Genomic DNA, 55,570 nt, shown 5'->3' with positions numbered 1-55,570 from the left:
CGACAAACTTGCCGACAACACCATGTTTGCGCAGCATCTGCACGACCTTGAGCACGAGGTCGGTGGCGGTGGTGCCTTCGACCATTGCGCCGGTCAGCTTGAAGCCCACGACCTCGGGGATCAACATCGAAACCGGCTGGCCAAGCATCGCCGCCTCGGCCTCGATGCCGCCCACGCCCCAGCCAAGTACCGCCAGACCGTTGACCATGGTGGTGTGGCTGTCGGTGCCCACCAGCGTATCGGGGTAGGCGACTTCAGCGCCCGACTGGTCCGTGTCGGTCCAGACCGTCTGTGCCAGATATTCGAGGTTCACCTGATGGCAGATGCCGGTGCCCGGCGGCACCACGCGGAAATTGTCAAACGCCTTCTGGCCCCATTTCAGGAACACATAGCGCTCCATGTTACGCTCGTATTCGCGGTCAACGTTCATCTGGAAGGCGCGCGGATTGCCGAATTCGTCGATCATCACCGAATGGTCGATCACCAGATCGCAGGGCACCAGCGGGTTGATCTTTTTGGCGTCGCCGCCAAGCGCCTTGATACCGTCGCGCATCGCTGCAAGGTCAACCACCGCCGGAACACCGGTGAAATCCTGCATCAGCACCCGTGCCGGGCGGTAGGCGATTTCGCGCGGGTTCTTGCCGCCCTTGGCACCCCATTCGGCAAATGCCTTGATGTCATCGACCGAAACCGTGAAGCCGCCATCCTCGAAGCGCAGCATGTTTTCCAGCACCACCTTGAGGCTGGCGGGCAGGCGCGAGAACGCGCCAAGGCCCGCAGCTTCGGCCGCCGGGATCGAGTAATAGGCGAAGGTCTTGCCGCCGACTTGCAAGGTCCGGCGGGTCTTGGCGGTGTCTTTTCCGGCGACGATGGTCATGAAGCGGCCTCCCGAGGCGCGAGGGTGGGGGTGTTGGCAGGCTTTTGCAGCATCCGGCCCGTGCAATCAAGGGGCCGTGCGTCTTTTGTATACCATTGTGCACCAAAATGGAAGCCCAGGCCACGCCTCCGCCCCGGTCGCAAAACCTTGATTGGCAAAGCCCCGTCCTGAGGCTTAGGAAAGACCCGAAGCCGGGAGCGGAATGAGCATGAAACAGGCAGTGATCGGGGCGGGCGTCGCCGTCTGGCTTGCGCTGGCAGGGCAGGCCCTCGCGCAGGCGCAAGCAGACGCGCCCCGCCAAGTGGTGGTCGAACTTTTCACTTCGCAGGGGTGTTCTTCCTGCCCGCCCGCCGATGCGCTCTTGCGCGAAATTGCTGCCGATCCGCGGGTTCTGGCGCTGTCGCTGCATGTCGATTACTGGGATTATCTCGGATGGGTCGATGATCTTGCCCAGCCTGCCTTTACCATGCGGCAAAAGGCCTATGCCTACGCCGCAGGGGCGCGCGCCATCTATACGCCGCAACTGATCGTGGCAGGAATGTCAGCGATGAACGGTGCCGACCGCGGCGAGGTTCTGGCGAGCCTCGCGGCGCATTCGGCCGCACCCGCGCAGGTGCATCTGTGGGTCAGCCATGGCCCCGGCGGTTGGCTGATCGAGGCGCTGGCCGAACCCCCGCTGAGCGAAGGCACGGTAGTGCAGATTGTGCGCTATCGCCCGGAAATCGTTGTCTCCATTGCGCGCGGGGAAAACGCCGGGCGGCAGGCGACTTATGCCAATGTGGTAACTGACTGGGTAACGGTGGCCGAATGGGACGGGCACGCGCCGCTCCAGCTCGAAGCGCTCGTTTCCGGGCCGGACCGGGCTGCGGTGATCGTGCAATCGCTGCGCAAGAGCGGCAAGTATTCCACCCTTCCGGGCCCGATTCTCGCCGCTGCCCGCCTCGACTGAGTGCCGCCCCTCAATCGCCTTTCGCGGGCCAGCGCCGGGTGATCCAGAACCATTGCCCGATATGCGCGCGCACCTGCGCCTCAAGACTGTCGTTGACCGCCTGGGTCATGGCTTCGGGCGTGCCGCGCGGAATCGGGGCCTCGATGACCAGCTCGAAACTCAGCCCGTCGGGCTGGCGCACGCCGTAGAATGGCAAGAGCAGCGCGTCGTATTTCAGCGCCATCTCGGCCGCCGAGGTTGCAGTATACGCCGTATGCCCCATGAATTTCAGCGCCGCAGCCCCCCATTTGTGCTGGTCGATCAGCATGCCGACCATGCCGCCCGCGCGCACATGCTGCAACATCTCCGCCAGCCCCCGGCGCCCGCGTGGAAAGATCGGCCCGCTGATCGCGGTGATCGCGGCGCGGTAATGCGTGTCGAAATGGGCATTGGGAAACGGCCGGTAAAGCGCGCCAACCGGCTGGCCGCGCGCGCCAAGCCAGGATCGCAGCACGTCGTAATTGCCAAAGTGGCCCGAGACAAACACCACCGGGCGGCCCGCGCGCTGCGCCGCCTCAAGCGCCGCGAAACCGGCACCGCTGGTGGGCGATTTTGCCGCACGCGCCTTGAACTCTGCCCCCGAATAGGTCTCGATCAGGGTGCGTCCGATATTGTCGCAGACGGCCCGCGTCAGGCGGCGCACCTCGGCCTCGGGCATCTCCGGGTGCACCAGTGCCAGATTGGCGCGCACCCGGGCGCCGTAGCCCGCAAGCGGCCCGACGAAATGCGCCACCACCCAGCCGAAAAACCGCACCCGCGCAGGGTAGGGCAGCGCCATCGCGACAGCCACCAGAATGCGGAAGAAAAGGTTGGTCAACTTGTCGCGCAAGGTTCCTCCGGGCGGGCATCGGGGCAGACTTAGGCCGCCCCGCCGCAGATCACAAGCGCCGCGGTGGCGCTTCGGCGGCGGCCTCGGTTCCAGCCGAAGTTTCGGCCGCGTCCAGCCGCCAGCGCTTGTGCGCCCAGAGCCATTGCCCCGGGTTTGCCCGCACCCGCGCCTCGAGGCTGTCGCTCAAGGCCTGCATCATCGCCTCGGGTGAGGCATGCGTAATCGGGGCCTCGGTCACAAGGTCAAAGTGTAGCCCGTCGGCGCGGCGCAGCGCGTAGATCGGCACTACCAGCGCATTGTACTTCAGCGCCAGTTCGGCCACCGACAGGGTGGTGAGGGTCGGGCGGCCAAAGAAGCGCAGCACCACGCCGCTTGGCGGGTGCTGATCGAAAAGCACGCCCAGCACCCCGCCGCCGCGCAAAAACCGGATCATCGCGCCAAGGCCCTCGCGCCCGCGCGCAAAAAGCGGCGTGGCAATGCCCGACATGGCGCGCACATAATGCACGTTGACCCAGGGGTTGTTGGCAGGCCGATAAAGCGCGCCAATGCGCAGGCCCGAATTGGCCAGCGCCCCGCGAAAGGCATCGTAATTGCCGATATGGCCTGAAACCAGCAGCGTCGGTCGCCCTGCCGCCAGCGCGTCGCGCAGCGCCTGCATCCCCGGCCCGCTTGGTACTTGCCCGCCCAGATGCGCGAGAAACTCGGCCCCGGAGTAGGATTCGATCACCGCCCGGCCCGCATTGTCGAGCGAGGCGCGCGCCAGCCGCCGCCGCTCCGGCTCAGGCAATTCGGGCAGCGCCAATGCAAGGCTTGCCCTCGCCCGGCGGCTGTAGCCCGCCAGCGGCCCGACAACCCGCGCCATCAGCCAGCCCGCCAGCGGCACCCGCCAGCGGTAGGGCAGGGCCAGCATGCTGCCGACAAAGCCGCGCGCGATCAGGTTGATCAGCCAGTTCGCAACTGTCCTGCCCCGCCTTCCGCCCGCCATTATCGCCCCGATCCCGCCCTGCCACGCGCCTGCTGCGCCTCACGGTGCCAGACATAAAGCCCCGCCGCAACGATCACAACTGCGCCAAGCACCGACCAGCGATCGGGCAACTGGCCGAAAAAGGCAAAGCCCCAGATGCCTGAAAACACCAGCCCCACATAGCCAAATGGCGCAAGCGCGCTCGCCTCGGCGGTGGTGAAAGCGCGGATCAGCAAGCCCTGCGCCACGGTGCCAAGAAGCCCCATTGCCGCGAAAAGCCATAAATCACCTGCCGCCACCGGCTGCCAGACAAAGGGCAGGGCGAGTGAGCTGAGCGCAGTGCCGATGAAGGCCGACCAGAGCATCGAGGTGGCAACACTGTCGGCGCGCACGACGCGGGTGAGCAGCGCCCCCGCCGCATAGGTGAAGGCTGCGGCAAGCGCCAGAAGCGCCGCCGGGTGCATCACACCGGCACCGGGGCGCAAAATGATCATCGCCCCGCAAAACGCCACCGCGATGCCTGCCAGCCGCCGCACCCCGAACCTTTCGCCCAGAAACAGCGCCGCCCCGAGGGTGATGAGCACCGGGTTGATATCGGTCAGCGCCGCCGCCTCGGCCAGACCGATATAGCGGATCGAGAGAAAGAACAGCGTCACGGTTGCGACCTGCGTCAGCCCGCGCAAAAGCTGCAACCCCGGCTGGCGGCTTTTCGCCAGCACCGGCAACCGCGCCCGGAACACCAGCGCCAGAAGCGCCGCATTGACCGCGAACCGCGCCCAAACCACCAGCCCGGTGTGGTAGCGCGTGCCAAGCGTCTTTGCCGCCGCATCCATCAGCGTGAACAGCAAGACCGCCAGCAACAAGAGCGCGATGCCTTTGGTCTGCGGCCCCATCCCGGCAAGGGGCAGGGCGGCGCGCGGCTTGCCCGATCCGGCCCCGGGCTGCGTTTTGCTCACAAAAGCGCCTGCACCTTTGCCGCGACCGCCTCGGCGGTAATGCCGAACTCGGCATAAAGCCGCTCGGCCGGTGCCGAAGCCCCAAAGCCCTCCATGCCGACGAAACCGGCCTTGCCATCGCGGCCGCGCTCGCCCAGAAGCCAGCGGTCCCAGGGCTGGCGCGCCGCCGCCTCGACCGCCACCCGCACCGCGCCCGCAGGCAGCACCTTGCGGCGGTAGCCCGCATCTTGCGCCGCAAAGAGCTCCATGCAGGGCATCGAAACCACACGGGTGCCGATGGCCTTCGCTTGCAGAATGTCGCGCGCCCTGAGCGCAATCTCGACCTCGGAGCCGGTCGCCATGATGATCGCCTGCCGCTTGCCCGCCGCTTCCGCCAGCACATAGGCACCGCGCGCGGTCAGGTTCTGCGCGCTGTGGCTGGTGCGCAAGGTCGGCAGGTTCTGCCGCGAAAGCGCCAGCACCGAGGGGGTTCTGGTGCTGGTCAGCGCCAGTTCCCAGGCTTCGGCGGTTTCCACCACATCGGCGGGGCGGAATGTGTGGGTATTGGGCGTGGCGCGGCAAATGGCCAGGTGCTCGACCGGCTGATGCGTGGGGCCGTCTTCGCCAAGGCCGATGCTGTCATGCGTCATCACATAGGTGACCGGCAGCCCCATCAGTGCCGAAAGCCGCATGGCACCGCGGGCGTAATCGACAAAGCACAGAAAGGTGCCACCGTAGGGGCGCACGCCGCCGTGCAGCCACATGCCGTTCAGCGCCGCCGCCATGCCGTGTTCGCGGATGCCGAAATAGACATAGCGGCCCTTGCGGTTTTCGGCGGTGAATACGCCCAGATCGGCGGTTCGGGTGAGGTTCGATCCGGTCAGATCGGCGGAGCCGCCGATGGTTTCGGGCATCACCGGGTTCACCACCGCCAGCACCATTTCGCTCGCCTTGCGGGTGGCAACCTTCGGTGCCTTGGCGCTGGCGTCTTTCTTGAAGGCGCGGATCGCGGCGGCGAGTTTCCTTGGCGGTTCGCCAGACATCTGGCGGACGAATTCGGCGCGTTTGCCGGGTGCGGCGGCGGCAAGGCGCGCTTCCCAGGCGGCGCGGTCTGCCGCGCCACGCGCCCCGATCGCCTCCCATTCGGCCTTGATCGCGGCGGGAATGACAAAGGGACCATGCGGCCAGCCGTAAATCGCCTTGGTCGCGGCAATTTCCTCGGCACCAAGGGGGGAGCCGTGCGCGCCGGAACTGTCGGCCTTTTTCGGCGAGCCAAAGCCGATGATCGTCTTGCAATCGACGAGGACCGGGCCATTGGCCTGCTTGGCCGCGCTCAGCGCGCGGTCGATGTCATCGGGGTCGTGGCCGTCGCAGTGCAGCACCGTCCAGCCCGAGGCGGCAAAGCGCGCGCGCTGGTCGGTCCGGTCCGAAAGCGAAACCCGCCCGTCAATGGTGATGTCGTTATTGTCCCAAAGCAGGATCAGCTTGCTCAGCCGCTGCATTCCGGCAAGGCCGATCGCCTCCTGGCTGATACCCTCCATCAGGCAGCCGTCGCCCGAGATGACCCAGGTGCGGTGGTCAACCAGCTTGGCCCCGAACCGCGCCTGCATCGACTGCTCTGCCATGGCAAAACCGACAGCGGTGGCAAGGCCTTGCCCAAGCGGCCCGGTGGTGGTTTCCACCCCCTCGGCATGGCCATATTCCGGGTGGCCTGCGGTGATCGCGCCCAACTGTCGGAAATTCTTCACCTGCTCCAGCGTCATCTGCCGGTACCCGGTCAGGTGCAGCAGCGCATAGAGGAGCGCCGACCCGTGCCCGGCGGAAAGAATGAAGCGGTCGCGGTCGGCCCAGTGCGGGGCCGCGGCATCAAACTTCAGGTGCCGCTGAAACAGCACGGTCGCCACATCGGCCATGCCCATCGGCATGCCGGGGTGTCCCGAATTGGCGGCCTGCACGGCATCCATCGCAAGTGCCCTGATGGCAGTGGCAAGCGACCAGTGATGCGCGTGGCTGGCGCGAAGCGAGGCGATATCCAAGACGGTGACCTTTCGGCTGGGGGTGGCAAGCGTGGCTCCCTGATAACAGGCCTCGGCGCAAGATCAAGCACGCCGCCCAAGCCCTTGATCGAAAAGGGGGGGTCACCGGGGCGCAGTTTGGGTTAAGATTGCCGTGCAGAGCCACCTTGGGCCGATTCGGCAAAAGGCGGCCAGCACCCGGCAACCGCACCACCGGAGGCGGCAGATGAGCGACATGACCGACCACGAACGCCGCATCAGCGCAGCCCTTGCCCGCATCGGTGCCGGGTTGGAGCGGCTGGGGCAGCGGGCGGCCCCAGCCGCCGCCTCCGAGGCAGATGACGCGCTGCGTGAGGCGCTGGAGACCGAGCGCGCCGCCAACGCGCAGCTTTCAGAGCGGGTGCGCGCAATCCGTGAAAAGCAGGAAACCACGCTTGGCGCGCTTGAGCGCAAGCTTGCGGCGGCAAAGACCGAAATCGAGCAGAACCTGCGCGATCTGGTGTGGATGAAGCGCGCCAACGCCGACCTTTCCGCCGCAAACCGCGCCCTTGCCGACGCCGCCGAGGCGGGGCTTGCCGACCCGCAGCTTGTCAATCGGGCGATGCAGGCGGAACTGGCCGCGCTGCGCGCCGAACGTGCTGCGGAAGTGGCGGAGCTTGACGATATTCTCGCCGGCCTCGCGCCGCTGGTGGAAGCCACAGAGCAGATGGAGGCCGGGCATGCCTGAGGTTCGCATCGAAATCGGCGGCCGCAGTTTCGAGGTTGCCTGCCAGGACGGCGAAGAACATTTCCTGCATTCGGCGGCGGCGCTTCTTGGGGCCGAGGCCGAAGTTCTGCAGGCCCAGATGGGCCGCCTGCCGGAGGCGCGGATGCTGCTGATGGCCGGGCTGATGCTCGCCGACAAGACCGCGGGTTATGACGACCAGCTGCGCGAGGCGCAGGAGCGCGCCGAGGCTGCCGAGGCGGCGCTGGCGGAAGCCTTGGCCAGCCCGCTGCGGGTGGAAGTGCCGGTCATCCCGGAAATTGTCACCGATACCTTTGCCGAGATCGCCGCGCAGACCGAAGCGCTGGCCGACCGGATTGACGAGATGACCGCCTGACCCTTAGCCGATCTCGGCCAGCCGCAGCGCGAGGATCTGGTGCACGAGCGCATCTGGCAGCGGCTGCTCCGGGGTGAACAGAACCCCGCTTTTCGAGGTCTTGAAGCCCGCGCGCTCTGGCGCGGGCAGGCGCGCAAGATAGCGCTCCGGTGTATCGGCCGCGTCGTTCACTTGGCCTCTGCCATCTTGAAACCGGCCTCGATCTGATCGGCGGGCAGCACCGGGTATTCGCCGGTAAAACAGGCATCGCAATATTGTGGCCGCGCGACATCGCGGCCGCCGGTTTCACCCACCGCGCGATATAGCCCGTCGAGCGAGACAAAGCGCAGGCTGTCAACGCCGATCCAGACCCGCATCTGCTCTTCGGTCATGTTGGCGGCCAGCAGCTTGCTGCGCTCGGGCGTATCGACACCGTAAAAGCAGGGCCAGCGGGTGGGCGGCGAGGCGATGCGAAAATGCACCTCGGCGGCACCCGCATCCAGGATCATGTCCTTGATCTTGCGGCTGGTGGTGCCGCGCACCACCGAATCATCAACCAGAACCACCCGCTTGCCCTTGACCAGCGCGCGGTTGACATTGAGCTTGAGCCGCACCCCCATGTTGCGGATGCTCTCGGTCGGCTCGATGAAGGTGCGCCCCATGTATTGATTGCGGATGATCCCCATGCCGTAGGGAATGCCGGATTCATGCGCGAAGCCGATCGCCGCGGGGGTGCCACTGTCGGGCACCGGGCAGACCAGATCGGCATCAACCGGTGCCTCGCGCGCCAGTTCCACCCCGATCTGGCGGCGGGTTTCATAGACCGAACGGCCGCCGATGATTGAATCGGGGCGGCTGAAATAGACGTGCTCGAAAATGCAGAAACGGCTTTGCGGCACCCCGAAGGGCCGCGTGCTTTCGATCTTGCCTTTCGAGATCACCACCATCTCGCCCGGTTCGATCTCGCGCAGGAACTCCGCGCCGATGATGTCCAGCCCGCAGGTTTCCGATGAAAGCACATAGCCATCTTCGCCCAAGCGCCCGAGCACCAGCGGGCGCACCCCAAGCGCATCACGCACGCCGATAAGCTTGGTGCGGGTCATCGCGACAATGGAAAATGCACCCTCGACGCGGCGCAAGGCATCCTTGATGCGCTCCGATAGCGTGCGCTGGATCGAGCGCGCCATCAGATGGATGATGCATTCGCTGTCGGACGAGGACTGGAAGATGGAACCGCGTTCGATCAGCTCGCGGCGCAGGGCGGTGGCGTTGGTCAGGTTGCCGTTATGCGCAATGGCGCAGCCGCCCATCGAGAATTCACCAAAAAACGGCTGCACGTCGCGGATCGCCGTGCTGCCTTTCGACCCGGCGGTGGAATAGCGCACATGGCCGATCGCCAGATCGCCCGGCAGCGTTTCCATCAGGCTCGCCTTGGTGAAACTGTCGCGCACATAGCCGAACCGGCGGGCAGAGTTGAAGCCGCTTACCGGGTCGTAAGAAACGATGCCCCCCGCCTCCTGGCCGCGATGCTGCAAGGCGTGCATCCCGAGGGCGACGAAGTTAGCCGCCTCCGCCACCCCGATCACCCCGAATACCCCGCATTCCTCGTGCAATCTGTCGGCGTCGAATGGGTGGCGGGGCTGGCGCTGCATGAAGGGTCCGAATCCGTTTTGGCTGTGCGGTTCGTTTAGAGCCAAACGGCGGGGCTGTCACGCCCTCGCGTCGCTACAATCCGGGCCGCGCGGCGATACCTCGGGCGCGATCTCAGTTGACCGGTGCCGGGCAGGCCGCAACCAGCGCCTCGAAACGCTGCACCACCCAGCCGGGGGCGTCTGTCGGCATCTCGGAATCAAGGCTCGCCTGCACCGAGGCGAATATCTGTGCCGAGCGCGAATCATCCACCACCGGGAAGGTACGGTCCACCACCACCCGGTCAAAAACCACGAAAGCCACCGCCACCAGCACCACGCCGCGCGCCACCCCGAACAGGAAGCCAAGGCCCTGATCGATGCCGCCAAGCGCCGAGCGCTGCACCACCGAGGCGAAAAGCGGCGTGATGATCGAGAACACGATCAGCGCCAGCGCGAAAACCGTGGCAAAGCCGCCAATTGTCGCGAGCTCGCAGCTGTCGCCAAGGAACTTGTCGATCACCGGCACCTGCGCAATCAGCGGTCGCGCCGCCGGGGCGAACATGTAGGCAAGCACCGCCGCCGCAATCCAGCCCGCAATGGCAAGGCCCTCGCGCACCAGACCGCGGCTATAGGCAAGGATCGCCGACAGAAGGATGATGACGGCCACAATGGCGTCGATGAAAGTGAAGCCGTCCATGTTATCCCTTCCAACGCGGGGCTTAGCCCGCCCCGAACATCTCGCCCACGAAAGTCACCAGATCGGGCAGTTTGCGCAAGCGCATTCCTTCGCCCGGTTCGGCCTTGGTCCGCTCCGGCGCAACAGCCTGTGAAAAACCAAGTTTTTGCGCTTCTTTCAACCTGTTTTCCGCTTGCCCGACCGGCCGCAGCGCCCCCGACAGGCTGATTTCGCCGAAAATCACCATATCCGCTGGCAAAGCCACATCTTCGCGCGCGCTCAAAAGCGCCGCGGCAAGTGCCAGATCAGCGGCAGGCTCGATCACCCGCATGCCACCGGCGACGTTGAGGAACACGTCAAGCCCGGTGAAGGGAATGGCGCAGCGGCTTTCAAGCACCGCCAGAATCGTCGAAACCCGCCCCGGATCAAGCCCGACTACGGTGCGCCGCGGGGTCGCAAGAGTCGAGGGGGCCACCAGCGCCTGGATCTCGGTCAGCACCGGGCGCGATCCCTCGATCCCGGCGAATACCGCCGACCCCGGTGCCGACTGGCCGCGCTCTGAAAGGAACAGCGCCGAGGGGTTGGGCACCTCGGCCAGCCCGGCACCGGTCATCTCGAACACGCCGATTTCGTCGGCCGGTCCGAAACGGTTCTTCACCGCCCGCAGAATGCGGAACTGGTGCCCGCGCTCGCCCTCGAAATAAAGCACGGTATCGACCATATGCTCGACCACCCGCGGCCCGGCAATCTGGCCTTCCTTGGTCACATGCCCGACCAGAATGACCGATGTGCCGCGCTTCTTGGCAAAGCTCACCAATTCGTGGCAGGCAGAGCGCACCTGGCTTACCGAGCCGGGGGCGGCATCGACCATGTCGGCCCAAAGCGTCTGGATCGAATCGATCACCGCGAGATCGGGGCGCTCGGCATCAAGCGTGGTCAGGATGTCGCGCAGGCTGGTCTCGGCACCAAGCCGCAACGGCGCATCGCTCAGCCCCAGCCGCGATGCACGCATGCGGACCTGCGCCGGGGCCTCTTCGCCAGAGATGTAAAGACAGCCAAGCCCGCGCCGCGCGAAACTCGCCGCCACCTGCAGCAGCAACGTCGATTTTCCGATCCCCGGATCCCCGGCCAGAAGGATCGCCGAGGCGGGCACCAACCCGCCGCCCAGCACCCGGTCGAACTCTTCCATCCCCGAGCCGGCCCGCGGCGGCGGTGCCTCTTCGGTTGCAAGCGAGCTCAGGGCTATCCGCCGCCCGCGCGCGCCGCCGAGCGTGCGCGACCCCGGCCCGGAGGCAAGCGGCGCGTCTTCGACCAGGGTGTTCCAGCCGCCGCAGGCATCGCACCGCCCGGCCCATTTGGGGTGTACCGCACCGCATTGCGAACAGCTGAAAGAGGCTGGGGACTTGGCCATGCGCCCTTCCTGCCCGAAACGCCCCGGCGCGACAAGAGCGGGGGGCCCGCCCCCCGCACCCCCGGGGATATTTCCGCTGAAGCATCCATAAAAACGCCCCGTCTCGGGCGGCCTTGACCGGGGAAACGGGGCGTCCTGCTTCAGGCGGTCATCGGCGTCCCCGCCTGTACCGCAGCAGCAGCATGCCCGGCCTTTGGTTAATGCCCGCTAAATCCGGCCTGCTTCAGTCGAAATATCTCCGCCGGAGGCAGACCGCGTCAGCGGTCTTTCGCGCCGAAATGCGAAAGCGCGAGACTGGCCAGAATGCAGCCGGTGAAGAAATAAAGCCCCCAGGCGGTTTCGACGCGGCCCAGACCGACCCCTTTCGCCAGCACGATGTAGAGCGCCATCAGGAAGATGTCGGCCATGGCAAGCCGCCCGAGCCCGCGCAGCACCGGCATCAGCCGCGGCGAGGCAAGATCGAATTGCACCAGCGCCAGACCCAGTGTTTTCACATAGGGCGCGAACAGCGCAAGGAAGGTCACCAGAAGAGCCAATGCCACGTCTTTTTGCCAGAGCGCCTGCAGCCCGGAGATTACCGAAATGGCGTCAAGGTCGAAGAACGGCAGCAGACCCGCGCGCAGGAGCGGTGCGAACCATGAAACCGGGAACAGCACCAGCAGTGCAAGGTTGAGCCAGCGCGAGCCCCGCATCAGCGCACCGCCGCGATCGGGCCCTGCCCGAGACCATGAATGAACTGATGCACGTAAGGGTCGGGCGTTGCGTCCATTTCCGCGACAGAGCCGGCCCAGCGTATGGTGCCTTCATGGAGCATGGCAACGGTGTCGGCGACCGCACGCACGGTGCGCATGTCATGCGTGATGGTCATTGCCGTTGCCCCCATTTCAACCACGATCTCGCGGATCAGCTCGTTGATGACCCCGGCCATGATCGGGTCGAGCCCGGTGGTGGGTTCGTCGAAAAAGATGATTTCCGGCTCGGCGGCGATGGCACGGGCAAGGCCGACGCGCTTTTGCATGCCGCCGGAAAGTTCGGCGGGGTAAAGCTCTGCCACCTCTGGCCCAAGCCCGACACGGCGGAGTTTTTCGATCGCCACGGCGCGCGCCGCGTCGCGCGGCCGCTTCATCGCCCCGCGCAGCAGGCGAAAGGCAACATTCTGCCAGACCGGCAGGCTGTCAAAAAGCGCGCCTCCCTGAAACAGCATTCCGAAGCGGGCCAGAAACGCCTCGCGCGCTGCTCTTCTTGCATCTTCCCCCGCGACGCGGATCAGGCCCGCCTCGGGGCGCTCGAGCCCGAGAATGCATTTCAGCAGCACCGATTTGCCGGTGCCAGAGCCACCGATGATCACCATCGAGGTGCCGCGCGTAACCCGCAGATCGACCCCGCGCAGCACCCGGTTGGTGCCGAAAGCCTTGTGCACGCCCAAAAGCTCGATCATGCCGAGAAGAATACCTCCGTCAGCAGGTAGTTGGCGGCGAGGATCAGCACCGAGGCACCGACCACCGCCGATTTGGTCGCGGCACCCACGCCCATCGCGCCGCGGCCCGAATGCATGCCGTGGTAGCAGCCCATCACCGCCACGATGAAGCCGAAGACCGCGCCCTTGATCAGGCCCGAGCCGACATCCCAGGCCTCGAGAAACTCGGCGGTGTTGCGCAGGTAGGTGGCCGAGTTGAAACCGAGCCGGTTCACCCCCACCAGCCAGCCGCCCATGATGCCGATGCTGTCGCCCACCGCGACCAGCACCGGCACCGTCAGCGTGGCCGCGGCGACGCGGGGAACCGCGAGGTATTTCAGCGGGTTGGTTGAAAGCGTCACCAGCGCGTCGATCTGCTCCGTCACTTTCATCGTGCCCAGTTCGGCGGCGATCGAGGAGGCGACGCGTGCCGCCACCATCAGCCCGCCGAGCACCGGCCCAAGCTCGCGGGTCATGCCGATGGCGACGATCGAGGGCACCACGCTTTCGGCATTGAACCGCGCGCCGCCGGCATAGATCTGCAGCGCCAGTGCCGCCCCGGTGAACAGCGCGGTCAGCCCGACCACCGGCAGGCTGAGCCAGCCGATCTGCAACACCGCAAGCAGGAACTCGCGCCCGTAAAACGGTGGGCGCAGCGCGTGGCTTACGGTATCTGCGGCAAAAAGCGCAACCCGCCCGGTGGCGGCAACCGCGCCAAGCACGCCGCGCCCGAGCCGCGCGAGCTGGCGGGTCAGGTTCACCCAGCGCCCCCGATGTAGTGGCGCGCGTAGCGGGGGCCGAGCGCGGTGAGAACCTCATAGCCGATGGTGCCCGCCGCGCTGGCCAGCGCCTCGATGCCCTGTTCGGCGCAAAGGATGTCGAGAGCCTCGGGCACCTCGCGCAGATGGGTCACATCGACGGTGATGAGGTCCATCGAGACCCGTCCGACAAGCGGGCAGGGGGTGCCATCGGCCCAAAGCGTGCCCTTGCCCGAAAGCGTGCGCATGAGACCGTCGGCATAGCCCGCGGCGACCGTGGCAATGCGGCTGTCCTCGTCGGCACGCCAGGTGCAGCCATAGCCCACGGTTTCGCCCGCCAGAACCTCGCGGACCTGCACCACCGGCAGCGAAAGCCGTACCACCGGGCGTGCAGCGGCAAAGGGCGCGCCGCCGTAAAGGCCAATACCGGGCCGGGTCAAATCGAAGCAATAGTCGCGCCCGAGCAGGACGCCACCGGTTGCCGCCAGCGAGCGCGGAACCGCCGTGCCATCCGTCAGCCGGTGAAATTCGGTCAGTTGCGCGGCATTGGCCGGGTGCTCCGGTTCGTCAGCACAGGCAAGGTGGCTTAGAAACAGCCGTGGCGCGGCACCAAGCACGATCGGCGCGACCGCGGCCCATTCGCCCGCCTCCATGCCAAGCCGGTTCATGCCGGTATCAAGCTGCACCCCGAAAGGCGCGCCCGGCAGTGCCTCGAAATGCCGTGTCACCTGATCGAGCGAATTGAGCATCGGGGTCAGGCCAAGCTCGCCGATCGTTTCGGTGTCGCCCGCCATATGGCCGGAGAGCACGAATATATCGACTGCCTCGCCAAGCGTCTGGCGCAGCGCTGCACCTTCTTCTGCCAGCGCCACGAAGAACCGCCGCACTCCCGCCCGCGCCAGCGCCGGCGCGACGCGGCCGGCACCAAGCCCGTAGGCATCGGCCTTGACCACTGCCGCGGTTTCGCAGGCCGGCCCGGAAGCCGCATCAAGCGCCCGCCAGTTGGCAAGCACCGCGTCAAGATCGATCTGGAGAATGGCACTGGACATGGTGGTTCGTTGTGACAGCCGGATCGTCAAGGTCAAGCGGAAAGGCGCGCCATGCGCGCCGCGCCTCAGAAGCTCTCGTCGCCGCGTGGGCTGTGGTGCTGCTCGAGGTTCGAAAACCGGGTGAGCTGACCTTCGAAGGCGAGCATCACCGAACCGATTGGCCCGTGCCGCTGCTTGCCGATGATCACCTCGGCGCGGCCATGCACCTGCTCCATCGCCTGCTGCCATTTCGCGGTGGCCTCAAGGTCGTGCTCGCCCGGCTTTTCGCGCTCCTTGTAGTATTCTTCGCGGAACACGAACATCACCACATCGGCATCCTGTTCGATCGAGCCGGATTCGCGCAGATCGCTCAGTTGCGGGCGCTTGTCCTCGCGGTTCTCGACCTGGCGGCTGAGCTGGCTGAGCGCGATCACCGGAATATCCAGATCCTTGGCGATCGCCTTCAGCCCCTGGGTGATTTCCGAAACCTCGTTTACCCGGCTGTCGCGCGCCGTGGCGGGGCGCACCAGTTGCAGGTAATCGACAATCAGCACATCCAGCCCATGCGTACGCTTGAGCCGCCGCGCGCGCGCCGCCAGCGCGCTGATCGGCAGCGCGGGCGTATCGTCGATATAGAGCGGGCAGGTTTCCAGCGCCTTCGCCGCCTCGACAAAGCGGCGAAATTCGTGCTCGCTCAATTCGCCACGGCGGATCTGCTCCGACGGCACTTCCGAGGCTTCGGAAAGGATCCGGGCGGCGAGTTGCTCGGCGCTCATCTCGAGGCTGAAAAACCCCACGACGCCGCCTTGAACCGACCCTTCCGTCCCGTCGGGCAAGCGGCCCCGGCGGTGCGCGCGCGCGACGTTGAAAGCGATGTTGGTAGCCAGCGCGGTCTTGCCCATCGACGGGCGCCCGGCAAGGATCAAGAGGTCGGAAGGGTGCAGACCACCGAGCTTGCGATCAAGATCGGCAAGTCCGGTGCCAATGCCCGAAAGCCCGCCACCGCGCTGATAGGCCGCATTGGCAATGCTGACGGCATCATGCGCGGCCTTCAGGAACGATACGAAACCGCGCTCGGCGTGGCCTTGCTCGCCAAGTTTGTAAAGTGCCTGCTCGGCGGCCACGATCTGTTCGCGCGGATCGTCATGCACCGCCACCTCGGAGGCGCGCGCCGAGACATCCTGCCCAAGCCGGATCAATTCGCGCCGCACCGACAGATCATAGATCATCTGCGCATAGTCGCGCGCCGCATAGGCCGCAATCGCGGTGCCCGCGAGATGCGCCAGATAGGCCGGGCCGCCAAGCGCCTTCAGCCCTTCGTCCTCTTCAAGATAGGCCTTGAGCGTGACCGGGCTGGCGAGGGCGTTTTTCTGAATCCGTGCCAGCGCCACTTCGAAAATGCGCTGATGCACCGGCTCGAAGAAATGCTCGGGCTTCACCAGCGCCGATATGCGGTCATAAATGTCGTTGTTGGTCAGAATCGCGCCAAGCAGCTGCTGCTCGGCCTCGACATTATGGGGCAAGGTATCAGGGGTTGCTCCGGCCACGACATCGCGCAGAACCCGCACATCGCTCATCGCTGCCCCCTTTGCTCAAGCCCCCGGTATCGCCGATGCAGGCCCGGGGATCAATTTGTATAGAACGGTGCACATCCGCCGGGAAAACCCTGTGGACAAACGCCGCCAGACCCAGATTTTGCCACCGCCCGCCGCGCGCCCACATTCCATGGTAACCGAAACCGCGCGAATCGTCACGTCTTGCGGTGGGTGTCCTGCCAGAGCCTGGGGTTGGTCAAGAACGCCTCGACCTCGTCGAGCGTTGCGGCATCAAAGGCGGCCTGTTCGCGCGCCTCGGCAAGCACATCCCACCAGGTGCAGAGGTGGTGCAGCGCCAGCCCGTGCGCGGCAAGGTTCGGCAGCGTTTCGGGGAAGATGCCGTAGTAAAAAATCACCGCTGTGTGGCCACAAGTTGCGCCAGTTTCGCGGATCGCATCGACGAAACTGAGCTTTGAGCCGCCATCGGTGGTCAGATCCTCGACCAAAAGCACTCTGTCGCCCTCGCCCATCACCCCTTCAATACGCGCATTGCGCCCGTAGCCCTTGGGTTTCTTGCGCACATAGGTCATCGGCAGCGCCAGCCTTTCGGCCACCAGTGCCGCAAAGGGAATGCCCGCCGTTTCGCCGCCTGCGATATTGCTGAACGCCTCGAACCCGGCTTCGCGCAGCACCGTGACTGCAAGGAAATCCATCAGCACCGAGCGGATGCGCGGAAACGAAATCAGCTTGCGGCAATCGATGTAGGTAGGCGATGGCAGCCCGGAGGCGAGCGTGAACGGCACCGCGGCATTGAAATGCACCGCCTCGATTTCCAGCAGCATGCGCGCCGTCAGGCGGGCGATTTCCTGTTTCGGCGGGAAGGCGGCGGCGATCATCGGCGATCCTTTCTTGGGGCTTCCCCGCTCAGGGCGCAACATGCCAGTAAAGCGGAAAACCGGGGTCAAACACCGTCACCGGACCGGCACCGGTCAAAATCTTCTCGGGCAGCTGCAACGGATTGGCGCGGCGCTCGAGCGTCATTGTGCCGGTGTTGGGCGGCAGGCGGTAGAAGGTCGCGCCATGGCGCGAGGTGAACCCTTCGAGCCGCGGGAGCGCGCCCATATCCTCGAACACCTGCGCCAGCACAGGCAGGCTGTTGGTGGCGGTAAAGCAGCCCGCGCAGCCGCAGGCGTGTTCTTTCAGCGCATCGATATGCGGTGCCGAGTCGGTGCCGAGGAAAAAGCCCGGCTCGCCCGACGTTGCCGCCGCGCGCAGCGCCAGCCGGTGGCTTTCGCGCTTGGCGACCGGCAGGCAGTAGTAATGCGGCCTGATCCCCCCGGCGAGCAGGTGATTGCGGTTCAAGATCAGATGATGCGTGGTGATGGTGGCGGCAAGGTCGGGCCCGCCCGCCCGCGCATAGGCCACACCCTCGGCGGTGGTGATATGCTCCATCACCACCCGCAGGCCCGGCGTGGCGCGGCGCAATGGGTCAAGCACGGTGTCGATGAACACCGCCTCGCGGTCGAAAATATCCACCCGCGGATCGGTCACTTCGCCATGCACCGAAAGTGGCAGGCCAATCTCGGCCATGCATTCCAGCACGGCGCGCACCGCGTCGAAATTGCGCACCCCCGAGGCCGAATTGGTGGTGGCACCGGCGGGGTAAAGCTTCACCGCCGCGATCAACCCCTCGGCCGCGCCGACGGCGACATCCTCGGGGTCGGTGGTTTCGGTCAGATAGAGCGTCATCAGCGGGGTGAAATCGGCAGCTTCGGGCAACAGGGCAAGAATGCGGTCTCGGTAGGCGCGGGCATCGGCGGTGGTCACCACCGGCGGCAGCAGATTTGGCATGACCAGAGCGCGGGCGAAATGCCTTGTGGTTTCCGGCAGCACCCCCTGCAACATCGCGCCATCGCGCAGATGCAGGTGAAAATCGTCGGGCCGGGCGATGGTGAGCATGTCTGTCATGCGCCCCCGCTAGCGCAAAGGCTGCGGCATTTCCAGCAAATTTTGGGCGGCGGGTTCGCCCTTGCTTGCCCGCCGCTGCCCCGGCAGATCAGAAGCGCCGGTTGATGCCGATCCGCAGCATGTGGTAGTCGGGCGTTTCTTCGGTTTCGCCGATGCCGTCGTTGAGGTTGGTCTTGCCGAAGTTGGCATATTTGTATTCGAGCCGGGCGCTCCAGTTGGCGCTCAGCGCGTGTTCGTAGCCCGCGCCGATCTCGTATCCGGCATGGAAGGAATCATCGGCAAGGTTCAGCCCACCGGGGCCGGTCACCGAATATTCGATCTTGGCCGCGGTGATGCCGCCGCTCAGATAGAGCAACCCCTTGCGGCCCGCGGGTATCCCTGCAAGCAGACGCAGACTGGCGGCCTGGCTGACGGTGGAGCTTGCATCGTAAGGTGCGGCGGAAAAGGCGTCGGCGACATGGCCAAGCTGCACGTCGCCCTCGATGCCCCAGACCAGATTGCCCTTGTGGCCCATCCAGCCGACTTGAACCGCCGCCAGTGCGCCCGAGATGATCAGCGTTCCGGGCTGATCGCCCGGCGGGCTTACCGCAACACGGTCGGCACCAAGCCCGGCAAGCGCGAGCGAGCCGCCAAAGTAGGCGCCGTCCCATTGGCCGACGGTGGATTGCGCAGCCGCCGGGGTGGCGGCCACGAACAGGATCAGCAATGGCGCAAGGGTTGCGCCCCGGTGGAGGGGAGAGGTTGCCTGCATTTTGAATTTTTCCAATTCTACTATATGTTGTCTTGGCCAGCCTGCTCGGGTCTGGCATCCACATCATATGGTATTTGGGGCGAAAGCCAAAGCGCAAAGTTGCCACGATGGTCTGGCGCGGCGTGGCACGCGGCGGCTTTGCCGAACCGATGCCGATCTATGGCTGCCGGGCGCGGCTTACCCGTCTGCGCACCGACGAGGTGCAAATGCTGATCGAGGTTAATTGAACACACCCCGGGGCTGCGGCCATTGGCAGGCTTGCGCCCGGCGCGCCGCCCGCGCAGCATGGCCCTGCCATCGACCCCGGAGGCCGCAACGATGAAACGTCTCGGAGCATCCCTTGTCGCGCTTTTTGCGCTTGCCGCGTGCAACGACCCCGGCCTGGTCGGGGTTCGGGGCATCAACGAGGCTACAGCCGCCGAGGTTGCGGGCTGCACGCTGATCACCAATATCCGCATGGCACCTGGCGTTTATGGCCCGCTTCTGGCCGATCAGGGGCTGCGGTATGCGCGCAACATGGTGAAGGACGAGGCCCGGGCAGCCGGTGCCACGCATGTGGTCTTTGATCTTCAGCGACCGGGCGAGCCGGTTTACGAGGTTCGTGCCGGGGCGTTCCGCTGCCCGGCCTGATCTGGCCTTCTGCGCTGCAGCAATTGCATGGCGGTCATGCGTCCTCGATGGTGGTTGTGGCAGCGCTGCTGACTTATATCTCCGTCAGGGGGAACCACAGACCTCACGGAGATCGCCAATGGCTTTCATCATCGCCCACGCGCCGCGCCTGCCCACAGTTCCCGCAGGGATCAACGCCTTCTTCAGCGGCCTTGCACAGGGCATCGCCACCTATATCGACCGCCACTCGCGGGTTGCCGAGGTCGAGCGGCTGGAAGCACTTTCGGACGCAGAACTGGCAAAAATCGGCGTCCGTCGCGACCGTATCGTCTATCACGTCTTTTCCGACCGCTTCTGGATCTGATTTTCCGGCACCAGCGCTTGCAGGCAGGCAGTGCAGGGCGGATACTTGCGGCGGCAAGGCAGCTGATGCCAGGCCCAGGAGGGTGCCATGAGCAAGTCGCACGATGCAAAGCGGGGTCCGCAGGGCGGGCATAGCGAAGAGGAATTGCTGGAGGTGCGCGGCGATCTGCCGCGTCTGGCCTGGGCAATCGGAGCGCGGCTTGCCTCCTGCCAGTTCGCCGAAGGGCGGCTGATCGTGCTGCGGGACCCCGCCATTGAAGCTGCCCTGGCGGGCCTCGGTGCCGCCTTGCACCCGTTTCGCGGCTGCTTTGCCCCCGATACCGCAACCTCAGCCGGTGACATCGGAACCCGGCACGCGCGGCGGCATGTGCAGTTTCATGTGGCGCGGATGCATGGCGATGATGGCACGGATGAGGATGCCGCCGATGCCGAGGCCGGTCCACCCGCTTCAAACGCCTGAAAAAGCCTAGCGCTGCCGTTCCGGCGGCAGCGTGATGCCCTTTACGGCCAGCACCTCTTCAAGCTGCGCAAGACGGCTGCGAAAGCGCGGCGACGAAAGCCTGTGCGCCGCGTTGCGGGCGACGAGCGCGGTCAGAAATGGTCGCCCCGCAGCATCAGTCCGCGCCGCCAAGAGCCGCAGATAGCGCACCGAATCGCGCCGCAGCCGGTAAAGCCGCCAGAACGCCGCCGCGCTGAAGCGCCCTTCGCAGGCGGCCACCAGCATCGGTTCGATCATCCCGAGCGTGTCGAGCATTCCCGCCAGATTTGGCCCGAGCGTCGGGCAGGGCAGGGCGGTGACATAAGGCCTGCGAAACAGCGCCGCATGCATCGCGTCCATCGCCTCCAGCGGATCGAACACCACAAAGGCCTCGCCCGCGCCTTCGAGCATGTCGGGGGCATATCCGTAACGGTCGCTGAACGAGGTCCGGCGCATATGGGCGAATCGATGGTCCCAGCCCGCGATGCGCGGCTCGAGCGTGGCTTGCGGTGCCAGCGCGATCACCGTGGCACCGGGTGCCGCCACCGCATAGGCCGCCGCCGCATAGCCCGCCATGCCCGCGCCAAAAAACACCACGCGGTCGAAATCTTCAAAAAAGGCGTCGTCCACCAGCCTGTCGAAATAGCCATAGACCGCGCGGTCGCGAAACCAGGTGTCGCCATCGGCAATCACTGTCAGGCTCGACCAGCCGCGCGAAGCAGCGATGGCATGGCCCATTGGCAACTGGTCCGGCTGGCGCGCGCGGATTTCGGCGACAGTCTCGAAGGTGACCAGTAGCACCGGCCCCTGGTCGGAAAAGAACACCCGGTGCCGCGCTCCGAGGTTTTCGCAATACCCCGCCTCGTCGCCGATTTCTTCCAACCTCTTCGCCCATTGCGCAGGGCTGAGGGCCGCAAGATCGGTGGTGGCGTCGGTTTCGGCCTGCATCAACTTTCCCGCATTGGAAGGACCGCGAAAAAGCGCCGTCTCGCCGCCCATAATACCACTGCACAAGGCCGGTTGAAGGCCAATCTGTGCAAAAATAAGGCGGATTGTCCTCTCAGCGCGGTCAGTCCCGGCGGCGGCGCGCCATTGTTGCGGCTTCGGCTTCAGTACCTCGCCGCCCCCAGCCGAGCATCCGCGCCGCCGCCTCGGCGCTGAGCGGCTGGCTTGGCGGGGCCAGTTGCAAACGCCCGAAAAGCGCGCGGAACTGCTCTTCCAGCATCAGAGCCGCGAATCGCCCGGCCCGCCAGTCCACCGCCTTCCGGTGCAATGCCGCCAGTTCATTATCCGCCGCAAGCTCGCCCCGCCAGCGCGCCGCCGCAGGGGCAAGCGCCAGAATCGAGGCATCGTCATCGGTGCAGAAATTGCGTTCAACCCAGTAGGACATATCAAACGCCGCCGCATCGCGATTGGCACGGCCACGGTCGCATTTCACCACATAGCCCTGCATCGAGCCGAGCGGGTAATGGTTGATCTGCGCCAGTCCCCAGTTGTTCTGGCCAAGCGGCGCAAAAAGCCGCCCGTTGCGGTAAAGATCGGGCAATTTGCGGCCGCTGCCATCGACCCAGCGTTGCGCCGCCAGCCGCGCCGGGTCGGGCGCGCGCGGGCGGTGCACCCCGGGCTTGGCCCAGGTTCCGTCATTTCGCCAGAGCGTCTTGATCATCTGCGCCCGCCACGGCCAGAGCATTTCTGCGGGTGCCGCGCGCAGAAACTGCGCGGGCAGCGGGTGATCGACATAATCGACCACCCCGCAATTGCCGAACATCCGCCAGGAAAGCGCCAGCGCATCGGCCTCGGGGCAGGCAGCAATCAGCGCCGCAAGGCTGCGGTCGCCGACATGGATGTTGAGAAACTCATCGATGTCGAGCGTCATCACCCAATCGGCGGCGCGCATCAGCGGATGCCGCTCGGCAAGTTTCAGAGCCGACCATTGCGGCCCTTGCGGATGCGGGCCGGGGTTGCGCAGATGCACGAGCCAGCCAAGCGCCGCCAGCCTGTCGAGCATCGCATCGGAGCCATCGCTGCAATCGTTGGAAACGGCCAGCACATCGGTGAAGCCCGCAGCGCGGTGATGTGCCAGCCAGTCGAGCAGAAAGCTGGCCTCGTTCTTGACCGTGAGCAGGGCGAGAAACCGGGGTGCTTGGGTGCTCATCCGAAATCACCTGCCCCGGCACCGCGCGGTGGCGCGGCGCACGCGCTGGCGGTTGGCCTGTCGCTTTGCTGATCGCTCACTGCGGCTCCTGTGGTTCGGGTTCGGGTTCGGGCGCAAAGAAGAAACCGCGCGGCAGATCGCGGCTGTGCAGATCGGGCGGAATGATGCCGGGTCCGGCGCTGAACACCGCCGAGCCGAACATGTGCAGCATCCGCGAAAGCCGCTTCAGCCGCTCGCCCGTCAACTCCGCGTAGAAAGCCGACGGAACCGGCTCGGCGCGCAGTTCGGCAATCTTCGCGCGGTGGCAGGCAACCGAATGGGCATGTGCCGCGGCAATCTCGGGGTCGGCCATCAGCCGCGCCCACTCCGCTTCAAGCGCCGGCAGCATCCGCCGGATCGAGCGGTCCTCGACCGCGTTGTGGTTCATCCGGAACCAGTAGTGCAGGCCCTGATCGCGGTCCACATGGTTCACCCGGCCACGGTCGCGCTTGACCAGAAAGCTCTCGGCCGAGCGCAAGGCATAGTGGTTAAGCTGCACCCAGTCGTAGCCGTAGGTTTCCAGCGTCGAGCGCCAGCCGTTGCGGAACATCTCGCGCGGCATCGGGCGGCCAGAACCATTCAGCCATGCCACCTGGTCCCAAAGGTCGGGGATCAACCCCTTTGGCCGGTGCACGCCAAGCTTCTTGTAGATGTCGATATTGCGAAACAGCGTCTTGAAGCCCCAGGCCTGATGCGGCTTGCGCACCACTTCGGGCGCGCAAAGGCTGAACTGGTCGAGCAGAAAACGGTCTTCGTAGCCGTCCACATCCGCATTGCCAAAAAGCCGCCAGGTCAGCGAGATCATGTTGGCAGAACCCATTTCCGCATAAAGCGCGGGCAGGGTGCCATCGCCGATCTTGATATTGATGAACTCGTCCACATCCATGCAGATCGCCCAGCCGCAATCGCGAATCACCGGCTCCGATTCCGCCGCCTGCAACGCCGCATGCTGGGGCGGCAGGTTCATGCTGCGAAACGGGTTGTCGCGCTGCTGCACCAGCCCCTTGGCTTGCAGCACCTGCAACATCGTGTCGGTGCCGTCGGTGCAGTCGTTGGTATAGACCAGAAAATCCTGCACCCCGATGGCGCGGTGGTAGGCAAGCCATTCAAGGATGAACGGGCCTTCGTTCTTCATCGTGGTCACGATCGCCGTGCGCCCGGCGGCAAGCGCCTGCGCGGGCGCTGGCTTGGCCGCTGAAACCGGCGGCCTGATCGGTTTGTGCCCGAAAACGCCGGTGGCGAGTGCCACAAGTGCGGGGTCTTCCACCAGCGAGGTCTTTGGCGCAAGCTCGGAGGCGGCGCGACCCGGCACTCGAAGCGCCATCGCGCGCCAGAATGGAACCACTTGCCCGGTCTCCGGCCGTGCATAGGCCACGCGGATCGCGCGCCAGGTGTTTTGCAGCCCCGCCCTCTCGGGCGCGACCCCCCATCGCGCGATGCCGCGGCGGGCGTCGAACTGCTGGCAGATATGGTCGGCAAAGCGCGCAGGCTCGCCCTGCCGCACCCGCCAGGGGTAGATGCGCCGCCCGGCAAGCAGCACCACGCCACCCTTTGCCGCTAGGCAAAGGTCAAAGGCAGTGGGCGCATCGGGCGCGCGCATTGCCAGCAAGTCGGTCACATCGAGCGCCAGCACCGCGCGCGCCCGCGCCAGATAGCGCCACTTGGCGATTTCATAGACCACGCCCTGCCCAAGCGGTGCCCGCCAGAGGTCATGCGCGGGCATCTTCATGCGGTCCTTGCCGGGGGCGTCGGGGGCCAGATAGAGGTGGTTTTCAGGCCCCCATCCGGGTTTGCCCAGGGGCACCACGCTGTCGATCACCGCCACCGGCAGGCCAAGGCCGCGCGCCTCAAGCCCGCGTTCCAGCGCCTCGGCAAACTCCGCCGGGCCGCCTGCCGGGCTGTCGGGCGGGGCGCGGTTGATGATGACCGCGCTTTCTGCGCCGTGCTGCCCGGCGTGGTAGGCAAGCCATTCCAGAACCACATCGGCGGATTCTTCCAGCCGAAGCGCCAAAAGCGCGTTGGTTCCGGCAAAGGGGCCAAGGTCCGGCAGGTCCGGCACGATCTCGATCTCGCCTTCTGCCATCGCCAGCCGCAGCGGCAGGGCAGGGCTCTGGCCCGCCACCATCATGCCGCCCGAAATTTCGCGCAATTCGCGCACCTCGGCGCAGCCGGGGCGGCGGGCGTCGGTAAAGCTTTCGCGCGCGGCGGGTGCGGCAAAGAAAATGCGGAAGGCATAGCCCTCGCCCTCGGGCCAGGCCAGCGCGTCAAGCACCGGGCCAAGCGCGCCCAACGTGCTTTGCACCACCACCGCCCTCGCCATTTCCTGCCCCGTTCACGCCGCGTTGGAACTTTCCTAGCACAGTCGGCGGCGCAGGCAAACGTGGCCCGCCCAAAGCCATTGGCAGCGCCGGGGCTTTGGCGCAATATGGTGTCAAAACAAGGGGCAGAGTGCAGGTATGGGGCGGGTGCGCGAGGTTGGAACGCTGTGGATCGGTGGCGCGCTTAGCTGGATGGAGCAGCTTTGCCTCAAATCCTTCGTTGATGCCGGGCAAAAGATCACCCTCTATTCCTACGAAGACATTCCCAATGTGCCCGCCGGGGTCATCCGCCGCGACGGGCGCGAGGTGCTCGATACCGACGATTTCATCAAATACGAGAAAAAAGACAGCTTCGCGCTGTTCGCCGATCTCTTCCGCATCCACATGATCGCGCAGAACCCGGGCCTGATCTGGGTTGATACCGACGTTTATTGCCACCGCCCGATCGACTGCGAAGGCGACTATGTGATGGGCTTCGAGCTGCCGGGCGAGACACGGGTGAACAACGCCGTGCTGGGCCTGCCCGCCGACAGCGCGATTCTGGCCGATATTCTCGATTTCATGTCGGACCGCTCCGCGATTCCCGAATTTGTCAAACCTGCGCTGCGCGCCGAATATCAGGCGGCAAAGGCGGCAGGCAGACCGGTGCATGTCAGCCAGCAGCCCTGGGGTGTCTGGGGTCCGATGATGATCAGCCATTTCGTGGCCAAGCACCGGCTGAAGGCAAAGGTGCAGCCGCTCGATGCGTTTTATCCGATCACCTTTCCCGACCGCACGAAGTTCCTCAAAGCCGAAAAAGTCGCGGCAAAGCTGATCACCCCCCGCACCACCGCGCTGCATATCTGGGCCTCGAACAAACGCGAACTGGGGCTGCGCCATGGCGGCCTGCCTCCACCGGGCAGCTACCTTGCCATGCTTGTCGCAAAGCACGACATCCGGCCCGAGACGGCACCGATCAAGGGGCGCGGCAGGCGGCTGTTCGATGCGGGGCTGATCGACGCGATCGACCTTCCCGAGGTTGCCTCTTTCGCCGATGTCGGTGGCACGGCGCAAAGCCTGGCGCTGGCCGCGCATGCCAAATGGGATTGCGACATTGCGCTGATCGACCTCACGCACAAGGGCGAATGGCCCGAGAAAGCCTCCGACTGGGTCGCGCCCTACCGCGCGTTTCTGGCCGAGAACGGTGTCGAGCCTGCCCGCGTGCGGGTGGTGCGTGACGCCGCATCGCTCCGCCCGACCGATCTGGTCGCCAACCTCTCGGGCTTTGGCGATGTCAACAAGATCAAGCACCTGGCCCCCGTTCTTGAAGCATGCATCCACGCCGATAGCCGGATGCTTCTCGACATTCGCAAAGGTTCCGGCAGCTACCCGTTCCTGAAGGAACGCGGCACGCTTGAGGCGCTTTCCAGCCGCGATGATGGCGGGGTCGAAATCACCCGCGCCCGCTTTACCCCATTGCCCCCCGCCGCAACCGAAACCGACCCCGCCTGGGCCGAGATTGCCCGCAGCCTCGCCGGGCCAGAGGGGTTCTACCGCGACAACGGCAGCCACTCCTTCCTCTACATCCCGCGCGGCCGCACCCTGGTGGTAACCTTCGACAACCTCGACATTGCCATGAACAAGCGCGAGGAACGCCGACCCTGGGGCTTTCATTTCATCGAAAAGCAGGGTTGGTCGATGCTCGGGGTCATGGCAGGCGGCTGGACCTGGTATCGCGACCCCTGGGTGGCATCTGAATTCGACCGCCTCGCGGCGACCGGGTTCTTTGCGCAGTTCGAGCGGGTGGTGTTTTACGGTGCCTCGATGGGCGGCTACGCGGCCTGCGCCTTCGCCGGTGCCTGTCCGGGGGCGGATGTGGTGGCAATCAGCCCGCAATCGACGCTCGACCGCGCGCTGGTGCCCTGGGAAACCCGCTACAAGGTGGCCTGGGATCGTGACTGGTCCGACAAATACGGCGACGCTGCGGTTGCAAGCCGCTCTGCCCGCCGCGTCTCGATCCTCTACGACCCCTACGAGCCGCTTGATGCCGGCCACGCCGCGCGATTCACCGCGCCAAATGCGGTAAAGCTGCGCGCGCCGCTTCTGGGCCACCGCCTCGGCTCCTCGCTGCACCAGATGGGAATTCTCAACCCGATCATCCTTGCCGCGCTCGACGGGTCGCTGACCGAGGCGGAATTTTACCGCCGCCTGCGCGCGCGCCGCGAATTTCCCCGCTACCAGCGCGAACTTTTCAAGCGCGCAATCGAGGGCGGCCACCCCGCGCTCGCCCGCCGCCTTGGGCATTGGGTGCTGGCGCGCGGCGACAACCGGCTGATCCGGCAGGAAATGGCCCGTCTCTGAGCTCCTGCTTCAGGCCAAATATCCCCGCCGGAGGCAGGCGCGGAGCGCCTATTTCGGCCCCAGCCAGCGGCCGATGACCGGTGCCGCAAGAATCACCAGAATGAGCCGCGTCAGATGATGGGTGACCACAAAGGCCACGTCAGACCCGGCGACAATCGCGATTACCACCATTTCCGCCTGCCCGCCGGGCAGAAACGACAATAACACGTCAAGCGCCGGAGCCGGTGACAGCAGATGCGCCACTTCGAAGAAAACCACCAATATCAACGCCAGCAGCGCCGAAAATCCAAGCCCCGGTCGCCGCCGCCAAAATCGTCAGCGCCCGTTCGCCCAAGTGCTTGCGCATGCTACCTCCATCACGCCCCGGCCTACCCTGAGCATGACATTGTGTCGCACCCCTTGCTGACACCAAGTTGACCCAAATCAAGGAAATTTGCCGCACCGCCGCGTAGAAAAGCCACAACAGGTTCCGATCTCCCTGATGCGGCCCTCCCGCCGCGCGGAATCTGCCCAGGGGTGGTGGCGTTCTCCCTCGCTTAGCCCCAAGAAACGCGCTGCGGGCCTCCCTCCCGCAGCGCTTTTATTTTCAGCCCCCCGCTTTGCCCAAAGAAAAACCCTCCCGGTTGCGGAAGGGTTCGGGGCAACGCCGGGATGCCTGGCACCTATTTCGGGCCGATCATCATCACCATCTGCCTGCCTTCAAGCCGCGGCATCGACTCGACCTTGCCCGCCTCGCCCACATCGGCGGCAACGCGGTTCAGCAATTCGAGGCCAAGCTGCTGGTGCGCCATCTCGCGGCCACGAAAGCGCAAGGTCACCTTCACCTTGTCGCCCTCGTCGAGGAACTTCATCACCGAGCGCATCTTGACCTCATAGTCATGGGTATCGGTGCCGGGCCGGAACTTGATTTCCTTGATCTCGATGATGTGCTGCTTGCGCCGCGCCTCGGCCTCGCGCTTTTGCTGCTCGAACTTGAACTTGCCGAAATCCATGATCTTGCAGACCGGAGGCACGGCAGTAGGCGAGATTTCGACCAGATCGAGGCCAGCCTCTTCGGCCATCGCCATTGCCCGGGCCGGGGTAACAACCCCCACATTCTCGCCCTCGGCATCAATCAGGCGGATTTCCGGGGCGCGTATGCGGTCGTTTATGCGGGGGCCGGTATCGCGCTGCGGCGGGGCATTGTGGGGTCTGCGGGCTATGGTTGTGTTCCTTTTGTGGTGGCCGGGCATAGGTTTGGTGGCGCGCAAAATAGCGGCGCGCGCCGGTATCTTCAACCACATTCGGCAGCGCGCCGCCAGCCCAGCCGCCGCGCCGCAGCAATGTTCTATTCAACTGGGCGCAATTTCGGCGTATAAACATTACGTCCCCCCAGTGGGTGGGGTAATGGAGACGCAAATGAACAAGTCGATTATTGCCGGAGCTGTGGTGATCGTAGCCGCCGGACTGGGCTATTACCAATTCAGCTATGTGCCTGCCCAGAAGGCAGCCGAAGTTGCGGCGCAAGCTGCCCAGGCGGCTGCGGCGCAAGCTGCCGCCGCCGCCAAGGCCGAAGCCGATGCCGCAGCCGCCGCCAAGGCCGAAGCTGACGCAGCCGCTGCCAAGGCCGAAGCCGATGCCGCTGCGGCGGCGCAGGCTGCCGTTGACGCCGCCGCGGCTGCCGCTGCGGCTGCAGCCACCGCCGCGGCGCTCAGCCCGGCAGCGCTTCTCGATGCGGCGAACTTCGATGCCGCCAAGGTCGCGCAACTGATCGACGCCTCGGCACTGGCCGATGCGAACAAGGCCGCGCTGAAAGCGGCGGTGGAGGCCGCGGCGGCAAATCCGGCGCAGCTGCAAATCGCGCTCGACCAGGTCAAGGCTGCGCTCGGGCTCTGATCCGGCTTGTATCTTGAATGAAGAACGCCGCGCAACATGTTGCGCGGCGTTTGTTTTTCGTAATACTTCCTGATCAGATGCCGTCGCCGACGAATGCCTTTTCCACCACATATTCGCGCGGCTCGGAATTGGCGCCTTCGCGCAGGCCAAAGCCTTCCAGCACCGCCTTGACATCGATGTTGAAGGCAAGGCTGCCGCAGACCATGGCCCGGTCATCGGCCGGGTTCATCGGCGCAACGCCAAGGTCGGCAAAGACCTTGCCACTGGCAAGGTTGTCGGTAATCCGCCCCATATGGTCTGAAGGCTCGCGGGTGGTGGTGGGGTAGTAGATCAGCTTGCCCGCCACCATCTCGCCAATCAGCGGGTCGTCGGTGAGGCTTTCGACCAGTTGCCGGCCATATTCAAGCTCGGCCTGGGTGCGGCAGGTGTGCATCATGATGACCTGCTCGTATTTCTCATAGGTCTCGGGCTCGCGCATCAGGCTGGCAAAAGGCGCAATGCCGGTGCCGGTGGCCAGAAACCAGATCCGCTTGCCCGGCAAAAGCGCATCATGCACCAGCGTTCCCACCGGCTTGGGCCGCAGAATGATCTGCTCGCCGGGCTGGATGTGCTGCAACCGCGAGGTCAGCGGCCCATCGGGCACCTTGATCGAATAGAACTCCAGCTCATCATCCCAGGCGGGAGAGGCAATCGAATAGGCCCGCAAAAGCGGCTTGCCGCGCTCATCGAGAAGCCCGATCATCACGAATTCGCCCGAACGGAAGCGCAGGCTTTGCGGCCGGGTGACGCGGAACGAAAACAGTGAGTCGGTCCAATGCGTCACCGAACGGACAGTTTGCGCATCGGGCAGGGCGGGTGCTGCGGCTTGGGGTTCGGTCACGGGCAAGGATACTCGGTCAAGGTTTCGGTCAAACATGGGATACCTTCTAGGCATTCTAACCTGTGGCGGAAAGACGTTTTTTAGCCGCGCAACCGGCGCTGATAGTCATTTTCACGCCAATTTGCGCGGGCAAGCCAGTGCTGCACCGGCAGGCGCGCCGCAATTTCGGGCGGAATCTCGACCTCGTCGAACCCCGAGCGCCGCGCCATCGCGTAGTGATCCGGCAAAAGCGGCCCTGCCGCGCGCAGCCGCCCGCCAAAACCAAGCGCCCGCAATCGCCGCGCCAGGGTGAACCCGCGCCCGTCGCTGAAGGCGGCAAAATGCACCCGCAGCAGCGCGTCGCTTGCCGCGAGCGACGTCAGTCGCGCCTCGGGCGCATCGGCGGCGACCTCCTCGACCGCGCCGTGCCAGTCATCCGGGTGAAACCCGTCATCGCGCACGATCACGCTCATGCCACCTTCTCCTCGGACACCGGATCGCGCACCACCTTGCCGCCGATGAAATGAATACCGCATTCCGCCTTCGCATCGCCCCGCCAGCGCCCGGCCCGCGGGTCTTCGCCGGGGCGCACCGCACTGGTGCAGGGGGCGCAACCGATCGAGGGAAAGCCGCGTGCCACCAGCGGGTGCCGGGGCAGGCGGTTTTCGATCATGTAGTCTTCCACGTCCTCGCGCCCCCAATGCGCCAGCGGGTTGATCTTCATCCGCGTCTGGGTTTCCGCCTCGAAAAACTCCAGCATCGCCCGCGTCGCACCCTGATAGCGCTTGCGCCCGGTGATCCAGGCGGCAAAGCCCGCAAGCGCGCCTTCCAGCGGCACCACCTTGCGCAGGTTGCAGCAGGCATCGGTGCTGAAACGGTGCAAGGTGGCGTCGGGGTCGTCCATCGCCAGCGCGCTTTCGGCGGCGCGGATGGTGCGCAGGTCGGTCAGCCGCAGCCGCTCGGCCAGTTCGTGCTGGTAGGCGAGCGTTTCGGCAAAGAGCATCCTTGTATCGACGAACAGCACCGGTGTGCCCGGCGCGATCACCGAAACCATGTGCAACAGCACCACCGATTCGGCCCCGAATGACGAGACCAGCGCCACATTGCCCACTGCCGGGTCCTTGAGCGCGCGCTCGACCACCGCCGTTGCGCCGTGGTGGCGATAGGCAAGGTTCAGCGCCGCAACCCGCGCCCCGATTTCCCCCTCAGGCGGCACGGCGCGCGCCCTCGCGGTAAAGCGCTGCCTTGAAGGGCGCAGGCCCAAGGCGGCGGAATGTTTCGATGAAACTTTCCTCGCGCCGCAACCGCAGCGCCAGATAGGCGCGCAGAATCCGCTCGATGGCGGGCACGATTTCATCATAGGCAAAGCCCGGCCCGGTCTTGTCGCCAATCGCCGCGCGCTCGCTGGCGTCGCCCCCCAGCGTGATCTGGTAGTTTTCCACCCCGGCCCGGTCGAGCCCCAATATGCCGATATGCCCGACATGGTGATGGCCGCAGGCGTTGATGCAGCCCGAGATCTTGAGCTTGATCGCACCGATTTCCTCCTCCAGCCCCAGCGCCTTGAAATGCGTGGCAATTTCCTGCGCGACCGGAATCGAGCGGGCGGTGGCCAGCGCGCAGTAATCCATGCCGGGGCAAGCGATGATGTCGGAGATCAGCCCGGCGTTGGCACTGGCAAGCCCGACCGCTTGCAGCCGGCGGTGCAGCGCGGGCAGATCGGCCAGCGCCACATGCGGCAAAATCACGTTCTGTTCGTGGCTGATGCGCAATTCGCCCGCGCTGTAAGCATCGGCAAGATCGGCCAGCGCGCGCATCTGTGCCGCCGTCGCATCGCCCGGCGTTTCGCCATGCGCCTTGAGACTGACCGTGACAATGCCGTAACCCGGCAGCCGGTGCGGTGCCACGTTTTGCGCGGCAAAGGCCCGCAGCGCGGCGTCGGCGGTGCGTGCGGAATGATAGGGCGAAGCGTCGCGCAGGGGCAGGGCAGGGGGTGCAAATGCCGCCTCGATCTCGGCGAGCAGCACCTGGTCAACACCGCTGAACGCCGCACGGGTGCGCGCGAATTCGGCCTCCACCGCGTCGCGGAAGGCCTCCAGCCCGCCCTCGAATACGGTAATCTTCAGCCGCGCCTTGTATTTGTTGTCGCGCCGCCCGGCGAGGTTATAGGCCGCGACGATTGCTTCCAGATAGGGCAGCAGGTCGGCTTTCGGCAAGAACGGGCGAATAACCTGCCCCAGCATCGGCGTGCGCCCAAGCCCGCCGCCAACGATCACCTCGAACCCCGGTAAGCCGCCCACCCGCAGCATCCGCAAGCCGATGTCATGCGCCCGCGTCACCGCGCGGTCATTGGGGCTGCCGGTAATGGCAATCTTGAACTTGCGCGGCAGAAACTGAAACTCCGGATGGTCGGAGGACCATTGCCGGATCAGCTCTGCCACCGGGCGCGGGTCTTCAATCTCGTCCGCTGCCGCCCCGGCGAATTGGTCGGCGGTGACATTGCGAATGCAGTTGCCGCTGGTCTGGATCGCATGCATGCCCACATCGGCCAGCGCCGAAAGAATCTCGGGCACATCCGCGAGCTTGGGCCAGTTGAACTGGATGTTCTGCCGCGTGGTGAAATGGCCGTAGCCCTTGTCCCAACGCTCGGCAATATCGGCAAGCGCGCGCATCTGGTGGCCCGAAAGCGTGCCGTAGGGTATCGCCACCCGCAGCATGTAGGCGTGCAATTGCAGATAGAGCCCGTTCATCAGGCGGAACGGGCGAAACTCCTCTTCGCTCAACCCTCCATCCAGCCGCCGCGCCACCTGCCCGCGAAACTGCTCGACCCGGGCGCGCACGAAGGCCTCGTCAAAATCGGTGTAGTCATACATGCCGTGTCTCCTGCTTGCCGTGCCGGTAGTTGGAAGGGCCGCGCGCCCGGAAAGCCTCGCGAAAATGCACCGGCTCCGGCCCTGCCGGGCCGCGCCGCGCATCGGCAAGGTAAACCCCCACGACATCGCCCTGCTGCGCCATCGCCTCCAGCAGCTTCAGGTCCGCAATCGCCACATCCTCGATCAGCTCCGCCGCGCTCAGGGCGCGCACCCATGCGCCGTTGGCGGCACGGTAGACCACATCGCCAAGCCGCAGATCGTTGCCGGTCACCACTTTCGCCACCACCTCGCGGGTCATCGCAGCGCCTCCCGCAGATCGGGCACGGCGGCTTCGGCGGCGCGCGGCGCAAGCCCCAGCATCAGCACGGCGGGGCCATCGACGCCCGCCAGCTCGGCGACAAGGCTGCCCAGCCGCGCCGCAATCACCCGCTGATCGGCGCGCGAGGCGTTTTCGACAATGGCAACCGGCGTCGCGGGGTCGGCACCATGCATCAAGAGCCGCCCCTGCACGAACCGCGCCGCCCGCCGCCCCATGTAGATTGCCGCCACCGCGCCCGGCCGCGCCAGCGCGCGCCAATCCTGCTCGGCATAACCCGCCATATCGTGCCCGGTCACGATCCGCAGCTCGCCGTTGCGCCCGCGCCGGGTGAGGCTTGCCCCAAGTGCCGCCGCCGCCGCCGAGGCCGCGGTAATTCCCGGCAAGATGCGCCAGCCAATCCCCGCCGCCTCCAGCGCCTCGATCTCCTCATCGAGCCGCCCGAACACCGCCGGGTCGCCCGACTTGAGCCGCAGCACCGCATGACCGGCGCGCGCGAAGGCCAGCATCAGCGCCGAAATGTCGCCCTGCGCCATGGCGGGGCCGAAGCCCTGCTTGCCGGTCTCGATGATGCGCGCCTGCGGCCCGGCCAGCGCCAGCACCCCGGGCGACACCAGCCGGTCGTGCAACACCACATCCGCCGCCGCAAGCGCCCGCGCCACCGCCAGCGTCAGCATGTCCGCAGCCCCCGGCCCGGCCCCCGCGAAGGTGACAAGTGCTGCGGCAGAAACGGCTGGAAGATCACGCATCGGGCACCTCATTCTTTCCCCCAATATAGAAAACTGTTCCCCATATCCGCCATGCCCTCTTGCAGATAAGGAACATTGTTCTGTATATCTCAACCAAAGGAACGTGCATTTCGCTTCAGAAGGAAAATCCGAATGGCTGCCCGGCTTGACGAGATGGATCGGAAAATTCTTGCGCAGCTTCAGGAAGACGCCGGTCAGTCGCTCGATGAAATCGCCCGCAAGGTCGGCTCTTCCAAGACCCCGGTCTGGAATCGCATCCGCAAGATGAAGGATCTCGGCGTGATCGGTCGCCAGACCGTGCTGCTCGATGCCGAGGCGCTGGGGCTGGAGGCCTGCTTTTTCGTGCTGATCCGCACCAGCGAACACGAGGTCGAGTGGCAGCGCAAGTTCCTCAATGCGCTGCGCGCCCGCCCCGAAGTGCTCGAGGCGCACCGCCTCGCGGGCGACATCGATTACATCCTGAAGATCCGCGTGCGCAACGCCCGCGCCTATGACCAGTTCTATCAGGCGCTGATTTCCGAAGTGAAAATCCACAACGTCACGGCACTCCTGTCGATGGAAGAGATCAAATCGACCACGCTCCTGCCGCTTTAGGCCTGCTTCAGGCGAAATATCCCCCCGCCGGAGGCGCCTTCAGGTCTCCCAGCTGCGATAATCGCGCCGGATACCGGCCGTTTCACGCGCCCAGAGGCTTGCCGCCGTGTGCGCCCGATGCGCGGCAAAGGCCGCCGGGTCGGTAAATGCCTCGTCGATCTGCCAGATCAGCGGGTCAGGGGTCGGCTCCACCGCAAAGCTGAGGCAACCCGGCTCTGCCCGCGTCAGGCGGATGTGCTTGGGCAAATGCGCCCGCACCCGCGCCGCCTCGGCCTCGCTGGCGCAGATCAGGCGGCCCGAGAGGTGAAAGCTCATGTCATTCCCACTCGATGGTTCCCGGCGGTTTCGAGGTGATGTCGTAGGTCACGCGATTGATGCCGGGCACCTCGTTGATGATCCGCGTCGCGGTTCCGCCAAGGAATTCGTGGCTGAACGGGTAATAATCGGCGGTCATGCCATCGACCGAGGTCACCGCGCGCAGGGCGCAGGCGAAATCATAGGTGCGCCCGTCGCCCATCACCCCCACGGTGCGCACCGGCAGGATTGCAACGAAGGCCTGCCAGATTTCATCATAAAGCCCGTGGCGGCGGATCTGGTCGATGAACACCGCATCGGCACGCCGCAGGATCGCCAGCTTTTCGCGGGTGATCTCGCCGGGGCAGCGAATGGCGAGGCCGGGGCCGGGGAACGGGTGGCGGCCGATGAAACTGGCGGGCAGGCCCAGTTCGCGGCCAAGCGCGCGGACCTCGTCCTTGAACAACTCGCGCAAGGGTTCGACCAGCTTCAGCCCCATCTTCTCGGGCAGGCCGCCGACGTTGTGGTGGCTCTTGATCGTCACCGAGGGCCCGCCGGAAAACGAAACCGATTCGATCACATCCGGGTAAAGCGTGCCTTGCGCCAGAAACCTGGCACCACCCACCGCATGCGCGTGCTTCTGGAACACGTCGATGAACAGCCGCCCGATGGTCTTGCGCTTCACCTCGGGGTCGCTGACCCCGTCAAGCGCGCCAAGGAAAAGCTCGGTCTCGTCGGCATGGATCAGCGGCATGTTGTAATGGTCGCGAAACATTGCCACCACCTGCTCGGCCTCGCCCTGCCGCAGCAGGCCGTGGTCGACGAAGACGCAAGTCAACTGGTCGCCGATCGCCTCGTGGATCAGCACCGCCGCAACCGAGCTGTCCACCCCGCCGGAAAGCCCGCAGATCACCTTGGCATCGCCCACCTGCGCGCGGATCTTCGCAATCGCATCGGCGCGGTAGGCACCCATTGTCCAGTCGCCGGTAAATCCGGCAAGCCGCACGAAGTTTTCGTAAAGCTTCGCGCCCTGCGGGGTGTGGTGCACTTCCGGGTGGAACTGCACCGCATAAAACCGCCGCGCCTCGTCTGCGGTAATAGCGAAAGGCGCATTCGGCGAGGTGCCGAAAACCTCGAAGCCGGGGGCAAGGCGGCTCACATGGTCGCCGTGGCTCATCCAGACCTGCTCGCGCCCCTCGGAAAACCACCCCTCCAGCAGCCCGAGCGCGCGGTTTGCCGGGGTGACGAAGGCGCGGCCGAACTCGGCGGTGCCGTGGCCGCGCTCGACCTTGCCGCCCAAGAGATGCATCATCACCTGCTGGCCGTAGCAGATGCCGAGGATCGGCACCCCAAGCGTGAAAACGCCCGCCGGGGGCATCGGCGCGCCCTCGGCAAAGACGCTGGCCGGGCCGCCCGAAAAGATCACCGCCCTTGGCGCAAAGGCCGCCAGAAAGGCGTCGTCCACCTTGTTGAACGGGTGGATTTCGCAATACACGTTCAACTCGCGCAGCCGCCGCGCGATAAGCTGCGTCACCTGAGAGCCGAAGTCGATGATGAGAAGGCGCTGATGCTGGGTCATGGCCAGCCTTTAGGGCGCAAAACGCCGCCGTGCAAGGGCCGAGCGCTTCAGCCTTCGGGGTCGGCGTAGGGGTGCAGCCGCCCCTGATGATCGCGCAGCATGTAGCGGCCCGGAATGCCGGTTTCCTCCACATAGCCGGGCAGAACCGGCACCTTGCCAAAGCCGCCGGGAATGTCGATCACATAGCCCGGCAGGCAGAGACCCGAAAGCCTGCCGCGCAATTCCGCCATGATCCGCTGCCCCTCGGCAATGGTGGTGCGAAAATGGCCGGTGCCGCGCGCAAGGTCGCAGTGGTGCAGGTAATAGGGCTTCACCCGATGCCGCAGAAGCGCGCGAAACAGCGCCGCCAGCGCCTCGGCACTGTCGTTCACCCGCCGCAGCAGCACGGTTTGCGACAAAAGCGGTATGCCCGCATCCGCCAGCCGCGCCAGCGCCGCAACCGCTGCGGGGGTCAACTCGTCCGCATGGTTGGTGTGGATCACCAGATAGAGCACCGGCACCGATTTCAGCACTGCAATCAGCGCCGGGCTGGTCCGTTCCGGTGCCACCACCGGGGTGCGGCTGTGGATGCGCAGCACCTCGATATGGCCAATCCCGGCGATCCGGGCGCAAAGCGCCGCAAGGCGGCGCGGCGAAAGCGTCAACGGGTCGCCGCCGGTCAGGATCACTTCGCGAATCGCGGGCGTCGCGCGGATATAGGCCAGCGCCGCGGCAAGCTCGGGTTCCGGCAAGGGTCCGCTTTCGCCGACCACCTCGCGGCGAAAGCAGAACCGGCAATAGACATCGCAGGTGCGGGTCACATGCAGGATCACCCGGTCCGGGTAGCGATGCGTCAGCCCCGGTGCGGGCTGGTGCGCCGCGTCGCCGATCGGGTCGTGCAGGCTGCCCGCCGCAACCACAAGCTCGGCAGCAGTTGGCACGAACTGCCGCGCGACCGGGCCATCAACAGCGCCCGCGGCAGCCGCGGCCATCTGGGGTGGAATCCGGATCTGGAAATCTGTGGCGACCCGTTGCAGGGCAGGCGCATCCGCCGAAGCGGCCAAGCCGCTTGCTATCAGGTCCGCAACGTTGGTCAGGGCGCGGCGCGCGCCGGGGCGGGGCATCGCAGGCTCAGCGCGCGTCAGGCAGGGCCGCGCCAGCGGCCACGCTGCACCCGCGCCCGTCGGCCTGGCCCCGCAGCCGCCTCAGAACGGAATCTCGTCGTCAAAATCGGCGCGCCCGCCGCCTGCGCCGCCGCCCGAGGCAGCGCCGCCACGCGGCGCGCTGTCGTCGCCGCCAAAGCCGCCCTGATCGTAACCGCCGCCACTGCTGCTGCTGCCGCCGCCCTCGCCACGCCCGTCAAGCATGGTCAGTTCGCTGCGGAACGGGCGCAGTGCAACCTCGGTCGTGTAGCGGTCAGCGCCCGATTGGTCTTGCCATTTGCGGGTTTCAAGCTGGCCCTCGATATAGACCTTGGACCCCTTCTTGAGGTATTGCTCGGCCACCCGCACCAGTGGCTCGGAATAGATCGCCACCGAATGCCACTCGGTCCTTTCCTTGCGCTCGCCCGATTGCTTGTCGCGCCAGCTCTCCGAGGTGGCAATGCGCAGGTTCGCGACCTTGCCACCCGAAGGAAAGGTGCGCACTTCGGGGTCGCGCCCGAGGTTGCCGATCAGAATTACCTTGTTGACTGAACCCGCCATGAAGCCCTCCGCCCGAATCCGCCGCGTTTCCCGCGTTAGACCACCCGATGATGGTTAAGGAAAGCTGAATTCTGCCGCGCGCGATGCGCGATTTTGTGCCGGGGCACGCGCGCGCGCTGGTCAGGCGCGCGCGGCGCGGCTATACTGCGGCGCGGTCTTTGGCGGGGTTCAATGCAGGCGCTGCGGGGTTTCGTTCTGGCGGTACTGGCGGTTTTGCTGCCGCTTGCGGCGGCGGCCGAAGGGTTGCGGCTTGGCACCCCTGCGCCCGCAAGCCGCCGCGCCGCCTTTGCCTTGCAGGGCCAGTTCATCGACAGCCACCTTTCCGGGCAATACGAAAACTCGGCCCGGCTGCGGCCGAAATCGGATAATGATGACGGCGATATTCCGCGCTGGCGCGGCACCTACCGGGGGGTGCATCTTGAGGTCGCGCGCAGCGCCGCGCGCCTGCACGGCGTGCCGGAAGAGCTGTTCCTGCGTCTGGTGCAGCAGGAAAGCGGCTGGAACGAGGCCGCGGTTTCGGCCAAGGGCGCGATCGGCCTGGCGCAGATCATGCCCGGCACGGCAGCGGCGCTTGGCATTGACCCCACCGACCCGGTGCAGAACCTCGATGGCGGCGCGCGCTACCTGCGCACGCAATACGACCGCTTCGGCAACTGGCGTCTGGCGCTTGCCGCCTATAACGCCGGGCCCGATGCGGTGGCCGAACATCGCGGCATTCCGCCCTACGCGGAAACCCAGTCCTATGTGAAGGCGATACTGGGAAGCTGAGCGCGCGCCTCAGGGCAGGATGCGCGTGTATTTGATCCCCGCCAGCGACGCCCCGACAATCAACCCGCTTTGCCCGTAAACCATGGCGATCACAGGGGCCAGCGTGGTGGTGGTGTCGGCACCGATGGAGCCGCCGCCGTCGGGGGTGGCATAGCGCACGTCGGCCCCAAGCGCCCAGCCATCGGCGTGGCGGAAATCGGCCAGCGCCTTTTCGGTCATGAACAAGAGGGCGTGCGAATACTGCTGAACGCCGATCTGCGGCCCGATGCTGGCTTCGGCGGCGACGTAGTAATCGACGGTGACATTGTTTACCCGCAGCGCGCCGCGCCCGAAGGCACCACCGAACCAGAACCCGGCTTCGGTCATCAGCGGCATGTAGAGCACGCCCACCGCCTTGCTCAACAGCGCCTGAGCGCCGGGGTAGCGGGTCAACAGGAAATTATGCGCCTCATCGACACGCGCATCGATAGCGGCGGCACCGGATCCGCCAATGCCGTTGCCGCAAGCGGCAAGGCCGAGGCTCGCGCCTCCGACAAGAATGAGACTGCGCCGGTTCATCTGGGTCATCTGGGGCTCCGCTCGCTCGGGGTGTCGGGCCTTTTCGCGACCCGTTGCCACCAGTTATAGACGCAATCGCGCGGCCTGTCACCGTTGCTTGTGCTGCCCCGGCAAGGCTTTGCCGGTTCAGCGCGCCGCCAGCGCGCGCGCCACGCGCGGCGCGAAATAGCTCAGCACACCATCGCAACCGGCGCGGCGAAAAGCCATCAGGCTTTCGAGCATCACCGCATCGCCATTGACCCAGCCGGCGCGCGCCGCGCCCTCGATCATCGCGTATTCGCCCGAGACCTGATAGGCATAGGTCGGCGCGCCGAAGGCATCCTTCACCCGCCGCACGATGTCGAGATAGGGCATCCCCGGCTTGACCATCACCATGTCGGCCCCCTCGGCCAGATCGCGCGCCACCAGCCGCAAGGCCTCGTCGGAGTTGGCCGGGTTCATCTGATAGGTCTTCTTGTCACCCTTGAGCGCGCCCGTGGCCCCCACGGCATCGCGGAACGGGCCGTAAAACGCGCTGGCATATTTCGCCGCATAGGACAGAATCGCCACGTTCTTGTGCCCGACCGCCTCCAGCGCCGCGCGCATGGTGCCAATGCGGCCATCCATCATGTCGGAGGGGCCAAGAATATCGGCCCCCGCATCGGCCTGCGCCAGCGCCATCTTCACCAGCGCCACATTGGTTTCATCGTTCAGAATGATGCCATCGCGCACCAGCCCGTCATGGCCGTTGGCATTGTAGGGATCAAGCGCCACATCGGTCATGATCGCCACCTCGGGCACCCGCGCCTTGATCGCGCGAATGGTGCGGTTGACCAGATTGTTTTCGTCCCAGGCGACCTCGCAGGCCTCGGTCTTGAGCGCGGGGTCGGTGTAGGGAAAGAGGCAAATGGCCGGAATACCCAGCCGCGCCGCCTCTTCCGCCGCCGCCACCGTTCCCGCCAGCGTGCGCCGCGCCACGCCGGGCATCGAGGCAATTTCGACATCGGCACCGGGCACGTCGGTCACGAACACCGGCCAGATCAGGTCTTTCACCGAAAGGTGGTTTTCCTGCGCAAGGTCGCGCAGCGCGGCGCTGGCGCGCAAGCGGCGCAGCCGCGTGGCGGGGAAGGGGGCCTGAATCGGGGTCATCGGCTTGGCCTTTCGCAAGTTCCGGTTGCTTGCGTGGCACGGAAAGCGCGTCGCCTCAAGGGGCTCTTGCGGGGTGTTCCGCTCGGCCAGAACTTGCACTAGTGTCGCGCCACGTCAGCCAGAGGCCTTGTTGGACATGTTGCAGACCCTCACCGACCTGATCGATATGCGCTCGTTTTCCAACCTCTGGTATTGGATCGCGCTTGCGGTCACCTGGTCTTCGGCCTCGCGTTGGGTGATCGGGGTGCCTTGGGATATGGTGATCCGGGCGCGCAGGCGCGGTGGCGTGGCGGCGGAACAGCTCCACACGCTGATGCGGCTCAATGTCGCGCGCTACCTGCTTGTCGCGCGTGAGGGCGGGCTGGCAGCAACCGCACTGGGGTCTTTCCTGATGACCGTTGTGCTGTTGCTCGGCTTTGCCTACCAAGTGGAATTCTGCCAGGCGCTTTCCTTCATTGCCGTGCCGATGACCCTTGTCGCCTGGCTCAGCCTGCGGGTGGCGCAGCATTACGAAGCCGCGCTGACCGAGGGCGTTCCTTCCACCGAAGTGCTGATCCATGTGCTCTCGCGCCACCGGCTGCATGTGCAACTGGTCGGCATCGTTGCGCTGACCATTACCGCGTTCTGGGGCATGGTGCAGAACCTCAACATCTCGATTCTGAACTAGCCTTGGAAAAACCGGCACATATCACCCTTTCCGGGGCACCCGAAGGGTTTGACGCGCGGCTTCTGGCGCGCGAACTGGCGCGTGGTGCGCCGGTGGTGCATGTGGCGCGCGATGATCGCCGGATGGAGGCGATGCGCGCGGCACTCGGGTTTTTCGCACCCACCGCCACCGTGCTCGGCTTTCCGGCATGGGATTGCCTGCCCTATGACAGGGTTTCGCCCAACCCCGCCATTTCCGCCACCCGCATGGCCACGCTGGCGGCGCTGGCACGCGATGCGGTGCCGGGGCCGTTCGTGCTTCTGACCACGCTTGCGGCGGCAATGCAGCGCCTGCCCGCGCGCGCGCTCTTGCGCGATGCCAGCTTTACCGCGCGCGTCGGTGGGCGCGTTGACGAGGCCGCGCTGCGCGCCTTCCTTGCCCGCATGGGGTTTTCGCCCGCGTCTTCGGTGTCGGAGCCGGGCGATTATGCGGTGCGCGGCGGCATCATCGACATTTTCCCGCCGGGCGAAGGTGGCCCGGTGCGGCTCGATCTTTTTGGCGATGTGCTCGACGGCGCGCGCCGATTTGACCCGATCACCCAGCGCACCACGCAAAAGCTCGACGCGGTGGAACTGGCACCGGTAAGCGAGGTGATCCTAGACGACGCCGCAATTGCGCGGTTCCGGCAGAACTACCGGGTGGAATTTGGTGCCGGCGGCACCGATGATCCGCTTTACGAAGCCGTGAGCGCGGGCCGCAAGCACGCCGGTATGGAACACTGGCTCGGGTTCTTCCACGAAAGGCTCGAAACGCTTTTCGACTATCTGCCTGGTGCCTCGGTGATGCTCGACGATCAGCTTGAGGCGCAGCGGATCAGCCGCTGGGAAGGCATCGCCGACCAGTATGATACCCGCCGCGAGGCGATGACCCGCCGCGATCGGCTCGATACAGTCTATAAACCCGCGCCTCCCGCGCTGCTTTACCTCGACGATGCCGCCTGGGAGGCGGCGCTTGCCGGGCTGCGCGCGGTGCGCCTTTCGGTGCTGCCGCAGCCGACCGGGCCAGGGGTGCTGGATGCGGGGGGCCGGATCGGGCGCAATTTCTCGGCCGAGCGCCAATTGGAAAACGTCAGCCTTTTCGGTGCGTTGAAGGATCATATTCGCGCGCGTAACGCGCGTGATATGGTGGTGCTCGCCTCGTTTTCCGAAGGCGCGCGCGAGCGCCTCAAGGGCCTGCTGGAAGACGAGGGCCTGCAAGGTGCCACGCTTTTGCGCGACGCCCGCGATCTTGCAACCACCGGCCTCGGCCTTGCCGTCTGGCCGCTTGAACTGGGTTTCGAGGCCGAGGGGCTGACGGTGATATCCGAGCAGGACGTGCTCGGCGACCGGCTGATCCGCGCCCCCAAGCGCCGCCGCCGCGCCGACAACTTCCTGACCGAGGCGCAAAGCCTGTCACCCGGCGATCTTGTCGTGCATGTCGATCACGGGGTCGGGCGCTACAAGGGGCTGGAAACCATCACCGCACTTGGTGCCCCGCATGATTGCGTGGCGCTTGAATACGCGGGCGGCGACCGGCTTTACCTGCCGGTCGAGAACATCGAACTGCTCAGCCGCTTCGGCCACGAGGAAGGGCTGCTCGACAAGCTTGGCGGCGGGGCCTGGCAGGCGAAGAAGGCCAAGCTCAAGGAACGGATCCGCCAGATTGCCGAAAAGCTGATGCGGGTCGCCGCCGAGCGCCACCTGCGCGCCGCCCCGATCCTGCAAGCCCCGCACCACGAATGGGAGGCCTTTGCCGCCCGCTTCCAGTGGACCGAGACCGACGACCAGCTTGCCGCCATCGAGGATGTCGTCACCGACCTTGCCGCAGGCAGTCCGATGGACCGGCTGATCGTCGGCGATGTCGGTTTCGGCAAGACCGAGGTGGCAATGCGGGCCGCCTTCGTCGCGGCGATGAGCGGCATGCAGGTGGCGGTCATCGCTCCGACCACGCTGCTTGCCCGCCAGCATTTCAAGACCTTCACCGAACGCCTGCGCGGCACCGCGCTCAGCGTCCGCCCGCTGTCGCGCTTCGTCTCGGCGAAAGACGCCAGCCGCACCCGCGCGGGGCTCGCGGAAGGCACCGTCGATATCGTCATCGGCACCCATGCGGTGCTGGCCAAGGGGGTGAAATTCGCCAACCTCGGCCTCTTGGTGATCGACGAGGAACAGCATTTCGGCGTCGGCCACAAGGAACGGCTGAAGGAAATGCGCTCCGAGGTGCATGTGCTGACGCTGACCGCGACGCCGATCCCACGCACGCTGCAACTCAGCCTCACCGGGGTGCGCGACCTTTCGATCATCGGCACCCCGCCAGTGGACCGGCTGGCGATCCGCACCTATGTGAGCGAGTTCGACACGGTGACCCTGCGCGAGGCGCTTTTACGCGAACACTTTCGTGGCGGGCAAAGCTTTTACGTCGTGCCCCGCATCGCCGATCTGCCCGAAATCGAAGCCTTCCTGCGCGATCATGTGCCCGAGGTCAGCTTCATCGTCGCCCATGGTCAAATGGCGGCGGGCGAGCTTGATGACCGGATGAACGCCTTTTACGATGGCAAATACGATGTGCTGCTGGCCACCTCGATCGTGGAAAGCGGGCTCGACATTCCGACCGCCAACACCATGATCGTGCACCGCGCCGACATGTTCGGCCTGGCGCAGCTTTACCAGATCCGCGGCCGGGTGGGGCGCGCCAAGACGCGGGCCTATTGCTACCTGACCACGCGGCCACGGATGCGGCTGACCCCCGCCGCCGAAAAGCGCCTGCGGCTGCTCGGCAGCCTCGACAGCCTCGGCGCGGGCTTCAGCCTTGCGGCGCAAGACCTTGATCTGCGCGGCGCGGGCAACCTTTTGGGCGAAGAACAATCGGGCCATATCAAGGAAGTGGGCTACGAACTTTATCAGGCGATGCTTGAGGAAACCATCGCCAAGCTGCGCTCGGGCCAGATCGAAAGCCCCATCGATGATGACGGCCAATGGGCCCCGCAGATCAACCTCGGGGTGCCGGTGATGATCCCCGAGGCCTATGTGCCCGACCTCGATACCCGCCTCGGTCTCTACCGCCGCCTCTCACGCCTGACCACCAAGGCCGAGCTGGAAGGTTTTGCCGCTGAACTCATCGACCGCTTCGGGGCACTGCCGCGCGAGGTGAACACGCTGATGCTGGTGGTCCGCATCAAGGCGATGTGCAAACGCGCCTGCATCGCGCGCATGGATGCCGGGCCAAAAGGTGCCACGGTACAGTTTCACCAGGACAAGTTTCCCAACCCGGCGGGCTTGGTCGAGTTTCTTGGCGCCGAACGCGGCATGGCAAAGATCGTCGGCAACAAGGTGGTGGTGCGGCGCGACTGGAAGGCGGAGGCCGACAAGATCAAGGGCGCTTTCGGCATTGCCCGCGATCTGGCCGAGAAGGTCCGCGAAGAGGCGGCGCGGCAAAAATAACGAGCCGCCTGCCTTGGCCCTGATAGCCCCCGCGCGGCGCGCCAGCCGCGATCAGATCTCTCGCGCCCGCCCCATCAGCCCCCAGGCGGCAGCCGAGGCCACCAGCGCGCCCAACACCACCGGCAGCGGGGTGCCGTCGAAGGCAAGCCCGATCGGGGCGGCGATTGCCACCGCCAGCACCGTCGAAACCGCCATCACCACCGAAGCCGTCATTCCCGCCAGATGCCCCAAATGCTGCATCGCCAGCGCGTTGAGGTTGCCAAACGTCACCCCCGCCATGAAGAAAAGGCTCACCGCCCAGACGAAGAACGCGGCGAATGCCACGCCCGCGGGAAGCGCGCCCAATGCCAGCACGCCCAGCATCAGCGCCGCCGCGATCACCTGCATCGCATAGGCCGCGCGCACGATCCGCCGCATTCCCAGCCGCATCACGAAGCGCGCATTCAGCACCGTACCGGCACCCGAGAGCAGCGCCATCAGCGCGAACCAGCGCGGAAAGGCTTCGGTTATGGCGTAGACATCGGCGAATATCTGCTGCGCCGAGGAAAGCAGCGCGAACATCTGCCCAAAGCCAAGCGCCATGACCACCGTGTAAAGCCGCACCTCGCGGTTGCCGAGCACCTCGATCGCCCCCGCGCGCAGGCTTTGAAACCGGAACGGCCGCCGCCGCAATGGGTCCAGCGTCTCTGGCTGGCGCAGCATGAGCCAGCCAAGCGAGGTGGCGGAAAACAGCACGAAGGCCACGAACACCCCGCGCCACCCGGCAAAGCCGATGATCATCTGCCCCAGCGCCGGGGCTGCGGCAGGCACCAGGATGAAGATCATCGCGATGAAGCTTGAAACCCGCGCCATCTCGCGCCCGGCGTACAGATCTCGCACCATCGCCAGGCTGGCTATCCGTGGCCCGGCAGCGCCGATACCCTGCAAAAACCGCGCCGCAAGCAAAAGCTCCAGATTCTGCGCAATCGCGCCAAGCCCGGCACCGAGGATGTAAAGCCCCACCCCCCAGCCGATGGTGGCCCTGCGCCCGATCGCATCCGACAGCGGGCCCGAGAAGAACGTGCCAAGCCCGAGCCCCAGCATGAATGCCGTCAACACCAGTTGCGCGCGGTTCGCATTGCCCGGCGAAAGCTCGGCGGCAATCTCGCCCAGCGCGGGCAGCATCGCATCGATGGCAAAGGCCACGTTGGCCGCGAGAAAGGCCAGAAGCGCGGTAAATTCGAAAAGCCGCAGCCGTGGCGCGCCGGGTGCGCTCAACGCGCTGCCTCGCCTGCCAACTCGTCAATCACCCGCAGCCAGAATTCCGCCGGTTGCGCGCCTTCGACGGCGTGGGCATTGCCGATCACGAAGGTCGGCACCGCGCGCAAGCCACGGGCGCGGGCATGCGCTTCGCGCGCGGCAACCTCATCGGCATCGGCATTGCTTGCCAAAAGCCGCGTCACGGCGGCACGGTCCATGCCCGCTTTCTCGGCTATGTCGGCCAGCACCTCGGCTGCGCCGATATCGCGCCCCTCGGCCCAATAGGCGTGCACGAGGCCCGCGACCACGGCATCTTGCCGTGCCTCAAGCCCGGCCCAATGGATCAGCCGATGCGCGTTGAAGGTGTTGGGGCGGCGCGTAATCGCCGCAATGTCCACCGCGACCCCGGCCTCTGCCGCCGCCGCCTCGACCTGCGCATTTGCCCGCGCCACAGCAGCGGCCCCGCCGAACTTCGCTTCCATATGCGGCTGCCGCGCCACGCCTTCGGCGGGAATATCCGGGTCAAGCTGGAACGGGTGCCAGGCAATGGTCAACCCATGCCCGGGCCGCGCCGCAAGCGCTGCCATCAGATGAGCGCGGCCGATCAGGCACCAGGGGCAGACGGGGTCGGAAAAAATGTCGATTGTGGTCATCTCGCGGCTCCGTTTCTGCTCAGCGCGACCATGCCGCCGATCATGATGAAGGCACCGCCGGTCAGGCGGTTGAAGGCCCGTGCATGGCGGATCAGCCAGGGTGCCAGCCGCCCCGCCGCCGCGCCAAGCGCCCATTCCACGCCAATCTCGGCCATTCCCAGCGTTGCCCCTGCCACCACGAATTGCGGCAAAAGCGGGCGCGCGGGGTCCATGAACTGTGGCAGGAAGGTGGTGAAGAAGAGAATCGTCTTCGGGTTCGACAGCATCACCAGCGCCCCTTGACCGAATGCGGCGCGCCGGGTGATGCGCGCGGCCCCGCCCGCCGCAGGCGCACGGGCCGCAAGGCCCGGTGCCCGCCAGAGCCGCAGCCCGAGCCAGACAAGATAGGCCGCCCCCGCCCATTTGAGCACCAGGAACGCCTCGCCGGAGGCGAGCATCAAGTCCCCAAGCCCCGTCATCGACGCCGCCACCATCGCCAGCATGGCGCTGACCGAGCCGATCGCGGTGAAGGCGGCGCGGCCAAAGCCGTGCCGCGCCCCGTGATCGAGCACCAGCAGCGAATTCGGCCCCGGCGTCAGCGCCAACGCCAGCGAGGCCGCAGCAAACACCAGCCAAAGCTCAAAGCCCACGCCGCGCCTCCTCGGCGCGCCGCATCGCGCCTCGATTGAGCTTGCCATTGGCGTTTTTTGTCAGTGCCGCAAGATGGATGTAGATCCGTGGCTGCTTGTAGCGGGCAAGGCAGGCTGCGGCATGGGTTTCCAGCGCTTCGGCCCCGGCGCTGCCGGTGTAAAAGACCGCGATCACGCACACCTCGGGCTTCACCCGCAACTCCACCGCCGCGACTTCGCCCGCCGCAGGATGCGCCATCAGCGCCGCCTCCACCTCGAGCGGTGATACCCGATAGCCGCCCGCATTCATCATGTCGTCGGACCGGGCGACATAGGCAATGGCACCATCCCCGGCCATCGTTACCGTGTCGCCGGTCACGAACCAGTCGCCCTGATACCGCGCCGCGGTTTCTTCGGGCGCATCAAGATAGCCGAGGAACAGCCCGGGGTCGGACCGATGCACCGCCAGAATGCCGGGCTCGCCGCGCCCGACCGGGGTGCCATCGGGCCCCAGCACCGCCAGATGACGCCCGGGCTGCGGGTAGCCAATGGTGCCTGCGGGTGCCGGGTGCCCCGGACAGGAAGAGACGAAGGTCGAGCATTCCGACATGCCAAGCGCCTCGTGCAGGGAAGTGCCCGTCGCGTCTTTCCAGGCGCTGCGCAAACCGGGTGAAAGCGATTCGCCGGCGCTCAGCCCATGCCGCAAACGGGGCAGCACCAGCCGTTCGTCGTGCTTCAATATCTGCCGGTAAACACCGGGAACCGCGGCGAAAATACTCGCATCATAGCGGCGCAGCAGATGCCCGAACTGGTCGGAGGTAACGCCCTCGCCGGGAATGAGTGCGGTCGCGCCGACCGACCAGGGGTCCATCAGCCCGGTGCCGAGTGTATAGGTCCAGTTGAAGGCACCCGCATGCAACAAGCGGTCGGTTTCGCCAAGCCCGTACCAGCCCGCATGCATCATCCGCCGCGCCCAGATGGCGCGATGCGCATGCATCACCGCGCGCGGCCGTCCCGAGGTGCCCGAGGTGTAGATGATATAGCCAAGTCGGTCTGGGCCGCCCATCGCATAGGCGGCGGGTTCCAGCGCCTCAAAGCCGCGCAGCGCGCTTTCGCGCAAGACCGGGGCAGGGTGATCGGGCAGGGCAATGGCTTCGCCCGCAATCACCAGCGCCGGCGAAAGCTCCCGCGCAAGCCTGGTGATCTCGGGAGCGGTCAATTGCGACGAGGTCGGCACCGGAACCAGCCCAGCCGCGATGGCACCCAGAAACGCCACGGCGAATTCGGGAGTGTTGCCCAGCCGCAGGAGCAGCCGCGCGCCGGGTTCCAGCCCCAGCGCCAGCAGCCCGGTGGCGCATCCCCGCACCGCCTCCTCGAGCCGCGCATAACTCCAGCGCTCGGCCTCGGTCGCGGTGACGATCATCAGCGCCGATTTCGTGCCAAGCGCGGGCGCGCGCGCCAGCACATGCGCGGCCATGTTGAAGGCGGCGGGGCAGGGGTCGGGGAGGGCATGATTGCAGACAGCGCGCATGGCTTCCTGCTACCCGCGCGGCGCATCCGATGCAACCCGTGCCCCCTTGCCGGTCGCGGCGCTGGCCCGGCCCGCTTCTTCAATGCAAAAATACCCCGGGGGGTCCGGGGGGCTGGCCCCCCGGCGTCAACCGTCGGCGCTGTCATCGCCAAAGCGGGCGTCGTCATCCGATTCGTCTTCGCCCTCGCCGACATATTTGCCCGAAAGCGCGATCGAATGGTTGTCGTGGCGCGGGTCCATGACCACGTCAGACGGCAATTCACCCATCAGCCATTCGCGAATCTCCTCGCGCGCGTCTGCCGGTTCGCCGCCGGTCAGCTCGGCGATATAGGCGATGAAGGCGCGCTGATCGCCGTCGATCTCTTCCAGATCGGCCTCATCGGCATCGGGCCAACGGTCAAGGATAGCCTCGTAGAACGCCGGCCAGTTTTCCTGCACATGGTGCCATTTCATCGCCTGTTCCTCCGCATTGCCGGATCAGCTTCAGTCTGGCGCTGAAGCGGCCGCAGGAAAAGCAAAATCGGTCACAGACAGCTTCACTTCGCGGCGTCATGCCACCAGACATCGGGTTGATAGCCAAGCCAGTCGCCGTAAAGCGGCACATGCGCGGGAAAGTGCAGGCTGCGGTCATGCGCAAGCCGCGAAACCTGGCTGTACCAGATCGGAATCACATAGCGCCCGGCGGTCAATATCCGGTCAAGCGCCTGCGTTGCCGCCACGAACTCGGCCTGGTCGCGCGATTCGAGCATTGCCTGGATCATCGCCTCGGCGGCGGGCGACGCCATGCCCATCCAGTTGCGGCTGCCCGGTTCGTTCACGCCTTTCGAGCCCCAGTAGAGCAACTGCTCGTTGCCGGGGCTGAGCGAGAGGCCGCGGACATACCAGGCCATGTCGAAATCATAGGCGTTGGTGCGTTCGGTATATTGCGCGGAATCGACCAGCGTGACCTTCGGGGTGATGCCCAGCCGCGCCAGCGCCTGGGTGTAGATCTCGACGATCGAGATCACCTCGCGCGCGCCCTGCGCCAGCACGATTTCAAAGCTGAACACCTCGCCCGCGGCATTTTTCAGCGCGCCATCCTGCACCGCCCAGCCCGCCTCCTCAAGCAGCGCCAGCGCGGTGCGGGTGTTGGCGCGGTTAAGCTCGGTGCCATCGCCGACCGGCAGACTGTAGCCCTCGATCGTGCCTGGCACGAGGTCGGCGGCAAAGGGGGCAAGCAGCTCTGCCACGCGGCCGCTGGCGGGGCCGGGAACCATGCCAAGCGGCGAGTTGGAGAAATACGAGGCGATCCGCGGCTCGGTGCCACCGTTCAGCGTGGCGTTGATGAATTCGAAGTTGAACACTTCGGTCAGCGCCTCGCGCACGCGCCAGTCGGCGAACTGCGCGCGCCGGGTGTTGAACACCAGCCCGGTGATGCCCGAGGGCCGCTGGTGCGGGATTTCGGATTTCACCACCTGGCCGCTGGTGACCGCCGGAAAATCATAGGCCGAGGTCCATTTTGCCGAATTGCCCTCGCGCCAGCTTGAAATCTCGCCGGCCTTGAACGCCTCGAACACGATGCCGCCATCGCCGAAATAGTCGTAGCGGATTTCGTCGAAGTTGTGCAGGCCGCGGTTGAACGGCAGATCGGCCCCCCACCAGTCGGGGTTGCGTTTCAGCACGATGTAGCGCCCCGCCTCGAAGCGATCGACCACATAGGGGCCGGAGCCAAGCGGAACCTCAAGCGTGGTCGCGGCAAAGTCCTTGCCCAGCCACTGTGCGCGGCTCAGCACCGGGCGCATTCCCATCAGCAGCGCCAGTTCGCGGTCGGGTTCGGTGAAGGTGAAGCGCAGCGAGCGCGGCCCGGTCTGTTCCATCTTCGCCACCTTCGCCCAGGCGGTGTGGTAGCGCGGATGCCCGAGCGTGCCGAGCATCTCATAGCTCCACATCACGTCGTCGATGGTCACCGGCGTGCCGTCGGAAAACCGCGCGCCGTCGCGCAAGGTAAACTCGACCCAGCTGCGCGCATCGTCGGTATCCACGCTTTCGGCAAGCAGGCCGTAAAGCGTGAAGGGTTCGTCATAACTGCGGCCCATCAGGGTTTCGACGGTGTAGGAGCCGATCGCCGCGGGGGCACGACCTTTCAGGATCCAGGGGTTGAGCGAATCAAACCCGCCCGATTCGCCAAACCGGATCTCGCCGCCCTTCGGCGCATCGGCGTTGGCCTGCGGCAGATGGGCGAAATCGGGCGGAAGCGCCGGGGTGCCGTACATGGCGATTGCGTGTTGCGGCTCTGCCCCGACGGCCGCGCCCATGAAAACAAGACCGATTGCCGCCAAAGCGGGGCGCAGTTTGCGGAAAAACACCGATCCCGACATGGCAACAATCTCCCTTTGCCCTGCAATTGCAGGAACAACGCTAGCCAAGCCTTGCCGCTGACGCAAACATTTCTCTTGGAGTGCGGCGGAGTTAGGCCTATAAAGATCTCACTGCTCGATAGGTTTCTTGCCTGTATGAAACCTGCCTCATGACTTGACGCCCGCCTTGTGCGGGCGTTTTTTTTGCTCCATGCCTTGGGCGAAAGCGCATCGGGAGCAGCACATGACACTCAAAGGCAAATCGGCGGTCATCACCGGGTCGAACTCGGGCATCGGGCTTGGCGTGGCGCGCGAACTGGCGCGGGCGGGGGCGGATGTGGTGCTGAATTCCTTCACCGACCTCCCCGAGGACCACGCCCTTGCCGCCGCCATCGCCGCCGAATTCGGCGTGCGCGCGCGCTACATCAAGGCCGACATGTCGAATGGCAACGCGTGCCGGGCGCTGGTGGATGCGGCGGGCGGTTGCGACATTCTGGTGAACAATGCGGGCATTCAGCATGTGTCGCCCGTCGAGAGCTTTCCGGCGGAAAAGTGGGATGCCGTGATCGCGATCAACCTCAGTTCCGCATTCCACACCATCGCCGCGGCCCTGCCGCAGATGCGCAAGCGCGGCTGGGGCAGGGTGGTCAACATCGCCTCGGCGCATGGCCTGACCGCCAGCCCCTACAAATCCGCCTATGTCGCCGCCAAGCACGGTATCGTCGGGCTGACCAAGACCGTGGCGCTGGAAACCGCGCAGGAGCCGATCACCTGCAACGCGATTTGCCCCGGCTATGTGCTGACCCCGCTGGTGGAAGCGCAGATCCCCGACCAGATGAAAACCCACTCCATGAGCCGCGAGGATGTGATCAAGAAAGTGATGCTCGAGCGCCAGCCCTCGCGCGAATTCGCCACTGTCGAGCAATTGGGTGGCACCGTGGTGTTTCTCTGCTCGCCTGCGGCAGAGCAGATCACCGGCACCACAATCTCGGTCGATGGTGGCTGGACCGCGCTTTAGGTCACCGACTCATATGTCCGCAACCATATCCGCAGGGATGCGAGTTGGACGGAGGCGAGGAAGTTGTCATCACGTTTGTCGTATCGGGTAGCTATGGCGCGGAAGTGTTTGAGTTTACTGAAGAACCTCTCAACGTGGTTTCGCTGTTTGTAGAGTTCGGCGTCGAAAGCCGGGAAGCGCCTGCGGGTCGGCATCAGCCTGATGTTGGCCACCGCCCCTCGTTCCGCCAGCATGTCGCGCAAGCCATCGCTGTCGTAGGCGCGGTCGGCAAGCAGGGTGTGACCGGCCCGGACACTGCCGTACATATCGGCCGCCGAGCGCCCGTCATGGGCCTGACCTTCGGTGAGTTTCAGCAGGATCGGGCGTCCCAAGGCATCCACCAAGGCATGGATCTTCGTGGTCAACCCGCCGCGCGAGCGACCCATGCAATCGGATCGCCCCCCTTTTTCGGGCCATTCGCCCCGTGCTGGTGGACCCGGATGGAGGAGCTGTCTATCATCTGGACATCACCGTCGTAAGCCTCTGATACCGCTTGTAGAATACGAGCCCAGTGACCGGCCTTCCGCCATCGGTTGAACCGGTTCACGCAGGTCGTGTGGGGGCCGTAGCGCGCCGGAATATCCGCCCAGGGCGCCCCGGTCCGCAGGCGCCAGAATATCCCGTTCAGCACCTTGCGGTCATCCGCCCGCTTCACCCCGCGCACCTTGGTCGGCAGCAAAGGCTGGATCACATCCCACTCGAAATCCGTCAGATCAAAGCGCGCCATCGACACCTCCCGTGCTGCGGGAAAGTGAATCAGATCTCCGTAACCTTGTGAATCCCCTTTATGAGTATGTGACCTAAGGCATCTGCTCGAAAAAAAGACGCGCCGCCGGCGCGCCTTTTTCGGTTTCCTGCAAGGTCTCAGTGCGCCACGGCGCTTTGCACATCGGGCTCGGTTCCGCGCGCCGCCTGCGCTGCTTCTTCTGCCAGTTCGTCCCAGACGATAGGTTCCGGCATCCGGACCAGCGCGCGGCGAAGAACCTCGCGCACATTGCTGACCGGCACCAGTTCCAGCCCGGCCTTCACATTATCCGGAATCTCGGCCAGATCCTTGGCGTTTTCCTGCGGGATCAGCACGGTCTTGATGCCGCCACGCAATGCGGCAAGCAGTTTTTCCTTGAGACCGCCAATCGGCAGCACATTGCCGCGCAGCGTGACCTCGCCAGTCATCGCCACATCGCGGTGCACCGCGATGCCGGTCAGCACCGATACGATCGAGGTGACCATGGCGATGCCCGCGCTTGGCCCATCCTTGGGGGTAGCGCCTTCGGGAACGTGAACGTGGATATCGACTTTTTCGAAGACGGTAGGCTTCACCCCGATTTCCGGCGAGATCGAGCGCACAAAGCTTGACGCCGCCTCGATCGACTCCTTCATCACGTCACCAAGTTTGCCGGTGGTCTTCATCCGGCCCTTGCCGGGCAGTTTCAGCGCCTCGATCTGCAACAGATCGCCGCCGACAGAGGTCCAGGCGAGGCCGGTAACAACGCCGACCTGATCCTTTTCCTCGGCCAGCCCAAAGCGGAATCGCGGCACGCCAAGATAGACCTCGACCTTCTCTGGCGTCACGTTGACTGCCTTGGTCTTGCCCTTGAGGATCTCGGTCACCGCCTTGCGCGCCAGTTTTGCGATCTCGCGTTCAAGGTTGCGCACCCCCGCCTCGCGCGTGTAGTGGCGCAGGATTTCGGTCAGCGCGGCATCGGAAACCGAAAACTCGGTTTTTTTCAGCCCATGCCCCTTGATCTGCTTGGGCAGCAGGTGCTGGCGCGCAATCTCGCGCTTTTCGTCTTCGGTGTAACCCTCGATCGGGATGATCTCCATCCGGTCCAGAAGCGGGCCGGGCATGTTGTAGCTGTTCGCCGTGGTCAGAAAGAGCACGTTCGAAAGATCGTATTCGACCTCAAGATAGTGGTCGGTGAAGGTCGAATTCTGCTCGGGGTCGAGCACCTCAAGCATGGCGGAGGCCGGATCGCCGCGAAAATCCTGCCCCATCTTGTCAATCTCGTCGAGCAGGATCAGCGGATTGGTGGTCTTCGCCTTTTTCAGCGCCTGAATGATCTTGCCGGGCATCGAACCGATGTAGGTGCGGCGGTGGCCGCGGATCTCGCTTTCGTCATGCACCCCGCCAAGCGAAATGCGGATGAACTCGCGCCCGGTGGCGCGCGCCACGCTGCGCCCCAGCGAGGTCTTGCCAACGCCGGGCGGGCCGACAAGGCACAGGATCGGCCCGCGCAGCTTGCTTGAACGCGCCTGCACCGCCAGATATTCGACGATCCGCTCCTTGACCTTGTCCAGCCCGTAGTGGTCGGCATCCAGCACCGCTTCGGCAGCGGTCAGGTTTTTCTTGACGCGGCTTTTCACCCCCCACGGCAGCGCCAGCAGCCAGTCGAGGTAGTTGCGCACTACCGTTGCCTCGGCGCTCATCGGGCTCATCGCCTTCAGCTTTTTCAACTCGGCCTGCGCCTTGTCGCGCGCCTCCTTGGAAAACTTGGTCTTGTGGATGCGCTCTTCCAGTTCGGCGATTTCGTTCTGGCCCTCTTCGCCATCACCCAGCTCGCGCTGGATCGCCTTCATCTGTTCATTGAGGTAATATTCGCGCTGGGTGCGCTCCATCTGCGTCTTGACGCGGCTCTTGATCTTTTTCTCGACCTGAAGCACAGACATCTCGCCCTGCATCAGCCCGTAAACCTTTTCCAGCCGCTCTGCGACGTTCAGGGTTTCCAGAAGGTCCTGCTTTTGCGCCACTTCAATGCCGAGGTGGCCGGAAACGAGGTCGGCCAGCTTGGCGGCATCCTGAGCTTCGGCAATTGCGCTCAGCGCTTCTTCGGGGGTGTTCTTCTTGATCTTGGCGTAGCGCTCAAACTCTTCTGCAACCGAGCGCACCAGCGCCTTCACGGTCGCGCCGTCGCCAGCGACCTCGGCCAGCGCCTCGGCCCGGGCTTCGAAAAACCGCGGGTTGGGCAGGAATTCGGCAATCCGCACCCGGGCTTTGCCTTCGACAAGAACCTTCACGGTGCCGTCGGGAAGCTTGAGCAGTTGCAGCACGTTGGCCAGCACACCCGCGCGATAGATGCCTTCGGCCTCGGGGTCATCAACCCCGGGGTCCATCTGGCTCGCAAGCAGAATCTGGCGGTCATCGGCCATCACGGCTTCCAGTGCGCGCACCGATTTTTCGCGCCCGACAAAAAGCGGCACGATCATGTGCGGAAACACCACGATATCGCGCAGCGGCAGGACCGGATAAGACGAGGCGAGGACGTCGTTCATGTTTTTTCCTCTCTGGCAGAAAGGCGCGGCCCCGACCTCGGCAACCTAGCCTTCCCCGATGATGCCCCCATATCTAGGGGTGGCAGCGACGTGTATCAACCCATACTGGAGCCACTTGCCGAAAATGCCGATCCGGCCGCCTAGTGTTCCGAGTCTGACATTTGCTACCGATTTCCCCTGATTTCATCGAGAGCATCGAGCGCGCGGCGCTCGCGGGTGATGATATCATCGGCGGTCTTGCTCCAGACGAAGGGCTTCGGTTTGGCGTTGTGCTGCAGC

At 65.5% G+C, this 55,570-nt stretch carries 54 protein-coding genes and 1 pseudogene (1 of these 55 cut by a window edge); 13 read left to right on the top strand and 42 right to left on the bottom strand.

Going from position 1 to position 55,570, the window contains the following annotated elements; all coding sequences use genetic code 11:
* Positions 1 to 877: the 5' portion of an aconitate hydratase AcnA gene (gene acnA / locus Q8J98_RS05315; protein ID WP_305293461.1), read on the bottom strand. The gene continues 1,874 nt to the left of window position 1, outside the view; only the first 877 of its 2,751 coding nucleotides appear in the window; it begins with the start codon at positions 875 to 877; the stop codon falls past the left edge of the window.
* 208 nt (positions 878 to 1,085) lie between these two features.
* Between acnA and Q8J98_RS05310 the strand changes: the two genes are divergently transcribed.
* A complete protein-coding gene (locus Q8J98_RS05310) occupies positions 1,086 to 1,826 on the top strand; it encodes a DUF1223 domain-containing protein (protein WP_370868065.1) in 741 nt (246 codons plus the stop codon).
* A 10-nt stretch (positions 1,827 to 1,836) separates the two neighbouring features.
* Here Q8J98_RS05310 and Q8J98_RS05305 read toward each other — a convergent pair whose 3' ends face one another.
* The 4 genes from Q8J98_RS05305 to tkt are packed head-to-tail and all read right to left on the bottom strand — an operon-like array spanning position 1,837 to position 6,629.
* A complete protein-coding gene (locus tag Q8J98_RS05305; RefSeq protein WP_305293459.1) occupies positions 1,837 to 2,694 on the bottom strand; it encodes a lysophospholipid acyltransferase family protein in 858 nt (285 codons plus the stop codon).
* A 49-nt stretch (positions 2,695 to 2,743) separates the two neighbouring features.
* Positions 2,744 to 3,679 carry a lysophospholipid acyltransferase family protein gene (locus tag Q8J98_RS05300; protein WP_305293458.1) on the bottom strand — a complete coding sequence of 312 codons (936 nt, stop codon included), beginning with the start codon at positions 3,677 to 3,679 and terminating at the stop codon, positions 2,744 to 2,746.
* Positions 3,679 to 4,614 carry a DMT family transporter gene (locus Q8J98_RS05295; RefSeq protein ID WP_305293457.1) on the bottom strand — a complete coding sequence of 312 codons (936 nt, stop codon included), beginning with the start codon at positions 4,612 to 4,614 and terminating at the stop codon, positions 3,679 to 3,681. Before Q8J98_RS05295 ends, Q8J98_RS05300 begins: the two co-directional genes overlap by 1 nt.
* Entirely contained in the window at positions 4,611 to 6,629 is a 2,019-nt protein-coding gene (gene tkt, locus Q8J98_RS05290; RefSeq protein ID WP_305293456.1) for a transketolase, read from the bottom strand. The genes Q8J98_RS05295 and tkt overlap by 4 nt, the downstream gene beginning before the upstream one ends.
* 205 nt (positions 6,630 to 6,834) lie before the next feature.
* Here tkt and Q8J98_RS05285 point away from each other — a divergent pair, with 205 nt between their 5' ends.
* The gene (locus Q8J98_RS05285; protein ID WP_305293455.1) at positions 6,835 to 7,335 is read left to right on the top strand and encodes a hypothetical protein; all 501 of its coding nucleotides are present in this window, start codon (positions 6,835 to 6,837) and stop codon (positions 7,333 to 7,335) included.
* Positions 7,328 to 7,708: a cell division protein ZapA gene (locus Q8J98_RS05280; RefSeq protein ID WP_305293454.1), complete on the top strand. Its 381-nt coding sequence runs from the start codon at positions 7,328 to 7,330 to the stop codon at positions 7,706 to 7,708. Before Q8J98_RS05285 ends, Q8J98_RS05280 begins: the two co-directional genes overlap by 8 nt.
* Positions 7,709 to 7,711: 3 nt before the next feature.
* Here Q8J98_RS05280 and Q8J98_RS05275 read toward each other — a convergent pair whose 3' ends face one another.
* The 12 genes from Q8J98_RS05275 to Q8J98_RS05220 form a co-directional block, all read right to left on the bottom strand.
* The gene (locus tag Q8J98_RS05275) at positions 7,712 to 7,879 is read right to left on the bottom strand and encodes a hypothetical protein (RefSeq protein ID WP_305183194.1); all 168 of its coding nucleotides are present in this window, start codon (positions 7,877 to 7,879) and stop codon (positions 7,712 to 7,714) included.
* Entirely contained in the window at positions 7,876 to 9,339 is a 1,464-nt protein-coding gene (gene purF, locus Q8J98_RS05270; protein WP_305293453.1) for an amidophosphoribosyltransferase, read from the bottom strand. Before purF ends, Q8J98_RS05275 begins: the two co-directional genes overlap by 4 nt.
* Positions 9,340 to 9,451: 112 nt before the next feature.
* The gene (locus tag Q8J98_RS05265) at positions 9,452 to 10,015 is read right to left on the bottom strand and encodes a CvpA family protein (protein ID WP_305293452.1); all 564 of its coding nucleotides are present in this window, start codon (positions 10,013 to 10,015) and stop codon (positions 9,452 to 9,454) included.
* A 22-nt stretch (positions 10,016 to 10,037) separates the two neighbouring features.
* The gene (gene radA / locus Q8J98_RS05260; RefSeq protein WP_305293451.1) at positions 10,038 to 11,405 is read right to left on the bottom strand and encodes a DNA repair protein RadA; all 1,368 of its coding nucleotides are present in this window, start codon (positions 11,403 to 11,405) and stop codon (positions 10,038 to 10,040) included.
* A 257-nt stretch (positions 11,406 to 11,662) separates the two neighbouring features.
* Complete coding sequence (locus tag Q8J98_RS05255; protein WP_370867968.1) at positions 11,663 to 12,097, bottom strand: paraquat-inducible protein A; 435 nt, start codon at positions 12,095 to 12,097, stop codon at positions 11,663 to 11,665.
* Positions 12,097 to 12,843 carry an ABC transporter ATP-binding protein gene (locus Q8J98_RS05250; RefSeq protein WP_305183198.1) on the bottom strand — a complete coding sequence of 249 codons (747 nt, stop codon included), beginning with the start codon at positions 12,841 to 12,843 and terminating at the stop codon, positions 12,097 to 12,099. Before Q8J98_RS05250 ends, Q8J98_RS05255 begins: the two co-directional genes overlap by 1 nt.
* Entirely contained in the window at positions 12,840 to 13,622 is a 783-nt protein-coding gene (locus Q8J98_RS05245; RefSeq protein ID WP_370868062.1) for an MlaE family ABC transporter permease, read from the bottom strand. Before Q8J98_RS05245 ends, Q8J98_RS05250 begins: the two co-directional genes overlap by 4 nt.
* The gene (gene alr, locus Q8J98_RS05240) at positions 13,619 to 14,668 is read right to left on the bottom strand and encodes an alanine racemase (RefSeq protein WP_305293450.1); all 1,050 of its coding nucleotides are present in this window, start codon (positions 14,666 to 14,668) and stop codon (positions 13,619 to 13,621) included. Before alr ends, Q8J98_RS05245 begins: the two co-directional genes overlap by 4 nt.
* Positions 14,669 to 14,733: 65 nt before the next feature.
* Positions 14,734 to 16,224, bottom strand: a complete 1,491-nt coding sequence (locus Q8J98_RS05235) for a replicative DNA helicase (protein WP_305293449.1) — start codon at positions 16,222 to 16,224, stop codon at positions 14,734 to 14,736.
* A 173-nt stretch (positions 16,225 to 16,397) separates the two neighbouring features.
* Positions 16,398 to 17,078, bottom strand: a complete 681-nt coding sequence (locus tag Q8J98_RS05230) for an orotate phosphoribosyltransferase (RefSeq protein WP_305183201.1) — start codon at positions 17,076 to 17,078, stop codon at positions 16,398 to 16,400.
* A gap of 28 nt (positions 17,079 to 17,106) precedes the next feature.
* Complete coding sequence (gene pyrC, locus Q8J98_RS05225; RefSeq protein ID WP_305293448.1) at positions 17,107 to 18,150, bottom strand: dihydroorotase; 1,044 nt, start codon at positions 18,148 to 18,150, stop codon at positions 17,107 to 17,109.
* An 88-nt stretch (positions 18,151 to 18,238) separates the two neighbouring features.
* Entirely contained in the window at positions 18,239 to 18,901 is a 663-nt protein-coding gene (locus Q8J98_RS05220) for an outer membrane protein (RefSeq protein ID WP_305293447.1), read from the bottom strand.
* A 318-nt stretch (positions 18,902 to 19,219) separates the two neighbouring features.
* On the opposite strand from Q8J98_RS05220, the gene Q8J98_RS05215 reads away from it, so the two are divergent.
* From Q8J98_RS05215 to Q8J98_RS05205, 3 genes are all read left to right on the top strand, one after another.
* Positions 19,220 to 19,531 carry a hypothetical protein gene (locus tag Q8J98_RS05215; protein WP_305293446.1) on the top strand — a complete coding sequence of 104 codons (312 nt, stop codon included), beginning with the start codon at positions 19,220 to 19,222 and terminating at the stop codon, positions 19,529 to 19,531.
* 118 nt (positions 19,532 to 19,649) lie between these two features.
* On the top strand, positions 19,650 to 19,874 hold the full coding sequence (locus Q8J98_RS05210) for a hypothetical protein (RefSeq protein ID WP_305293445.1): 225 nt from the start codon (positions 19,650 to 19,652) through the stop codon (positions 19,872 to 19,874).
* 87 nt (positions 19,875 to 19,961) lie between these two features.
* Positions 19,962 to 20,333 carry a hypothetical protein gene (locus tag Q8J98_RS05205; RefSeq protein ID WP_305293444.1) on the top strand — a complete coding sequence of 124 codons (372 nt, stop codon included), beginning with the start codon at positions 19,962 to 19,964 and terminating at the stop codon, positions 20,331 to 20,333.
* 6 nt (positions 20,334 to 20,339) lie between these two features.
* Here the strand turns inward: Q8J98_RS05205 and Q8J98_RS05200 are convergent, their stop codons facing one another.
* From Q8J98_RS05200 to Q8J98_RS05190, 3 genes are all read right to left on the bottom strand, one after another.
* Entirely contained in the window at positions 20,340 to 21,299 is a 960-nt protein-coding gene (locus tag Q8J98_RS05200) for a phosphoadenosine phosphosulfate reductase (RefSeq protein WP_305293443.1), read from the bottom strand.
* Positions 21,300 to 21,420: 121 nt separating this feature from the next.
* Positions 21,421 to 22,506, bottom strand: a complete 1,086-nt coding sequence (locus tag Q8J98_RS05195; RefSeq protein ID WP_305293442.1) for a glycosyltransferase family 2 protein — start codon at positions 22,504 to 22,506, stop codon at positions 21,421 to 21,423.
* A 76-nt stretch (positions 22,507 to 22,582) separates the two neighbouring features.
* Positions 22,583 to 24,865 carry a glycosyltransferase family 2 protein gene (locus Q8J98_RS05190; RefSeq protein WP_305293441.1) on the bottom strand — a complete coding sequence of 761 codons (2,283 nt, stop codon included), beginning with the start codon at positions 24,863 to 24,865 and terminating at the stop codon, positions 22,583 to 22,585.
* 136 nt (positions 24,866 to 25,001) lie between these two features.
* On the opposite strand from Q8J98_RS05190, the gene Q8J98_RS05185 reads away from it, so the two are divergent.
* Positions 25,002 to 27,203 carry a hypothetical protein gene (locus tag Q8J98_RS05185; RefSeq protein WP_305293440.1) on the top strand — a complete coding sequence of 734 codons (2,202 nt, stop codon included), beginning with the start codon at positions 25,002 to 25,004 and terminating at the stop codon, positions 27,201 to 27,203.
* 48 nt (positions 27,204 to 27,251) lie between these two features.
* Here the strand turns inward: Q8J98_RS05185 and Q8J98_RS05180 are convergent.
* Both Q8J98_RS05180 and infC read right to left on the bottom strand, forming a co-directional pair.
* Positions 27,252 to 27,485, bottom strand: a pseudogene (locus Q8J98_RS05180) (AbrB family transcriptional regulator); the annotation flags it as partial.
* Positions 27,486 to 27,865: 380 nt separating this feature from the next.
* On the bottom strand, positions 27,866 to 28,405 hold the full coding sequence (gene infC / locus Q8J98_RS05175) for a translation initiation factor IF-3 (RefSeq protein WP_370868064.1): 540 nt from the start codon (positions 28,403 to 28,405) through the stop codon (positions 27,866 to 27,868).
* Positions 28,406 to 28,601: 196 nt separating this feature from the next.
* On the opposite strand from infC, the gene Q8J98_RS05170 reads away from it, so the two are divergent.
* On the top strand, positions 28,602 to 29,078 hold the full coding sequence (locus Q8J98_RS05170) for a hypothetical protein (protein WP_305293439.1): 477 nt from the start codon (positions 28,602 to 28,604) through the stop codon (positions 29,076 to 29,078).
* A gap of 73 nt (positions 29,079 to 29,151) precedes the next feature.
* Here the strand turns inward: Q8J98_RS05170 and Q8J98_RS05165 are convergent, their stop codons facing one another.
* From Q8J98_RS05165 to cobA, 6 genes are read right to left on the bottom strand one after another with little or no spacing between them, the layout of a single operon-like run.
* Positions 29,152 to 29,994, bottom strand: a complete 843-nt coding sequence (locus tag Q8J98_RS05165) for a ferredoxin--NADP reductase (protein WP_305293438.1) — start codon at positions 29,992 to 29,994, stop codon at positions 29,152 to 29,154.
* Positions 29,995 to 30,038: 44 nt separating this feature from the next.
* The gene (locus tag Q8J98_RS05160; protein ID WP_305183213.1) at positions 30,039 to 30,410 is read right to left on the bottom strand and encodes a DUF934 domain-containing protein; all 372 of its coding nucleotides are present in this window, start codon (positions 30,408 to 30,410) and stop codon (positions 30,039 to 30,041) included.
* Positions 30,407 to 31,153, bottom strand: coding sequence for a phosphoadenylyl-sulfate reductase (locus tag Q8J98_RS05155; protein ID WP_305293437.1), 747 nt, complete (start codon positions 31,151 to 31,153; stop codon positions 30,407 to 30,409). Before Q8J98_RS05155 ends, Q8J98_RS05160 begins: the two co-directional genes overlap by 4 nt.
* Positions 31,143 to 32,807 (bottom strand): nitrite/sulfite reductase, encoded by a 1,665-nt coding sequence (locus Q8J98_RS05150; protein ID WP_305293436.1) that lies wholly within the window; start codon positions 32,805 to 32,807, stop codon positions 31,143 to 31,145. The genes Q8J98_RS05155 and Q8J98_RS05150 overlap by 11 nt, the downstream gene beginning before the upstream one ends.
* Positions 32,800 to 33,105 carry a DUF2849 domain-containing protein gene (locus tag Q8J98_RS05145; RefSeq protein WP_305183216.1) on the bottom strand — a complete coding sequence of 102 codons (306 nt, stop codon included), beginning with the start codon at positions 33,103 to 33,105 and terminating at the stop codon, positions 32,800 to 32,802. The genes Q8J98_RS05150 and Q8J98_RS05145 overlap by 8 nt, the downstream gene beginning before the upstream one ends.
* Positions 33,102 to 33,872 (bottom strand): uroporphyrinogen-III C-methyltransferase, encoded by a 771-nt coding sequence (gene cobA, locus Q8J98_RS05140; protein ID WP_305293435.1) that lies wholly within the window; start codon positions 33,870 to 33,872, stop codon positions 33,102 to 33,104. The genes Q8J98_RS05145 and cobA overlap by 4 nt, the downstream gene beginning before the upstream one ends.
* 132 nt (positions 33,873 to 34,004) lie before the next feature.
* Here cobA and Q8J98_RS05135 point away from each other — a divergent pair, with 132 nt between their 5' ends.
* Positions 34,005 to 34,466, top strand: coding sequence for an Lrp/AsnC family transcriptional regulator (locus tag Q8J98_RS05135; protein ID WP_305293434.1), 462 nt, complete (start codon positions 34,005 to 34,007; stop codon positions 34,464 to 34,466).
* Between the two features lie 39 nt (positions 34,467 to 34,505).
* Here the strand turns inward: Q8J98_RS05135 and Q8J98_RS05130 are convergent, their stop codons facing one another.
* The 4 genes from Q8J98_RS05130 to ssb all read right to left on the bottom strand — a co-directional run bounded on the left by Q8J98_RS05130 (position 34,506) and on the right by ssb (position 38,021).
* Positions 34,506 to 34,781 (bottom strand): putative quinol monooxygenase, encoded by a 276-nt coding sequence (locus Q8J98_RS05130; protein ID WP_305293433.1) that lies wholly within the window; start codon positions 34,779 to 34,781, stop codon positions 34,506 to 34,508.
* A gap of 1 nt (position 34,782) precedes the next feature.
* Entirely contained in the window at positions 34,783 to 36,339 is a 1,557-nt protein-coding gene (gene guaA / locus Q8J98_RS05125; protein ID WP_305293432.1) for a glutamine-hydrolyzing GMP synthase, read from the bottom strand.
* A 47-nt stretch (positions 36,340 to 36,386) separates the two neighbouring features.
* Positions 36,387 to 37,442 (bottom strand): lysine-2,3-aminomutase-like protein, encoded by a 1,056-nt coding sequence (locus Q8J98_RS05120; RefSeq protein ID WP_305293431.1) that lies wholly within the window; start codon positions 37,440 to 37,442, stop codon positions 36,387 to 36,389.
* An 81-nt stretch (positions 37,443 to 37,523) separates the two neighbouring features.
* A complete protein-coding gene (gene ssb, locus Q8J98_RS05115) occupies positions 37,524 to 38,021 on the bottom strand; it encodes a single-stranded DNA-binding protein (RefSeq protein ID WP_305293430.1) in 498 nt (165 codons plus the stop codon).
* 171 nt (positions 38,022 to 38,192) lie between these two features.
* On the opposite strand from ssb, the gene Q8J98_RS05110 reads away from it, so the two are divergent.
* The gene (locus Q8J98_RS05110) at positions 38,193 to 38,789 is read left to right on the top strand and encodes a lytic transglycosylase domain-containing protein (RefSeq protein ID WP_305293429.1); all 597 of its coding nucleotides are present in this window, start codon (positions 38,193 to 38,195) and stop codon (positions 38,787 to 38,789) included.
* A 9-nt stretch (positions 38,790 to 38,798) separates the two neighbouring features.
* Here the strand turns inward: Q8J98_RS05110 and Q8J98_RS05105 are convergent, their stop codons facing one another.
* Positions 38,799 to 39,356 (bottom strand): YSC84-related protein, encoded by a 558-nt coding sequence (locus Q8J98_RS05105; protein ID WP_305183224.1) that lies wholly within the window; start codon positions 39,354 to 39,356, stop codon positions 38,799 to 38,801.
* 117 nt (positions 39,357 to 39,473) lie between these two features.
* A complete protein-coding gene (gene hemB / locus Q8J98_RS05100; protein WP_305293428.1) occupies positions 39,474 to 40,475 on the bottom strand; it encodes a porphobilinogen synthase in 1,002 nt (333 codons plus the stop codon).
* Between the two features lie 136 nt (positions 40,476 to 40,611).
* On the opposite strand from hemB, the gene Q8J98_RS05095 reads away from it, so the two are divergent.
* Both Q8J98_RS05095 and mfd read left to right on the top strand, forming a co-directional pair.
* Positions 40,612 to 41,142 carry a component of SufBCD complex gene (locus Q8J98_RS05095; protein ID WP_370868063.1) on the top strand — a complete coding sequence of 177 codons (531 nt, stop codon included), beginning with the start codon at positions 40,612 to 40,614 and terminating at the stop codon, positions 41,140 to 41,142.
* Between the two features lie 2 nt (positions 41,143 to 41,144).
* The gene (gene mfd, locus Q8J98_RS05090) at positions 41,145 to 44,597 is read left to right on the top strand and encodes a transcription-repair coupling factor (protein ID WP_305293426.1); all 3,453 of its coding nucleotides are present in this window, start codon (positions 41,145 to 41,147) and stop codon (positions 44,595 to 44,597) included.
* Between the two features lie 51 nt (positions 44,598 to 44,648).
* Here mfd and Q8J98_RS05085 read toward each other — a convergent pair whose 3' ends face one another.
* From Q8J98_RS05085 to Q8J98_RS05060, 6 genes are all read right to left on the bottom strand, one after another.
* The gene (locus Q8J98_RS05085; RefSeq protein ID WP_305293425.1) at positions 44,649 to 45,854 is read right to left on the bottom strand and encodes an MFS transporter; all 1,206 of its coding nucleotides are present in this window, start codon (positions 45,852 to 45,854) and stop codon (positions 44,649 to 44,651) included.
* Positions 45,851 to 46,489 (bottom strand): DsbA family oxidoreductase, encoded by a 639-nt coding sequence (locus tag Q8J98_RS05080; RefSeq protein ID WP_305293424.1) that lies wholly within the window; start codon positions 46,487 to 46,489, stop codon positions 45,851 to 45,853. Before Q8J98_RS05080 ends, Q8J98_RS05085 begins: the two co-directional genes overlap by 4 nt.
* Positions 46,486 to 47,118 (bottom strand): LysE family translocator, encoded by a 633-nt coding sequence (locus Q8J98_RS05075; protein ID WP_305293423.1) that lies wholly within the window; start codon positions 47,116 to 47,118, stop codon positions 46,486 to 46,488. Before Q8J98_RS05075 ends, Q8J98_RS05080 begins: the two co-directional genes overlap by 4 nt.
* Positions 47,108 to 48,628 carry a class I adenylate-forming enzyme family protein gene (locus Q8J98_RS05070; protein WP_305293422.1) on the bottom strand — a complete coding sequence of 507 codons (1,521 nt, stop codon included), beginning with the start codon at positions 48,626 to 48,628 and terminating at the stop codon, positions 47,108 to 47,110. The genes Q8J98_RS05075 and Q8J98_RS05070 overlap by 11 nt, the downstream gene beginning before the upstream one ends.
* Positions 48,629 to 48,754: 126 nt before the next feature.
* Positions 48,755 to 49,081, bottom strand: a complete 327-nt coding sequence (locus tag Q8J98_RS05065; RefSeq protein WP_305293421.1) for a hypothetical protein — start codon at positions 49,079 to 49,081, stop codon at positions 48,755 to 48,757.
* A gap of 83 nt (positions 49,082 to 49,164) precedes the next feature.
* Positions 49,165 to 50,985, bottom strand: a complete 1,821-nt coding sequence (locus Q8J98_RS05060; protein WP_305293420.1) for an extracellular solute-binding protein — start codon at positions 50,983 to 50,985, stop codon at positions 49,165 to 49,167.
* Positions 50,986 to 51,208: 223 nt separating this feature from the next.
* Between Q8J98_RS05060 and Q8J98_RS05055 the strand changes: the two genes are divergently transcribed.
* Positions 51,209 to 51,982 (top strand): 3-hydroxybutyrate dehydrogenase, encoded by a 774-nt coding sequence (locus tag Q8J98_RS05055; protein ID WP_305293419.1) that lies wholly within the window; start codon positions 51,209 to 51,211, stop codon positions 51,980 to 51,982.
* Here Q8J98_RS05055 and Q8J98_RS05050 read toward each other — a convergent pair.
* Together Q8J98_RS05050 and lon are read right to left on the bottom strand one after the other, a co-directional pair.
* Positions 51,979 to 52,754 (bottom strand): IS5 family transposase gene (locus tag Q8J98_RS05050; protein WP_305293418.1). Its coding sequence is split into 2 segments (ribosomal slippage): positions 51,979 to 52,431 and positions 52,434 to 52,754, totalling 774 coding nucleotides; the frame shifts between segments, so codons are not numbered across the junction. The genes Q8J98_RS05055 and Q8J98_RS05050 overlap by 4 nt on opposite strands.
* Before the next feature lie 131 nt (positions 52,755 to 52,885).
* Positions 52,886 to 55,291 carry an endopeptidase La gene (lon, locus tag Q8J98_RS05045; RefSeq protein WP_305185179.1) on the bottom strand — a complete coding sequence of 802 codons (2,406 nt, stop codon included), beginning with the start codon at positions 55,289 to 55,291 and terminating at the stop codon, positions 52,886 to 52,888.
* Positions 55,292 to 55,570 lie beyond the last annotated feature (279 nt).

This window comes from Phaeovulum sp. (assembly GCF_030684035.1).
Classification (GTDB): domain Bacteria; phylum Pseudomonadota; class Alphaproteobacteria; order Rhodobacterales; family Rhodobacteraceae; genus UBA6213.
The sequence above is the reverse complement of the archived record's forward strand: the minus strand, read 5'-3'. Positions and strand labels throughout refer to the sequence as shown.

Coding starts and splice junctions, on each gene's coding strand:
- Q8J98_RS05080 (WP_305293424.1), bottom strand. CDS start 46,489: ATGACCACAATCGACATTTTTTCCGACCCCGTCTGCCCCTGGTGCCTG.
- radA (WP_305293451.1), bottom strand. CDS start 11,405: ATGGCCAAGTCCCCAGCCTCTTTCAGCTGTTCGCAATGCGGTGCGGTA.
- Q8J98_RS05060 (WP_305293420.1), bottom strand. CDS start 50,985: ATGTCGGGATCGGTGTTTTTCCGCAAACTGCGCCCCGCTTTGGCGGCA.
- Q8J98_RS05135 (WP_305293434.1), top strand. CDS start 34,005: ATGGCTGCCCGGCTTGACGAGATGGATCGGAAAATTCTTGCGCAGCTT.
- Q8J98_RS05150 (WP_305293436.1), bottom strand. CDS start 32,807: ATGTATGACTACACCGATTTTGACGAGGCCTTCGTGCGCGCCCGGGTC.
- Q8J98_RS05285 (WP_305293455.1), top strand. CDS start 6,835: ATGAGCGACATGACCGACCACGAACGCCGCATCAGCGCAGCCCTTGCC.
- Q8J98_RS05170 (WP_305293439.1), top strand. CDS start 28,602: ATGAACAAGTCGATTATTGCCGGAGCTGTGGTGATCGTAGCCGCCGGA.
- Q8J98_RS05265 (WP_305293452.1), bottom strand. CDS start 10,015: ATGGACGGCTTCACTTTCATCGACGCCATTGTGGCCGTCATCATCCTT.
- Q8J98_RS05130 (WP_305293433.1), bottom strand. CDS start 34,781: ATGAGCTTTCACCTCTCGGGCCGCCTGATCTGCGCCAGCGAGGCCGAG.
- Q8J98_RS05250 (WP_305183198.1), bottom strand. CDS start 12,843: ATGATCGAGCTTTTGGGCGTGCACAAGGCTTTCGGCACCAACCGGGTG.
- Q8J98_RS05200 (WP_305293443.1), bottom strand. CDS start 21,299: ATGCAGGCCGAAACCGACGCCACCACCGATCTTGCGGCCCTCAGCCCT.
- lon (WP_305185179.1), bottom strand. CDS start 55,291: ATGAACGACGTCCTCGCCTCGTCTTATCCGGTCCTGCCGCTGCGCGAT.
- Q8J98_RS05065 (WP_305293421.1), bottom strand. CDS start 49,081: ATGAAATGGCACCATGTGCAGGAAAACTGGCCGGCGTTCTACGAGGCT.
- alr (WP_305293450.1), bottom strand. CDS start 14,668: ATGTCCAGTGCCATTCTCCAGATCGATCTTGACGCGGTGCTTGCCAAC.
- Q8J98_RS05310 (WP_370868065.1), top strand. CDS start 1,086: ATGAAACAGGCAGTGATCGGGGCGGGCGTCGCCGTCTGGCTTGCGCTG.
- pyrC (WP_305293448.1), bottom strand. CDS start 18,150: ATGACAGACATGCTCACCATCGCCCGGCCCGACGATTTTCACCTGCAT.
- Q8J98_RS05070 (WP_305293422.1), bottom strand. CDS start 48,628: ATGCGCGCTGTCTGCAATCATGCCCTCCCCGACCCCTGCCCCGCCGCC.
- Q8J98_RS05195 (WP_305293442.1), bottom strand. CDS start 22,506: ATGAGCACCCAAGCACCCCGGTTTCTCGCCCTGCTCACGGTCAAGAAC.
- guaA (WP_305293432.1), bottom strand. CDS start 36,339: ATGACCCAGCATCAGCGCCTTCTCATCATCGACTTCGGCTCTCAGGTG.
- Q8J98_RS05165 (WP_305293438.1), bottom strand. CDS start 29,994: ATGTTTGACCGAAACCTTGACCGAGTATCCTTGCCCGTGACCGAACCC.
- Q8J98_RS05235 (WP_305293449.1), bottom strand. CDS start 16,224: ATGAGCGATGTGCGGGTTCTGCGCGATGTCGTGGCCGGAGCAACCCCT.
- Q8J98_RS05160 (WP_305183213.1), bottom strand. CDS start 30,410: ATGAGCGTGATCGTGCGCGATGACGGGTTTCACCCGGATGACTGGCAC.
- Q8J98_RS05185 (WP_305293440.1), top strand. CDS start 25,002: ATGGGGCGGGTGCGCGAGGTTGGAACGCTGTGGATCGGTGGCGCGCTT.
- Q8J98_RS05210 (WP_305293445.1), top strand. CDS start 19,650: ATGGCTTTCATCATCGCCCACGCGCCGCGCCTGCCCACAGTTCCCGCA.
- Q8J98_RS05110 (WP_305293429.1), top strand. CDS start 38,193: ATGCAGGCGCTGCGGGGTTTCGTTCTGGCGGTACTGGCGGTTTTGCTG.
- Q8J98_RS05120 (WP_305293431.1), bottom strand. CDS start 37,442: ATGCCCCGCCCCGGCGCGCGCCGCGCCCTGACCAACGTTGCGGACCTG.
- Q8J98_RS05145 (WP_305183216.1), bottom strand. CDS start 33,105: ATGACCCGCGAGGTGGTGGCGAAAGTGGTGACCGGCAACGATCTGCGG.
- purF (WP_305293453.1), bottom strand. CDS start 9,339: ATGCAGCGCCAGCCCCGCCACCCATTCGACGCCGACAGATTGCACGAG.
- Q8J98_RS05300 (WP_305293458.1), bottom strand. CDS start 3,679: ATGGCGGGCGGAAGGCGGGGCAGGACAGTTGCGAACTGGCTGATCAAC.
- Q8J98_RS05215 (WP_305293446.1), top strand. CDS start 19,220: ATGAAACGTCTCGGAGCATCCCTTGTCGCGCTTTTTGCGCTTGCCGCG.
- Q8J98_RS05190 (WP_305293441.1), bottom strand. CDS start 24,865: ATGGCGAGGGCGGTGGTGGTGCAAAGCACGTTGGGCGCGCTTGGCCCG.
- hemB (WP_305293428.1), bottom strand. CDS start 40,475: ATGACCCCGATTCAGGCCCCCTTCCCCGCCACGCGGCTGCGCCGCTTG.
- Q8J98_RS05055 (WP_305293419.1), top strand. CDS start 51,209: ATGACACTCAAAGGCAAATCGGCGGTCATCACCGGGTCGAACTCGGGC.
- ssb (WP_305293430.1), bottom strand. CDS start 38,021: ATGGCGGGTTCAGTCAACAAGGTAATTCTGATCGGCAACCTCGGGCGC.
- cobA (WP_305293435.1), bottom strand. CDS start 33,872: ATGCGTGATCTTCCAGCCGTTTCTGCCGCAGCACTTGTCACCTTCGCG.
- Q8J98_RS05230 (WP_305183201.1), bottom strand. CDS start 17,078: ATGATCGCCGCCGCCTTCCCGCCGAAACAGGAAATCGCCCGCCTGACG.
- Q8J98_RS05255 (WP_370867968.1), bottom strand. CDS start 12,097: ATGCGGGGCTCGCGCTGGCTCAACCTTGCACTGCTGGTGCTGTTCCCG.
- Q8J98_RS05220 (WP_305293447.1), bottom strand. CDS start 18,901: ATGCAGGCAACCTCTCCCCTCCACCGGGGCGCAACCCTTGCGCCATTG.
- Q8J98_RS05095 (WP_370868063.1), top strand. CDS start 40,612: ATGTTGCAGACCCTCACCGACCTGATCGATATGCGCTCGTTTTCCAAC.
- Q8J98_RS05280 (WP_305293454.1), top strand. CDS start 7,328: ATGCCTGAGGTTCGCATCGAAATCGGCGGCCGCAGTTTCGAGGTTGCC.
- Q8J98_RS05205 (WP_305293444.1), top strand. CDS start 19,962: ATGAGCAAGTCGCACGATGCAAAGCGGGGTCCGCAGGGCGGGCATAGC.
- Q8J98_RS05105 (WP_305183224.1), bottom strand. CDS start 39,356: ATGACCCAGATGAACCGGCGCAGTCTCATTCTTGTCGGAGGCGCGAGC.